This window comes from Parahaemophilus parainfluenzae (assembly GCF_001055095.1).
Lineage (GTDB): Bacteria > Pseudomonadota > Gammaproteobacteria > Enterobacterales > Pasteurellaceae > Haemophilus_D > Haemophilus_D parainfluenzae_Z.
Map to the genome: position 1 here is coordinate 57,672 of NZ_JVHG01000002.1, position 57,671 is coordinate 115,342.

Below are 57,671 nucleotides of genomic sequence, written 5' to 3' on the forward strand. Positions count from 1 at the left end.
GGTCAAATTTTTCATTATTTTAGAGTATAAAAAAGAGCCACGATTTTGTGGCTCTTTGTTTTAAAGTTTAAGTCAGATTACCATTCGTAACCGACACCTGCACCCACAGTAAATTGACCGCGAGTATCTGCAGCACCGTTCACGTTGGTTGACCAATGACCGTTATCAGAGTTACGAGATGCTTTAATTGCAATTGCACTTTCACCGCGGTGATGAGCAACCCCAGTTGACACCATGCTCTTGCCATCTTTACGTGCAGATGGAGCAGAAGCGATTGCAGCAACACCAGCAATACCAGCACGAGTTTTGCGATCAACTTTGTTCACTTTATTATCAACATAACGTTTGTTTGCTGCATCAGTTGGGGCTTTTGGATCCGCAACGTTAGTGATGTTTTTATCACCTGCATTAATGCCATTCTGATTGATTTGAACGCTTGAATTATTGACAGTGTAAGAATCCGCTTTGATGTCTTTTGCTGTGCTAACAGTATAAGTTTTCACTTGGTTAGCATCATCATAAGCTTCTTGTACATTAATATTGTCACCCGCTTTTACTTTTACGTCAGACGTACGCACACGAATATTATCAATACGCGCTTTGTTTTTACCTACTTGGTCTGCAACCATATAAAGTTGAGAACCGTTAATTGCATCGGTAGAAGTGGCAGAAATTTCACCTGCACTTACGTTAATAATTTGACGTGTATGTGGCGTAATAGTTACTGTACGACCTGGAGTTGAGTGATCTGGTGGTGTGTAAGTTTCAGTTTTGTCTGAACCAACAGAAACAACGGCTATATTATTACTGTTACCAGCAAAACCACTATATGTAATACCGTTTACGGTTGCAGTGGTTACGTTTGTTGCTGAACGAGTAATAGTGCCAGAGCCTAAGGCAACAGAGTTATCATCTTTTGCATAAGAGTCTTTGGATAAGGCTACGCTTTTTTCGCCTTTAGCATTAGCTGAATCGCCTAGTGCAGTAGACCATTTACCTGTAGATGTTGCTGATGCACCAATAGCAACAGCAGAGCCGCCTGTAACAGTTGAATCGTTACCAATCGCTACAGCTGAATCGCCAGAGGCTACAGAACCAGTACCTACAGCCAATGAGCTTGTACCACTTGCATTGGCTTGTGAACCATAAGCATTACTATTTTGACCACTAGCTTTTGCTGCTTGACCAATAGCTACAGTTTCCGCAGCTGTTGCCTCTGCACTTGTACCAATTGCAACTAAGTTACCTGGTTTGTTTGAATTTGCCGCTGCTGGGTTGGTTACATGAGCTTTAGCTCCTGTACCAATTGCAAGTGTATTAATTCCATCTGCAGTAGATTGAGTACCAATGGCTGTAGAGTTTTCACCATTTACATTATTGTTATTACCTAGAGCTAGAACCTCTTTTCCTAAAACGACATTATTTAAACCAAATACACTTGCTTTACTTGTGTTTTTATCCACAACAACATCTTTTTCTGGGGTGCCTTTTGCTCGTTGAGCACCGACTTTATTATGTGCACCATATCCAAGAGAATGATCGGCATAAACTTTATTATCATCACCAACGCTTTGAGTAAAATGACCATATGCATCATTTCCATCACCAATCGCATTGGCTTGTTCACCTTTCACCACATTTTGATTACCGATGGCAGAACTTGAACCTTGGCTTTCTTCAGCTTCAGCAGCAGGAATAGAATAGATTTGGTTTTGCTGACCAATAGCCGTATGTCCAGGACCTTTAACGTTAGTCGCTTCTATTGTTTTGTTTGCATTAACAGCGTCTTGTGTCGTGATATTCAGAATGTTTCCATCAGCAGCATTCGCTACAGCAACATTCACCCCCATAATTAATGCCGTGATAGCATTAAATTTAAAATTTTTCATAATGTCCTCGCTTGAGTTTCTTCTTTAATTACATACATGTGATAAAAGAATTTCATTAGAGCAGTGTAAATATACATAAATACTATAATAGGACGCATTGAAGAATGGATTAACTATATGATTTGTAATGTCTTATTAGAGATTGCAAATGTCATTTTTTCTCTATTCAGTAAACGATTGCGTACCCAGACAACGATTATAGATAGGTTTTTTTGTATAGAAAAGTAAATGAGCATGGTTATTTTGTAAAGAATTGTAAATTTTGTCTGAATATCGTTCGATTGTTAGAAAATATATTTCCTTATTTTACTTAAGGATATTTTAAATTTAAAAAGTGCGGTCAATTTGCAAGAAGATTTTCAAGATTGAGAAAAAATCCTGTATAATCTCAGAAATTTTTTGTTCAATTTTAAGCTTTTGTAACCGAATGATCGAAACCTCACAAACCATTCCTGAGCTCGTCTCATGGGCGAAAGAGCGGGAATTTTCGTTAAATCTGCCGACAGAGCGTTTGGTGTTTTTATTGGCCATTGCCATTTATAACAACGAACGTTTAGACGGTGAGATGCTAGAAGCTGATTTAGTGGATATTTTCCGCCATACAGCCAATGCCTTTGACCAATCAACGGACGCGATTGCTACCCGTGCTAATAATGCCATCAATGAATTGGTGAAACAGCGTTTTCTCAATCGTTTTAGTAGTGAATTCACTGAAGGGCTTTCCATTTATCGTCTCACCCCACTGGGTGTTGGCGTATCAGATTATTATATTCGTCAGCGTGAATTTTCTGCATTGCGTCTTTCTGTACAGCTTTCTATTGTGGCTGATGAAATACAGCGTGCATCTGATGCAGCAGAAGAAGCTACAGCAAAAGGGGAGAATGAGCACTTTTGGCGTCGTAATGTTTTCGCTCCGTTAAAATATTCAGTAGCAGAGATTTTCGATAGTATCGATTTATCACAACGTGTGATGGATGAAAATCAGCAAAGCATTAAAGAAGAAATTGCGAATTTGCTTACCAAAGACTGGCAGGCAGCAATTTCTAGCTGTGAACGTTTATTAGATGAAACCTCAGGCAATTTACGTGAGTTACAAGATACTTTAAATGCCGCAGGTGATAAGTTACAGGCTCAATTATTACGTATTCAAGATTGTGTGATTGGCCATGATGAGCTGTATTTTATTGAACAATTAATCACTGATTTACAATCCAAGCTTGACCGTATTATTAGCTGGGGACAACAAGCCATTGATTTATGGATTGGTTATGACCGTCACGTGCATAAATTTATCCGTACCGCCATTGATATGGATAAAAACCGTGTATTCTCACAACGCTTGCGTAATTCTATCCACAGCTATTTCGATCATCCTTGGTTCTTATGGACAGCTCAAGCGGAACGTTTGGTCGATCTGCGTGATGAAGAAATGGCATTACGTGAAGATGACGCATTGGGTGAATTACCTGAAGAGTTGCAATATGAGTCTTTGGCTGATTTACATGATCAAATCGTCGAACATATGCAAGGCTTACTCATTCAATACCGTGAAAATAATCGTCCAATTGATTTAAGTTTAGTCTTAAAAGAACAATTAGAAGCTTATCCACTTTCTCGTCATTTTGATGTGGCACGTATTATTGTGGATCAAGCAGTGCGTTTAGGTATGGCAAATGATGATTTAGCCGGTCTTTATCCGCAATGGCAGGAAATTAACGATTACGGCGCAGAAGTGCAAGCGCATGTGATTGATAAATATTAATTTCGTGGCTTACCCAAAAACGAATTCATAAAATGAGAAATTAACCATGACAGATATTCAAGATGTAATTTCCCCGAAATTGGCAAATGCCATTGCAAATCCTATTTTCCCGGCAGTGGACAGTTTATTGCGCTCAGGTCGCCATATCAGCACAGATCAATTAGATAATCATGCTTTTTTGATGGATTTCCAAAATGAATTGGATGGCTTTTACCGCCGTTACAACGTGGAATTAATTCGTGCTCCAGAAGGCTTTTTCTATTTACGTCCAAAAGCGACGACCTTAATTGCTCGTTCAGTGCTTTCCGAATTAGAAATGTTGGTAGGAAAAGTGCTTTGCTATTTGTATTTAAGCCCAGAACGTTTGGCACAGCAAGGTATCTTCAGTACGCAAGAAGTCTATGACGAATTACTCAACTTGGCAGACGAAGGCAAATTATTGAAAGCCGTCAATCAGCGATCTAGCGGTTCAGATTTAGATAAGCAAAAATTATCTGAAAAAGTACGCGCGGCGATCGGTCGTTTACGCCGTTTAGGCATGATTCATACCGTAGGCGAACAGCATAGCGGTAAATTTACTATTTCAGAATCAGTTTTCCGTTTCGGTGCTGAAGTACGTTCTGGTGATGACCCGTTAGAAGCACAAGCTCGCTTAATTCGTGATGGGGAAGCAGCCACACCGCAATCTCTCGAACTCGAAAAGCAAGCAAAAGCGGCAAGCAATGCTGATGATCTCGATAATGAAGAAAGTGCGGTTGAAATTGATGAAGAATTTGATGATGCAGGAGAACAAGAATAATGTCTGATGTATTAGAACTTGAAAACGAAATCTATCAAGACGAACCTGAGCAATCAACTGAACAGGTTGAAGAAGAATTTATTGCTCCTGTATTAAACCAACATAATGGGGTAGAACGTGGTAAATTCCGTTCACTAACCTTAATTAACTGGAATGGTTTCTTTGCCCGCACCTTTGATTTGGATGAATTGGTGACCACACTTTCCGGTGGTAACGGTGCCGGTAAATCCACAACCATGGCAGGTTTTGTCACAGCATTAATTCCAGACCTAACCTTATTGCATTTCCGTAATACCACTGAGGCTGGCTCGACAGGCGGCTCTCGTGATAAAGGCTTACACGGTAAATTACGTCCAGGTGTGTGTTACGCAGTATTGGATACCATCAACTCTCGTCACCAACGAATTCTCGTGGGTGTACGCCTGCAACAAATTGCGGGTCGTGATAAGAAAGTCGATTTAAAAACGTTCTCAATTCAAGGAGTGGAATTATCCTTAAATCCGACCGCACTTTTCACCGAAACAGTCGGTGAACGTCAAGCGCGCGTACTCAATTTAAATGAATTAAAAGATAAAATTGAAAACCTTGGTGCGCAATTTAAGCAATATCATTCTATCACCGATTATCACGGCATGATGTTTGATTTGGGCATTATTCCAAAACGCTTACGCAGTGCCTCAGACCGTAGCAAATTCTATAAATTAATTGAAGCTTCTTTATACGGTGGTATTTCCAGTGCCATTACCCGTTCTTTACGTGATTACTTATTGCCGGAAAACCTTGGTGTGCGCAAAGCCTTCCAAGATATGGAAAGTGCGTTACGTGAAAACCGCATGACCCTTGAAGCAATTAAAGTTACGCAATCTGACCGTGATTTATTCAAACATTTAATCACCGAAACCACTAATTATGTGGCATCAGATTATATGCGTAATGCCAATGAACGTCGTGGCAATATTGAAGCGGCTTTAGGTTTTCGTCGTGATTGGTATAAAGCAAAAGCAGAGCAAGAGTTATCACAACATCGCTTAATTGACTTAAGCCGTGAAGCGGCTGAATTGACAGAAAATGAACGTACTTTAGAAGTCGATCACCAAAGTGCGGCTGATCATCTAAACTTGGTATTAAATGCGTTACGTCATCAAGAAAAAATATCGCGTTATCAAGAAGATGTGGCTGAGCTTACAGAAAAATTAGAAGAACAAAAAATGGTTGTGGAAACCGCAACCGAACAGCTTGAAGAAAGCCAAGCACAATTTGAGCAAACTGAACTTGAAATTGACCAAGTACGTGCGCAACTTGCGGATTATCAACAAGCATTAGACGCACAACAAACCCGTGCATTGCAATATCAACAAGCAATTGCCGCGCTTGAAAAAGCAAAAACCTTATGTGGTTTAGCGGATTTGAGTGTGAAAAATGCGGAAGATTACCATGCGGAATTTGCTGCCCATGCAGAAAGTCTTACCGAGCAAGTGCTTGAGTTAGAACATAAAATGTCTATTTCTGAAGCGGCTAAATCGCAATTTGATAAAGCCTATCAGTTGGTGTGCAAAATTGCTGGCGATATGACGCGTTCAAGTGCTTGGGAAAGTGCTAAAGAATTATTGCGTGAATATCCAACGCAAAAAATTCAAGCGCAACAAACCCCGCAATTACGCGCGAAATTACATGAGTTAGAGCAGCGCTATGCTCAACAACAAAGTGCGGTTAAATTATTGGCTGATTTTAATCAACGTGCTGATTTATCTTTAGAAACCGCTGATGAACTTGAAGCATACCACGCTGAACAAGAAGAACTCATTGAAAGTTTGAATGAGGAACTTGCTGAGCAAGTAGAAAACCGTTCAATCTTACGTCAAAAACGTGAAAGTTTGACCGCACTTTACGAAGAAAATGCTCGTAAAGCACCGGCTTGGTTAACTGCTCAAGCCGCTTTAGAACGTTTACAAGAGCAAAGTGGTGAAACCTTCGAGCATAGCCAAGATGTAATGCATTTTATGCAATCACAATTGGTGAAAGAACGTGAATTGACTATTCAACGTGACAATTTAGAGAAACAACGTCAACAATTAGACGAACAAATTTCTCGTTTAAGCCAACCAGATGGTTCTGAAGATGCTCGTTTAAATGTGCTTGCAGAACGTTTTGGTGGGGTATTGCTTTCTGAATTATATGATGATGTACCAATTGAAGATGCACCTTATTTCTCGGCACTTTATGGTCCTGCCCGTCATGCTATTGTTGTGCGAGATCTCAACACGATACGCGAACAATTAGCCAATTTAGAAGATTGTCCAGACGATTTATATTTAATCGAAGGTGACCCAAATGCCTTTGATGACAGCGTACTTTCAGCCCAAGAACTTGAAATGGGCGTTGTGGTGCAAGTATCTGATCGTGAATTGCGTTATTCAAAATTCCCGCAAATTCCATTATTCGGCCGTGCTGCACGTGAAAAACATTTAGAAGAATTACAAGCTAAACGTGATGAGATTGCGGAAAAATACGCACAAATCGCCTTTGATGTACAAAAATGTCAACGTTTACACGAACACTTTAGTCAATTTGTTGGCTTACATCTAGCCCTTGCATTCCAACCAAACCCTGAAGAGGTGATGGCGGAAATCAATCAAGAACGCAATGAAATTGATCGCGAGCTCAATCAATTCTCCAGCACTGAACAACAAATTCGCATTAAATTGGATAATGCCAAAGAAAAAATGCAATTGTTGAATAAGTTAATGCCACAGCTTAACTTGCTTGCTGATGAGGAATTACTTGATCGCATTGAAGAGTGCCATGAACAACTAGATATTGCAGAGCAAGATGAAAGCTTTATTCGTCAACATGGCGTTGCGTTGTCACAATTAGAGCCGATTGCAAATACCTTACAAAGCGATCCAGAAAACTATGAACGCTTAAAAGCTGATTTAACCCAAGCGATTGAACGTCAAAAACAAGTACAACAACGTGTATTTGCTTTAGCGGATGTGGTGCAACGCAAAAATCACTTTAGTTATGAAGATGCAGGGCAAGCGGAAACCTCAGAGCTTAATGAGCAACTTCGTCAACGTTTGGAACAATTGCAGTCACAACGTAATACTCAACGTGAACAATTACGTCAAAAGCAAAGTCAATTTGCACAATACAACCAAGTATTTATTCAATTGCAAAGTTCTTATGACAGTAAAAATCAATTGTTGAAAGAATTAATTGCTGAGATTGGTGAATTGGGCGTGCGTGCTGATGAAGGGGCAGAGGAACGTGCAAGAAATCGCCGTGATGAGTTGTATCAACAACTTTCAACTAGCCGTCAACGTCGTTCTTATGTCGAAAAACAATTAACACTCATTGAAAGTGAAGCGGAGAACTTAAATAAACGTATTCGTAAAGCAGAACGTGATTATAAAACGCAACGCGAATTGGTTGTGGCAGCGAAAGTCAGCTGGTGCGTGGTTCTCCGTTTATCTCGCAATTCTGATGTGGAAAAACGACTCAATCGTCGTGAGTTAGCTTATTTATCTGCTGATGAGTTACGTTCAATGTCAGATAAAGCCTTAGGTGCGTTACGTACTGCGGTGGCTGATAATGAATATCTCCGCGATGCATTGCGTATTTCTGAAGACAGCCGCAAACCGGAAAATAAAGTCCGCTTCTTCATTGCTGTATATCAACATCTTCGTGAACGTATTCGTCAGGATATTATTAAAACGGATGATCCGATTGATGCAATTGAGCAAATGGAAATTGAGCTTAATCGTTTAACAGAAGAATTGACTGGCCGTGAGAAAAAATTGGCGATCAGTTCTGAAAGTGTGGCGAATATTATGCGTAAAACCATTCAACGTGAACAAAATCGTATTCGAATGTTGAACCAAGGTCTACAAAATATTGCCTTCGGTCAGGTGAAATCAGTACGTTTAGTGGTCAATATTCGCGATACACATGCGATGTTGCTTGATGCGCTGTCAGGTAAACAGGAAGAATATCAAGATTTATTCAGTGATAATCGTATTACCTTCTCTGAAGCCATTGCGAAACTTTATCAACGCATTAACCCGCATATTGATATGGGCCAACGCACAGCACAAACTATCGGTGAAGAATTATTGGATTACCGTAATTACCTCGAGTTAGAAGTTGAAGTATTCCGTGGTGCTGATGGCTGGTTACGTGCTGAAAGTGGTGCATTATCGACCGGTGAAGCGATCGGTACCGGTATGTCTATCCTATTAATGGTAGTACAAAGCTGGGAAGAGGAAAGTCGCCGTATTCGCGGTAAAGACATTGTGCCATGTCGTTTACTCTTCTTGGATGAAGCGGCTCGTTTAGATGGTAAATCTATTTCCACCTTGTTCGAACTTTGCGAACGTTTGGATATGCAATTACTTATTGCCGCGCCAGAGAATATCAGCCCTGAAAAAGGGACAACCTATAAACTGGTGCGTAAAATCGCCGGCAACCAAGAACAAGTTCATGTGGTTGGTTTGCGTGGCTTTGGCGCAACAGAGTAGTTTTTTAAAGCGGTCAAAGCATTGGCCGCTTTTTTCATTGTTATTTTTATGAGAATTTAGGACGAATTATGCACAATCTTATTTTTGCCATTCTATGTAGTGTTGCCGTATCGGTATTACTCAAAGTTGCTCGCAAGAAAAATATCATTATTGAACAAGCCATTGCGTTTAACTATATTGTCGCCATTTCATTAAGCTATTTCTTACTCAAACCTGATTTCAAAGGATTAGAATTTACTGAATATCTAGCACAAAGTGATAGCACCCCTATTTTCCTAGCGTTAGGGATTTTATTACCAACCGTATTTATCATTATGTCTAAAGCCGTTGAATTTGCGGGTATCGTGCGTTCAGATGCAGCACAACGCTTATCGTTATTTCTACCGATTGTTGCCTCTTTTATTATCTTCCATGAAACATTAAGTCAGCCCAAACTCGTTGGCATTATTTTGGCATTCATTGGTTTATTCTGTATCTTGAATAAATCAAATGAACAAAGTGCGGTCACTTTTAAAGGTATTTTAGGCTTAATCGGTGTTTGGTTTGGTTATGGCACCATTGATATCTTATTCAAACAAGTAGCCAAAAGTGGGGGGGCATTCCCAACCACATTATTCATCGCTTTCTCATTAGCTGCTTGTGTCATGTTCCTTTATTTATTCCTAAAACGCACTCAATGGACTGTACCAAGCTTTATTGGTGGAATCATTTTAGGTGTGTTAAATTTCTTCAATATCCTATTTTACATTAAAGCGCACCAAAGCTTCGGACAAAACCCAACCTTAGTTTTTGCGGGAATGAACATTGGTGTTATTTGTTTAGGCACCATCACTGGCGCATTTTTCTTCAAAGAAAAAATCAGCAAAATTAACTGGTTTGGCGTGATTATCAGCCTTTCAGCAATTTTCTGTTTATATTATTTAGATAAAATTTTGGCTTAATTATGGCAACAGATTTTAGTTTTTTTATCTACGATTACGAAAGTTTTGGTATCAATCCGGCAAGTGATCGTCCAGCTCAATTTGCGGGTATTCGTACCGATGCAGATTTCAATATCATTGGTGAGCCTATTATGCTGTATTGCAAGCAAACCAATGATTATTTGCCCGCTCCAGAAGCGGTAATGGTCACAGGAATCACGCCACAAGAATGTAATGAAAAGGGGATTCCTGAACCTGAATTTGCCGCAAAAATTCTAGCTGAGTTTTCACAACCTAACACTTGTGTGATGGGTTACAACAACATTCGTTATGACGATGAAATGACTCGTTATACCTTTTACCGTAATTTCATCGATCCCTATGAGTATAGCTGGAAAAATGGCAATTCTCGTTGGGATTTACTGGATTTGGTTCGAGCCTGCTATGCCTTGCGTCCTGAGGGGATTAATTGGGATTATGACGATGATGGTATGCCGAGCTTTCGCTTAGAAAAACTAACCAAGGCAAATGGTATTGAACATGAAAATGCTCATGATGCAATGGCGGATGTGTATGCAACCATCGCTATGGCTAAATTAATCAAAGAAAAGCAGCCTAAATTATTTCAATTCTTCTTTGAGCATAGAGGTAAAAAGGAAATTGAGAAACTGATCGATACAGCTGAAATGACACCATTAGTGCATGTTTCAGGTATGTTAGGGAATTATCGCGGTAATTGTGCTTGGGTGGCACCATTAGCATGGCATCCAACTAATCAAAATGCCGTAATCGTCTGTGATTTATCAGGTGATATTGATAATTTACTCAGTAAAAGTGCGGTTGATTTGCGACAAGATTTATATACCAAGAAAAGTGAGCTAGAAGAAAGGGGAGTTTCATCAGTTCCATTAAAATTGGTTCATATTAATAAATGCTCAATTTTGGCGCCTGCAAAAACTTTACTACCTGAAAATGCGGCTCGTTTAGGGATAGACAGACAACAATGCTTAGATAATTTAGCAAAATTGCGTCAATCCTTAGATATACGCGAGAAAGTTATTGAAATCTTCTCAGAAGAGCGCGAATTTGAGGCGAGTGATAATGTAGAAACTGAGCTTTATAACGGTTTCTTTAGCAATGCGGATAAAAACAATATGGCTATTTTACGGGATTTACCGGCCGAGAAATTAGCTGAACATGGTTTAGCATTTGAAGATAAACGGATTCCTGAATTGTTGTTCCATTATCGTGCAAGACATTTCTACAAAACCTTAAATCGTGCTGAGCAAATCAAATGGCAAAAATATCGCCAACGTAAATTAGAACAAAGTGCGGTTAAATTTGAGGAAAGTTTACAGCAGTTAGCAGAGGAATATTCGGATAATCCAACCAAACTGAATTTACTGCAACAGATTTATGAATACGGAGCAAAACTGTTATCTTAACCTTATACATATCGTGACATAGTCACATAAATATCATTCATCAAAAACGTAAATCTTAATCCCTGAGATTTACGTTTTTCTTTTTTAAATCTGATGATATTCACCTCATAAAATAACGCAGAATTCACGTAACGTTGTCATTATTTGATACATATAAACGTCTTTATTTTTTCCTTACATAACAACTTTAGAGTGCATAAATCATTATTTAATCTTATTGAAAGGTGTTATGGAGCTAGATTCTGCATCGTTTGAGTGGTGTTTGAAACCTGTGCATAACTCTGTGATCTTATTAACACGTAGCCCTCACTAACCTTGTAATTGATTTCGCATAATGTATATTATGTTAAATTGTATATATAAATATGTCACAAATCAATATAAGTGACTATCCTATTTCATGCATTACTCAAAATAAGGTGATTTTGGGTTGTGGATATAAAAGAAATAAATGGATGTCTTTGAAATGGAATAATTAGAATTAGTATGAAATTTGTAGATAACGCTATGTGAATTCTGAATACAATTGCGTACATCAATTCTGCAGATTTCATTATTCTTGATCTGATAATGAGAATTTATTTTACATATATCACTTAAATGAGAATAATTAACATTGATTTCTCTTTTGTTATTAGTGACTTATAGAAATAATTTTAAAAAAATACTTGACTATTCTCATTTGTGAGATTAGAATGCACACCGATGACAAGTTAAGCAGTCTTGTTTTTATTTTTAATCTCTACTTAATAAGGAAAGGAGTTGGTTTATGCTTAATAAAGCAATCGCAGATAAGTTAAATGAACAAATCAATTTAGAGTTCTACTCTTCTAATGTTTATTTACAAATGAGTTCTTGGTGTAGCAAACACGGTTATGAAGGTGCTGCAGCATTTTTACTTCGTCATGCTGATGAAGAATTAGAACACATGCAAAAATTATTCAAATATGTGAGTGAAACAAGTGGTATGCCACTTTTAGGTAAAATTGATGCACCTAAAAATGACTACAAATCACTTAAAGAAGTGTTTGAAACCACACTTGAACACGAAAAATTCATTACTTCTAAAATTAATGAATTAGTTGAAGTAACATTTGCAAACAAAGACTATTCTACTTTTAACTTCTTACAATGGTACGTTGCAGAACAACACGAAGAAGAAAAATTATTCAATAGCATTATTGATAAATTTAACTTGGTGGGTGAAGACGGTCGTTCGCTTTACTTTATCGATCGTGACTTAGCAACATTATAATTTTAAAAGGAGAATACAAAATGTTATCATCAAACGTAATCAAATTATTAAATGATCAAATGAACCTTGAGTTCTACTCTTCAAACCTTTACTTACAAATGAGCGCATGGTGCGAACAAAATGGTTTTGAAGGTGCAGCTAAATTCTTATCAGCTCACGCTGCAGAAGAAATGCAACACATGCGTAAATTATTCACTTATTTAAATGAAACTGGTGCATTAGCGGTAATCACTGCAATTGAAGCGCCTGCGCATGAATACAAATCATTAAAAGAAATCATTGAATTAACTTACAAACACGAAAAATTGATCACAAGTAAAATCAATGAATTGGTGGGTAAAACTTTTGAAGAAAAAGACTACTCTGCATTCAATTTCTTACAATGGTATGTTGCAGAACAACACGAAGAAGAGAAATTATTCAGCAGTATTTTAGACAAATTAAATCTTCTTGGCGAAGATGGTAAAGGCTTATTCTTAATCGATAAAGATTTAGGTAACCTTGCTGGTCAAACCGCTTAATTAGATAATTATAAAGCTTAGTAGAAATACTAAGCTTTTATTTTACTCATAAATTGTGACAACGTATCAAATTATTTTAAACTTCCCTTTCATCTTTGAATACAAGTTGATGAAATTTAAAACAACCACACGTTTTTAATGAAATTTTACTTGCAACGAAGTAAGATAAACGTATAATTCAGAACAACCCAAATGCCTGGGTGGCGAAATTGGTAGACGCAGCGGATTCAAAATCCGCCGGTGAATAACCGTGTCGGTTCGAGTCCGACCCTAGGCACCACATTATAATCCTCGTTCATTGGACGGGGATTTTTACTTTGTATATTTCAAAATAAAATCAATCGCCTATAAATTTTTATATCAACGTTTAAACATTTCTACTCTTTAGCACTACCCGTTTTCATATATTTTATAAGTTTATTACGCCAGAATTACGCCAATCAGTAAATATTTTTGTGATTACTCTATATGAAGTTTTTTATTTTTAAATTGTAAACCTCCCTCAAAATATGGTTGAATTCACATTTAATAAGAGCTAGATTTAACAGAAGTGTATAAGATTGTACTGGTATAACAAAATGAAAAGAGATTGGGATTTAATTCGTAAAATACTACTTAAATTAGAAGAAAAAGCAGATAACACAAGTTTTCTTGAAAATGATGTGTTCGATGGGGTTTCACCAGCTATTGTCAATTATCATTATAAATTGCTTGAGCAGGCTGGCTTAATCACCCTTGAAGATTTGAGTGATCTTGATGGTGAAAACTATGTTGCACTTTCACTTACTTGGCAAGGACATGAGTTCTTTGACAAAATTCGTAGTGATAATGTTTGGAATAAAATTAAAAATGCAGCTAAAGCCAAAAGCCTTGACTTATCTTTTGATGTGATAAAAAGCATATGTGCAACATTAATTACTTCAATATTGAGTGGAGATTAAGAATCTTTGCAGAAAATACATAGCCACATTCCTACTAGGTTGTGTGATATAATTCCGAAATTGTTTTTAGAGCAATTACATTTAAGATTACGCCAAAAAAGTTGAGTTTTTCTTTTAGAAGAAAAAATAGAAAAATTCTCACCTGCTGGCTCCATAAAATTTATAAGCTCTGAGGTTGATTCAGGGCTTTTTTATTAGCTAAAGTAAATTAATATGACAGAACAAAACCAAGATAAAAAACAGACTTATAATTTCAATAAATTGCAAAAACGTCTTCGCCGCAATGTAGGCAATGCAATTGCAGATTTTGGCATGATTGAAGATGGTGACAAAGTAATGGTTTGTCTTTCTGGTGGTAAAGACAGCTATACGCTTCTCGATATTTTGTTGAATTTACAACAAAGTGCACCAATTAAATTTGATATTGTTGCAGTCAATTTAGACCAAAAACAGCCTGGTTTTCCTGAGCATGTTTTACCTGAATATCTGCAAAGTATCGGTGTAGATTATAAAATCGTTGAAGAAAATACTTATGGCATTGTAAAAGAGAAAATCCCAGAAGGCAAAACAACGTGCTCTCTCTGCTCTCGCCTACGCCGTGGTATTTTATACCGTACAGCAACCGAACTTGGTGCAACCAAAATTGCACTTGGACACCATCGTGATGATATGTTGGCTACCCTGTTCCTGAATATGTTCTACGGTGGAAAATTAAAATCGATGCCACCGAAATTAATTTCAGATGACGGCAAGCAAATCGTGATTCGTCCATTGGCTTATTGTAAAGAAAAAGATATTGAAAAATATGCCGTAGCCAAAGAATTCCCAATTATCCCTTGTAATTTATGTGGTTCTCAACCTAATTTACAACGTCAAGTAGTAAAAGAAATGCTGAATACTTGGGACCGTCAATATCCTGGACGTTTAGAAACCATGTTTAGCGCCATGCAAAACATTACGTTGTCACACTTATGTGATCCCAAACTCTTCGATTTTAAAGGTATTAAGCACGGTCAAGCACTTGATGGTATTGAAGGAGATACCGCATTTGATGAAGAGCGTATCGAACCAATGAAATTTGATGATGAAGATGCATCTGACTATTCCGATAATGAAATGATCAGCTTTAAAGAAGTGAATTAATATGATTACCGTACAAGGAAAACAAATTGAAACCGACACCTCTGGCTATTTACTTAATATTGATGATTGGAATGAAGAGGTGGCAAAACACATCGCTCAGCTAGAAGGTGTGGAACTGACCGACGCTCACTGGGAAGTGATTCATTTTGTGCGTGATTTCTATCAAGAATATAACACCTCCCCTGCGATTCGCATGCTGGTAAAAGCCATGTCAGAAAAATTAGGTACTGATAAAGGTAATAGCCGCTATTTGCAACGACTCTTCCCTGACGGACCAGCTAAGCAAGCAACTAAATTGGCTGGTCTGCCAAAACCAGCTAAATGCTTATAGAATGCCGTAACCGCGCGATAAAGTGCGGTTATTTTTTTACTTAAATTTCGCTATATACAAAAAAATACAATCGCTATATACTTATAAAAACAACGAATTTTGAGTATATGAACAAATCCTCCCTTACCTTTCCCCTTTTACTTTGCCTACTTATTGGGCTCATTTTATGTTCACTCTCTTGGGGGCGTTTTGCTATTCCACTTGAGAATGTTGTACAAAGTCTTATTGGTAATAATGTCAATGATGTGCAAAACAACATTATTTTTAATCTTCGTTTACCTCGTGTGATTGCAGCCATACTTGTCGGTGCTTCATTAGCTATTGCGGGTGTGGTGTATCAAGGTATTTTCCGCAATCCTTTGGTTTCACCTGATATTTTAGGCGTGTCTAATGGTGCTTGTGTCGGTGCTGCATTGGCGATTTTAATCGGTTCGGGGATGCTAGGCATTCAAGCCTTTGCCTTTGTCGGTGGTTTGATTGCCGTCTTGCTCACCATGAATTTACCGCGTCTAATTCAGCGCGACTCCACCATTGTTTTAGTGCTTTCTGGCATTATTGTTTCGGGCTTTATGATGGCGACATTAGGCCTATTGAAATATCTTGCTAATCCTGAAACTCAGCTGGCTGATATCGTTTACTGGCAATTAGGTAGCCTAACCAAATCTAACTACGACAACTTGCTTATCCTTTCTCCTATCATTTTGCTCACTACCCTTGGCTTATTTCTAATGCGTTGGCGTATCAATGTGCTTTCATTAGGTGATCGTGAGGCTAAATTAATCGGAGCCAATATCCGATTAGAACGAGGTTTAATGGTCGTTTTTGCTACGTTGCTGACTGCTTCATCGGTTTGCTTAAGCGGGACAATTGGTTGGCTTGGTTTAGTGATTCCGCATTTAGCGCGGCTTTTCATTGGTGATAACAATGTCAAAAGTTTACCGCTAGCCGGACTTATCGGTGCGATTTTCTTGCTCGTTATCGACACACTCGCCCGCAATTTATACATTCAAGAAATTCCACTAGGCATTCTCACCGGTTTTATCGGTGCGCCATTCTTTGCTTGGGTTCTGATTACACAAAAGGTAGTGGACTAATGCTGAAAATTGACAATCTTTATTATTGGCATAATGTTGAACATTCGCTACTCAATGGTATTGATCTAACCTTACAAAAAGGCGAATTGCTGACTATTCTTGGTGCAAATGGTCGTGGTAAATCAACGTTATTAAACTGTATCGCGGGGCTTTTGAAACCAAAGAGCGGTCAGATTTTGCTGGATAATTGCAAATTAAGCGAAATGAGCAGTAAGCAAATTGCTCAGAAAATTGCTTATGTCTCGCAACACAGCCCACAAACCTATCAATATCGCGTGCGTGATTATGTAGTACTCGGTCGTGCTGCACATCTAGGTGTTTTTGATAAGCCAAGTGAAGCTGATTTTGCATTAGTTGACGAAGCCTTAAAGAAACTCGGCATTAGCCATTTTGCTGACCGAATTTATATGCAAATGAGTGGCGGCGAAAAGCAGTTGGTCAATCTTGCGCGTATTTTGGTGCAACAGCCTCAACTGATTTTGTTTGATGAACCCACTTCGGCATTAGATTACGGTAATGTGTTTAAAACCTTAAGCCTAATAAAAGAGCTCTCACTACAAGGCTTTACCATTATCATGACAACACATAATCCCGATCATCCCATGTTGTTACATAGCGCACTGCCCCACAGCCGAGTAAGCATCTTAAACGAGCATGGCAAGTTACAAACAGGTTTGACACCGGAAATCATTACCGAAGCCAACTTGAAAGCACTTTATCAAACAGATTTGTGCCTGGTCGATGTACCTGCTCTGCAACGACAAATCTGTGCGATTACCCATTTATAAACCCACTATAAGGACATTCATATGTTGAAACACTCTCTGAAAAAAGGCCTAATTGCCCTCTCCCTAGCAGCTTGTTTTGCTCTACCTTTGCAAGCAAAAATCGTAACTGATGTAGAAGGAAACAAAATCGAATTACCCGACAACGTTCAACGCGTCGCTGATCTTTGGCATGCCAATAACCAAATCGTCTTGTTATTAGGCGGTGCCAATAAACTGGTCGGCACGACCACATCTATCGCTGCCAATCCTTGGTATAGCGAAGTATATCCAAATATCAAAAACGTACCGGTATTAACCAACGGTGAAACCATTCAAACGGAAGAATTGTTGAGCCATAAGCCAGATGCGGTATTGCTCTCAAAAAAATCCATGTTAACTGAAGTAGAACAAGCGGGCTTAAAAGGCGTGCGAGTGAGCTTCCAAGATTTTGATGGTTTGAAGAAAACCGTGCGTATTACCGCTGATGTTTTAGGTGATAAAGCTCCTGAAATCGCAGAAAGCTATATCAAAGAATTAGAAGACAATATTCAATTTGTGGAAAATCGTCTCAAAGGCCTCAAAGATGAACAACGCCCTACGGTGTTACATATCACTAAAGGCTCTGACTTATTGATGATTGATGGCGGAAAATCGATGATTGGTGAATGGATTAAATTAGCCGGTGGTAAAAGCGTGTTACCTGATGAAGCCAATATGGTGACCGTCACCGTAGAAAGCATTATTCAAGCGAATCCAGATGTCATTATTATCGGCAGCAGCGGCAATAAAGCACAAGCGGCAATCGAAAAAATCAAAGCTGACCCAGCATGGCAATCAATAAGTGCGGTCAAAAATAATCGTATTTATGCCAACCCAACTGGCACGTTCCCATGGGATCGCTATAGTGCAGAAGAAGCCTTACAAATTCTTTGGGCGGCTCAGCTCTTTCATCCTGAACAATTTAAAGATTTGAATATGGTGGAAAAAACACAAGCTTTCTATAAAAAATATTATGGTTATGCGTTAAGCAAAGAAAATGCTGAGCAAATCTTAAAAGGGTTATCACCTATTAAGTAGTATTTTCAATTTATCTATTTATCTATATAATACCCACTCTTTTTTAACTTAAACATAAGGAAATGCTAAATGAAAATTAGTGCAAGAAACCAACTTAAAGGTACTGTAAAATCAATCGAAACTGGTTCTGTGAACGCAATCGTACACATTGATATCGGTAACGGTAACATCATTTCTTCTACCATCTCTATCGATGCAGTAAAAGAATTAGGTTTAGCTGTTGGTAAAGAAGCATATGCAATTATCAAAGCAACTTCTGTAATGGTTGGTGTTGAATAATCTCAACTGAACTGTTCAGAATCCTATATAACCGCGCTTTAAAGTGCGGTTATTTTTTTGTCTTTTTTCTCTCTAACCTCTTTATTCCCCTCCTAATAAAATGCATTTTATCCTTAACCAAAATGAAACAATCTTTGCTACATCTTGCTATTTATTGACTTTTAATTAATTGTTTTGTATAATTTTTAAATATTATCAATTTTTAGTTAATAATCTAGTTTCGGATTATTCTGTTAAACTTAGGAGAGCAAATGACAAACCAACGTTTTATTACTATTTTAGGCTATGTCGCAACATTTACTTCAGTTTGTATGTATGTGTCTTACTTGCAACAAATTGGTCTAAATTTATCTGGTCAAAAAGGTGGTTGGTTACAACCTTTTGCCACCATGATTAACTGTAGTTTATGGGTGGCTTATGGTTTGCTGAAAGAAAAACGCGATCTGCCTATTTCATTAGCAAATGCGCCTGGTGTTATACTTGGGTTGATTACTTTCGTCACCGCCTTATAACAGCATAAAGTCTTATACAAAAAAGACCGCACTTTTAGAAGTTTTAAATTGCGGTCTTTTTTATTTATTAATTTAATTCATTCAAAAGCTGAAAATTATGAGATTGTCTAATTATAAATTCTATTGCATTCTATATATGAACAGACGTTTAGACGTCTAAACCCAATAAAATCAATAGAAGGATTCATTATGACAACATTTCATTTAGCTGGATTTCCGCGCGTAGGCGCAAAGCGTGAACTTAAATTTGCTCAAGAACGTTACTGGCGTGGCGAAATTGCAGAAGCGGATTTATTAGATATTGCAAAAAGATTACGTGAACTAAACTGGCAACACCAAGCTAAGGCAAATGCTGATTTTGTCGCAGTAGCTGATTTCACACTTTACGATCACATTTTAGATTTACAAGTGGCAACAGGTGCGATTCCTGCTCGCTTTGGTTTTGATAGCCAAAACTTAACGCTTGATCAATATTTCCAATTGGCGCGTGGTAATAAAACCCAATTTGCGATTGAAATGACAAAATGGTTTGATACTAACTATCATTATCTTGTACCAGAATTCCATAAAGAGACACAATTTAAAGCCAATCCCGCACATTATGTGACACAAATTCGTGAAGCTAAAGCACTTGGGTATCAAGTTAAACCAACAATCATTGGTCCACTCACCTTCCTTTGGTTAGGTAAAGAAAAAGGCGCTGCATTTAATCGCTTTGATTTATTAGCAAAACTCGTGCCGGTTTATGTTGAAATTTTAAATGCGTTAGCTGCAGAAGGTGTGGAATACATTCAAATTGATGAACCGGCTCTCACCTTAGATTTACCGGCAGAATGGATTGCTGCTTATCAAGCGGTTTACGCCACTTTTGCTGAACAAGTGAAAGCGAAATTATTGCTTGCGACTTATTTTGGTTCAGTAGCAGAACATGCTGATTTGTTAAAAGCCTTACCTGTTGCAGGTTTACATATCGATTTAGTGCGTGCGCCGGAACAACTTGCTGCCTTTGCGGATTACGACAAAATCTTATCTGTGGGCATTATTGATGGTCGTAATATTTGGCGTGCAAATTTAAATCAAGTGTTAGATGTGGTTGAACCATTAAAAGCGAAATTAGGTGATCGTTTGTGGATTGCGCCAAGTTGCTCACTTCTCCACTCGCCTTATGATTTAGAAGTTGAAACGCAACTTCAAGCGAATAAGCCTGAACTCTATCAATGGTTGTCTTTCACATTACAAAAAATTCAAGAATTACGCGTTATTAAGACGGCACTAGAGCAAGGCCGTGAATCCGTTCAAGCTGAATTAGCTGCTTCTCAAGCAGCTGCAGATGCACGTAAAAACTCGCGTGAAATTCACCGCACTTGTGTGGCAAAACGATTAGCAAACTTACCGAAAAATGCAGACCAACGTAAATCGCCATTTGCAGAACGCATTAAATTACAAAATGCATGGTTAAATTTACCACTTCTGCCAACCACAAACATTGGTTCTTTCCCTCAAACGACAGCTATTCGTCATGCCCGTGCAGCCTTCAAAAAAGGCGAACTTAGCTTAGCGGATTACGAAGCAGCAATGAAAAAAGAAATTGAATTTGTTGTACGTGAGCAAGAAAAATTAGACTTAGATGTATTAGTACACGGCGAAGCTGAACGTAATGACATGGTGGAATATTTCGGTGAACTACTTGATGGTTTTGCTTTCACCAAATTCGGTTGGGTACAAAGTTATGGTTCACGTTGTGTGAAACCGCCAGTGATTTACGGTGATGTTACTCGTCCAGAACCAATGACGGTACGTTGGTCGCAATATGCTCAGAGCCTAACAAATAAAGTGATGAAAGGCATGCTGACTGGTCCGGTGACGATCTTACAATGGTCTTTCGTGCGTAACGATATTTCTCGTGAAACCGTCTGCAAACAAATTGCGGTAGCACTTTCTGATGAAGTCTTAGATTTAGAAAAAGCAGGTATCAAAGTGATTCAAATTGATGAGCCGGCTATTCGTGAAGGTTTACCGTTAAAACGTGCAGATTGGGATGCTTATTTAAAATGGGCTGGCGAAGCTTTCCGTTTAAGCTCAATGGGTTGCCAAGATGATACCCAAATTCATACGCACATGTGTTATTCCGAATTTAACGACATTCTACCGGCTATTGCAGCCTTAGATGCTGATGTCATTACTATCGAAACCTCGCGTTCTGACATGGAATTACTTACCGCATTTGGTGATTTCAAATACCCGAATGATATTGGTCCCGGTGTATATGACATTCATAGCCCACGTGTACCTGCAGCAGAAGAAATTGAACATCTTCTTCGCAAAGCATTACAAGTGGTGCCGAAAGAACGTTTATGGGTAAATCCAGACTGTGGTTTGAAAACGCGCGGTTGGCCAGAAACGATTGCCGCATTAAAAGTGATGGTGGATGTCACGAAAAAATTACGTGCTGAATTAGCATAAAATCAGTAAAAAAGAAAGGCGAACATGAGAGATTATCTCTGTTCGCCTTTTCTTTTATTTCAAAAATAAATTCATTTTTGACCGCACTTACAGGCTAATATATTCCATTTTCACCTTGCAGAGGCTCTTCAATAACTGCTCTGCCATTTTGCGATGACTTAAACGAAACGCCTTCTCTGCAAATACTACACGCTCAATTTTCGATACATCCAATTGATTTAAGTAAGCAAAATTAATCGCCGTTTGCATTGCCGGTAAGCTTGGGTTGAATGCTGCATTTTCTGCATATCGACCACAAATCATTTCACCATTTTTAAATAAAATGCCTACACCATGAGGGCTTTTAGAATAAGGTGAATGAGCTCGGTTTGCCCCTAAAATTGCTTTATTTGCCACTTCATCTTCTGTCGTCAATGTGAAACCTTGTTCTTCTTTGTTTAATAGAAGCAAATCAACACCTAAATCTTTCGGACCAAAGCTATCGGGTAAATATTGAGGAAGTGGATTATTTTGGCTGTGTGGCAAATGGATTTTTAAATTTTGCGCTTGATAAAGCTCATTCATAAATTGACGGCAGTGACCACAAGGCGTGTAATTCACCACAATATCCGTGATGCGAGGTTCATTTCGTAACCATGCATGGCTAATCGCACTTTGTTCAGCATGGATGGTTTGAGCCATGCTACTCCCCTGAAATTCTTGATTCGCACCAAAGTAAAAATCACCACTTTCACCAATCGCAATCGCTCCGACATGAAATTCTGAAATGGGTGTATGGCTATAACAAGCCGCTACGGGCAAAAGCGCCAAACCTAATTGAACAGGCGTAAGCTTAAATTCATCACAAATTGACCGCACTTTTTCAGCAGGTAAAAAACCTTTCCATTCTTGTTCTTCTAACGCAGAAAGAATCACATTTGAAAGCGGCGAATCGGCTAATGCTTGTTGAATTTTTTGTTGCATGTTAAATCTCCTTATTTTTATATGCCCATTCTACGCTATTTGAGAAAAAACCTAAACGCTAAAAGACTTTCGGAATCTGTTTCTAACCATTTATCAATGCGTTAAAACAAAAAACGAGCAAAAAAATAACCGCACTTTAAAAGTGCGGTCATAAATTAAGATGTTTTACTCACTCGTTTTATAACAACGATGGTGCAACACCAAGTAATTTTCTTGTGTAATCCACGGTTGGATGATTGAAAATATCTTCAGTACTACCCGTTTCCAAAATTTGACCACCGTACATCACGACAATACGATCAGATACTTGACGTACGGTTTGAATATCGTGAGAAATAAACACCATGGCAAGATTGAGTTCTTTTTTCAAGTCCGCCAATAAGTTTAACACTTGAGCACGAACGGATACGTCTAACGCAGAAGTCGGCTCATCCGCCACAATCAATTTTGGATTAAGTGCTAAAGCACGTGCAATCGCCACACGTTGTTTTTGCCCGCCCGATAAACGAGTTGGCTCAACTTGTGCCGCTGAACGAGGTAAACCGACGCGAGAAAGTAAGTCATACACACGTTTTTCCCGTTCATGAGGTTGTAACACATTGTGAATATCCATTGGGTCACGCAAAATATCCAACACTTTCATACGAGGGTTCAGTGCCGTTGCGGGGTCTTGGAAAATGACCGATACTTGGCGTCCGAATTGTTTTCTCGCTTCTGAGCTGCCATATTGCATTTGTAAACCGTTGAATTTCACTAAACCGGATGTCGGTTTAAGAAGCCCAATGATCACGTTGGCTAAAGTAGATTTTCCGCAGCCAGACTCCCCAACTAAACCAATGGTTTCCCCTGCTTTGATGCCAAGACTTACATTGTTTACTGCAGTGAATTTTTTACGTCCAAACAATGAACCGTCGCGAGAAGGAAATTGCACCACGATATTTTCTAAATCGATGATGTTTTGTTCTTTAATGACTTTAATACTACTGCTCATATTATGCTCCTTTCGCTTCCGTTACAGGCTTAGCTAGATGAGAAGCCCACAAGTGAGACGGCTCGCCTTCCACAGCGGTTAATACCAATTTTTGTTCCGGATTTGCATCTGGTCGTAATGAACGACTTGCAAAACGGTCACCCACAGCAAAATCGTAAGGTGATGGTACGCTGCCCGGAATTTGATATAAACGTTTCGCACGCACTTCGGTTGAAAGCACAGAACCCAATAAGCCACGTGTATATTCATGAGTTGGATTAGCAAGCAATAAGGATGTTGGTGCCATTTCAACCACTTGACCTGCATACATTACCGTAATGTGGTGAGCTAATTGGGCTACCAATGCTAAATCGTGGCTAACAAACACCATCGCGAAACCCAATTTTTCACGTAGTTCATTCAATAATTTCACTACTTCTGCTTGAACGGTGACGTCTAATGCGGTTGTTGGTTCATCGGCGATTAATAATTTCGGTTCACGAGTTAATGCCATTGCAATCACCACACGTTGACGTTGACCACCAGAAAGTTCATGCGGATAACGATTCAATACTTTTTCAGGATCAAGGTGTACCCATTCCAACAATTTTTCTGCGGTATGGTGGCTGCCACGTTTAATTAGCTGTGCCATTTGATCTTTAATACGCATTGATGGGTTTAACGCACTTAAAGAGTCTTGGTAAATCATCGCAATTTCAGAACCACGCAATTCACTTAAATTATTAGAATTGAGCAAGCTATGTTGTTTACCGCTACGGTCGGTGAAAAGCACTTCCCCAGTGATTTTTGCTGTTTTTGGTAACAAGCCCATGATAGAGAATGCTGTAATGGATTTACCGCAACCTGACTCACCTACTAATCCCATGGTTTCCCCTTCATTTACGGTGAAGCTGATGTTATCAACCAATGGAATTTCGCCATAACGATTAGGGAAACGAATAGATAAGTTTTTCACTTGTAAAATCGGTTTTGCATTTGGATCTAATTGCATACGATTAGTACGCGTGATTTCTTTTTCATGTAATTTGAGTAAGTAACGTTTTAATGCAAGACCTTCAGAAAGTGCCTCTTGTACGTCGGTAGAAAGACGTTCATCTGATTTACCTTCTGGTTTTTTACCGCCTTTCAAACGAGGGTTAACCAATGCATCGGTAAGACCTTCCGCCAAGATATTTAAGGCTAATACGGTTAAAAGAATCATCACACCTGCAAAGGTTGTTGCCCACCATGCACCGTTTAATACGATGTTACGGCCTTCAGAAAGGATGTTACCCCATGAAGGGTGTGGAGGTTGTACACCTGCGCCCAAGAAAGAAAGCGAAGCTTCAAACACAATAGCATCTGCCACCATTACGGTTGCGAAAACTAAAACCGGTGCAGCAGTATTGCGTACAACGTGTTTGAGAAGAATATAAGTACGGCTACCACCAATAACGCGTTCAGCACGCACATAGTCTTCATCCCATTGTGATACCACATTCGCACGAACTACACGAGCAAGTTGCGGGGTATAAACTACGGCAATAGTGATAATAATAACCGGCACAGAGTTACCAAAGGTTGCTAATAACACTGCGGCTAATGCGATACCCGGGAAGGCCATTAAAATATCCATTAAGCGCATGATAATTTCATTGCCCCATTTCTCGGATGTTGCTGCTGTTGCACCTAAAACACTACCGAAAATAATGGCACATGCTACCGCACCTAAACCGATAAATAAGGACGTTTGGGCTCCGTAAACAATACGAGAGAAAATATCACGACCAAGTCGATCAGTCCCAAACCAATATTCCGCACTTGGAGCACGCATACGTGCGATTACTTCTAATGGATCATGTGTTGCTACCCAAGGGGCAAACACCGCCACTAAAGCAACGAAAACTAAGAATAATAATGAAATTTTTGATGCGGTGGAAAGTGCTCGGAATCTCGCACCGCTTGCAGCTAATCGATCTGCTAAACCTTGACGAAACATTATAGACTCCGAATTTTAGGGTTAATCAACACATAGAGAATATCAACGATAATATTCACTAAAACGAAGGTAAAGGCGATAGTCAGAACCACACCTTGTACTAAGTGTAAGTCATGGTTGACGATGCCGTTAAAGATCAATTTACCCATGCCCGGTAAGTCAAAGATTTGTTCGATAACTACCGCACCACCAAGTAAGTAACCTACACGTAAGCCTAATACAGTCACAGGTGTAATTAAGGCATTACGTAATACGTTGTGACGAATAACAGTTGCATAAGGCACACCGTTACCAATCGCCGTTCTCACATAATCTTTATCCATTTCTTCTACCATGGTTGTACGCACAACACGAATTAATGACGCACATACCGGCACCGCAAGTGCAAGAGATGGCAAAATCATGGAATTGATATACCCCATTGGGCTTTCGCTGAATGGCACAAAACCACCAGAAGGTAACCAATCTAATTCCAAAGAGAACCATTGAATAAGTAAGATACCTAACCAGAATGATGGTGTCGCAACCGCTGCAACAGAGATTAAACGAATCACTTGGTCTACCCAGCTATCACGATAAAGCGCTGCAAGCACACCTAATGAGAAAGACACTACCGCCGCAAACACCACACCAATTAGAGTAAGCTGTAACGTGATTGGGAAAGATTTCGCTAGCATGCTACTGATTGGTAATTCTGGTGGCATCGTCACACCAAAATCCAATACAAGTAAATTACCTAAGAAGCGAAAATATTGAACAAAGAGTGGATCATTTAAGCCATGTGATTCGCGGTAAAGTTGTTTTGCCGCTTCACTAGCACTTTCGCCTAATGCTACCGTTGCAGGATCACCTGGTGTGAATTGAAGCACCACAAAGACGAGTGCTGTTACACCTAGTATCATGACTGGCAAAGCCATCAATCGGCGTAACAATAATCGAAGTATCATTTCCATCTGACCTCTCCTATTCTATTTTGAGAAATTCATTAAATTAAAAATGAAGTGAAATAATCAAATTAAAAAACAAAATGATTTATACAAATCATAATGTCCGCACTATACCCTGTCAATCCAAGTGCCTAGGGCAAAGTTCAAATCTGTGATCGGCTTCACAAAGATTTTTTTGAAATGAAATAGAGAGAAAAAATGATTGAAAAACAGAGGAAAAAATGACCTCACTTTTATGTTAAAAAGGAAAGAAAAAAGGCTGTTGATTGCTCAACAGCCCAAACATTAAAAAGTGCTTTTATTTGCGGCCCACACCGAGGAAGGATAAACCAGTTGTTGCCAATGGTTGATAACCTTCAAGACTGCTATCATCCCATGCGGAAGGGAGTTTACGATGAACAATCGGATAAAGTGGTACTTCAGCCGCAATAATGTTAATCGCTTCTTCCCATGATTTTTTCGCTTCAGCGTGATCTTTTGCTCTCACTGCTGCATTGAGTAATTCAGTCACTTTCGCAAACTCAGGGGTGTTGCTCCAACGGAAACGACGTTTCGGCCATACATCACCACGATACCACCAGCTTAAAAGCAAGTCTAAGTCGTTACCAAACACAGATGGGTCACCCGGCGCGATTGCTACTTCATACACACCTGGGTCTACGTTGTTACTGTATAACGCACCTGATTGTAAATGTTGTAAAGTCACTTTCACACCAGGAATCTTGTTCCAAGACTCTAAAATTAATGGTGCAGATTCTTTCACCCAATCGTGGTCGGTTGCGAGCAATTCAAATTTAAGCTCTGTCACACCAGCTTCTTTCAATAATGCCGCGGCTTTTTCCGGATCATAAGGATATTGAGTTGATGCCTTAATATAATCTGGGTGAGTGGTTTGTAAGTATGATGTTGCAGCTTCCGCATTACCATCAAATACAATATCAACAAGTTTTTCAGTGTTCAAACCATAGTGTAATGCTTGACGTACTTTTGGATTGTTAAACGGCGCTTTTTCGCAGTTAAACATTAAGAATAGCAAGCCGAAAGATTGAACGGATTGCACTTGTTGTTTTTTGTTTTTCAAGCGACTAATGTCTAAATAAGGCACGCTTTCCATTGCTTGAGTACGTTTGGACTCTTGTGCAGTTACACGAGCTGCGGCATCAGAAAGCAATAACCAAGACATTTTTTCAACTTGTGCTGGATATTTACCATTGTAAGGTTCATAAGCTTCAAAGACGATTTTGTCATCTTTCACAGCTGAAACAAATTTGAATGGACCAGAACCAACTGGGTGCGCATCAAATGCAGATTGACCGACTTTGTCGATCACATGTTTCGGTACAATTTTCACACAAGTTAAGCGGTTAGCGAATAAAGCAAATGGATATTTCAATTTAAATTCCACGACTTTATCGTCTACCGCTTTCACACTTTCAACGAAATCAATAAACATCACAAATAGTGATTTATTGGCTGGATCCATAATACGATTGAAGGAATACACAACGTCTTCAGTGGTAACAGGTGCGCCGTCATGGAAAGTTGCGCCTTCACGTAAGGTTATACGCCATGTTTTTTCATCAACTTGTTCTGGCTCTTTTCCTGCTAAGGCAAGATAAGGTTCACGAGTTGCAGGATGCAAATCCACCAAACCTTCAAAAATATGCAAGTTTGCGGCATAAGGTGAAGCACCGCTTGATGTCATTGGGTCAAAACCAGTAGAAAGTGGATAAGCAATCCCAGCTTCAATGGTTTTACCTTTAATGTCTGCAGCAAAGGCTTTTGGTGCAAATGTGCCTAATGTGCCACTAAATGCAATACCTGCCCCCACGCCAGCCATAAGCTTCATAAAATGACGACGAGATTCATTTGTTTCAAAGGAAAAATGCTTTGTCATACTAAACTCCTGATGAGTAATAAAATCATATTTTGGTTTTTTAAACCTAGCCAAACATTTCATTCGAAAATGAAGTAAAGCAATCAAATCTTAGAATAAAATGATTTGCATCAATCATAATCATCTTCGATTCATTCTGTCAAAGGGGAAATATTGAATGTGTGATCTACTTCACAGAGTTTTTTGTAACTTGAATTAAAAGTTTTTAACTATGTATAATTTATTATAAATAGATTTTAACTATTGAATCACTAGATAATATGAAATAGCCATCAGAAAAAACGATGCTTATAATGACCGCACTTACCAAGCAAGGGAACAACATTTTAATCAACAATAAAGAGGAAAATACTATGTCAAAAACATCAATCGGTTTAGATAAAAAAGCATCTGAAAAATTAGCAGCAAAATTAAACGAATTATTAGCAACCTATCAAGTCTTCTATACTAACGTGCGTGGTTACCACTGGAACATCAAAGGCGTAAACTTTTTTGAATTACACGCAAAATTTGAAGAAATCTACACAGATTTAGTAGAAAAAGTTGATGAGGTCGCAGAACGTATCTTAACTTTAGGTTACACACCACATAACGGTTATTCACAATACTTCAAAGACTCACGTATTAAAGAAGAGTTAGGAGTAAGTGATGCACAATCTTGCTTAAAAGGCACATTAGAAGGATTAAAAGTATTACTTGAGCAACAACGTGAAATTCTTGAATTAGCGGGCGAGTCTGATGATGAAGGTACAGCGTCTCAAATGAGCGACTACATCAAAGAGCAAGAAAAACTTGTTTGGATGTTCCAAGCCGCTTGCCAAACTTGCTATGCTTAATTAAATATTGATTAAATACGAAAGCCGACTGATGTCGGCTTTTTATTTTCTATACTACAGGCTTTTGTCGATAGAACAATAATCCAGGTAAGGCGAGGCCCAAAACAAGGGCACCCAAAATAAAGCTGGTGTTGATAAAAGAGCTGATCATTTGCTCAAATAATGTATCGGAAAAGCCATAATGATGAATTTGTACGATAGCAATCATCGCTTTATAAGCATGAACACCCGGAATCATTGGAATAATTGCCGCAACGGTAAAGACTTTTGGATGGGCTAAATAGCGATGAGATAAATGCACACCAATAAAACCAATCACACAAGTGGCAAAAAAAGTGGCAAAAACAATCGGTACTCCAAAGTGTAATAATAACGTTCTCGTGACATGCCCAAGCGCGCCTAAAATAGCACAATACTTTAAGGCTTTAGGCGGAACATTAAATACTAGGGCAAATCCTACTGCAGGAATGGCTGCAAAAAGCATATCGTCGAGTAAATTCAGTAAAAACATCCTATTACCCCACCCACGAAACAATATTTAAAAGATCTAATGCAAAAACGATACCTAAACAAGCACCAAAGGTGAGAACCGTAGCGATGGTCCATCGTCCTATTCCCATATTGACATACCCTTTTAAAATATCTGCAAGAGAATTAATTAATGGGAATCCTGGGACAAGTAATAAAACGCTAGAAGCTAATGCGATATGAGGATCATTGCCTAAACTATATTTTAAACTGACACCGGAAATCAGTGAGGCAACAAATGCGGTAATGGCAAAGACGATGAGTGGATTGTAATGACGTTTAGAAATTTCTTGTCGAACAAACATGGCAATGGCAGAGGCAATAAAGGTGATTGCACAAATTGTCATATCTCCGCCAGAAAGATGAGCAAAAGAGGCACAAGATAAACCAATCATAAACACCACCAAATAACGGTTATATTTTAGTGGTTTTAATTTATCCAGTTTCTTTTGAGCCATGGACAAATCATACAAGTGATGCTCTACGGCAACCACAATGTGCTGAACATCCGTAACGATTTGCATATTAATGCCTTTATCGACATTTTTCCGCACGGTGGTAATACAATGCTGCTTAGAAAGCGTGGTCAACAAGACGGCATTTGCCGTTAACGCACACTCCACGCTTTCAATGCCTAAAGCTACACCTAATCGCTGTGCCATTTGTACGACGACAGCACTTTCTGCGCCATGCTGTAACAATAACAAAGCGGTTTCCACACAAATACGGGTAACCGCTCGTTGGTATTCCTGATCCATATCTCTGCGCTCTTATTAAAGTAAACGTTAGAGATTATAGATCGATGAATAAAAAATACTGAAAAAATGACCGCACCTATGATCCAAGTCAAAACTTCAGTATTTCCAGGGCCTATGACTTAACAGAGATTAAATAGCTTTACCAAAATACAACGGCACATGACTTAACTTAGCCATATTCTTAACATAAGCTAAAACCGCTGGTGGAAATTCGATTCCTTTCACACAAGTCAGATTTCGTAATACCGGGAAGACGATAATATCTTCAAGAGAAAGTTTTCCGTTTAATGCATTTTCAGATTGAATTAATACCGCTAATTTCTCTAAATCACCTTTTAAGCGAGCAAGATAGGTTTCGGTCTTCGCGATATTTTCAGCAAAACCCCCAATAAATTCCGTTTTCTTTTTAGTGAAATAATCGACCGCACTTTGGGTTTCAAATTCAGCTAAACCGATTTGCGTAAAGCGTGCGGTCGTAAGATGACCATAATAACTGCCAACTTCTTTTAACCATGCTTCAATTTCAGGACGAACGTCTTCAGATAAGATTTTTTCACCAAAATGTTTATCAACATAATGCACGATATCCAAACTTTCTGGCATCGCAGTACCATCTTCTTTAACAAGAATTGGCACAACCTTTTTGCCCACTAAACCAATCGGTGTTGCTTCATCATCATTCGCGAGCACCACAAGTTCTACCGGCAGATTTTTTAAACCGAAAATCATGCGGGCACGTACACAAAACGGGCAATGATCGTAAACATATAATTTCATTTTTTACTCCTCTTTTTCCTGTAATAACTTTCCTAATCCACTTTGTCTTTTTACCGTATTTCTGACCGCACTTTGCCAGATTTTTTCATTGGCAAATACGGAAAGTTGATTTTTCGCACGGGTAACACCGGTAAATACCAGCTCTCGTGAAAGCACTGGATTAGGTTCTGTTGGTAACACTATGACGGTATGTTCAAACTCCGAACCTTGGGATTTATGAATCGTCATCATAAATGCAGGTTCGTGAGCGGGAATACGACTGGTAGAAACTTCTCGATTACCAAACCACACTTTGCCTTTAGCTAAACACAAGCCAATATCACCGTTATACAGTTTCACATTATGATCATTTTCCGTAATCATAATTGGTTTACCAATATACCAATCGTCCTCTTGGCGGAACCAAAGTAATTTCTCTGCTCGTAATGCTAAAGCAATTTCACGATTTAACTCTTCTACACCTAATGCTGAAGCACGAAGTGCGGTCAAAAATTGAACGGAATTAAAACGGTCTAAAATCGCTTCTGCATAAGTTTTCTCATTGCCCTTTTCATCTATAAATTTTGCATTGAGATCTTTCTTCTGAGCAAAATAAGTTTGAAGTTGGGTTAAATAAACACGGTAATTTTCAACCGCACTTTTCACCACTTGGCGAACAGATTCTTTAACGTCTTGCTCTTCATCAAAATGATGGAAATGCAACTCTTGTGGATATTCCGCAAAGGTTGCCACACTGCCCTCGCCCTTTCCTTGTTGAATTTGCTCAGCAAGTTGTTTAATACCCGAATCATCTCGGAAACGACGACTAAAGGTTAAATGGCAAATGGCATCACGCAACGGACTATGTTCATCTGAAGTTGGAACGGTATAGCCTGTTGTTGCATGGATATAATCGGCTTGAGCAGGGCTATAATCTTGCGTTAAAAATTGTGCAATTTCGCCTAATACCGCCCCCGCTTCTACTGAAGCTAATTGGGCTTGGTCACCTAATAAAATCAAACGCGTTTCGGGTTTCAACGCTTGCACCAGTTTCGCCATCATCGGCAAATCAATCATCGAAGTTTCATCCACCACTAGCACATCAATTTGCAGTGGATTATGTGCATGATATTTCACGCTATCGGTAAAAGGTCGAACGCCTAGTAAACGATGCAACGTTTCTGCGGTTTTCGGAATCGATGCACGTAACTCATTTGAAATCGGCATTTTTGCCAAAGCGTTTTCGATGGATTCCGTTAAACGAGCCGCCGCTTTCCCCGTTGGCGCAACCAATTTAATGTGAAGTTTGCCACCAAATAATTCCTGTAATACACATAATAATCGAGTAACTGTCGTGGTTTTCCCTGTTCCTGGTCCGCCCGTAATCACTGAGAATGGACTTTTTACCGCCGTTGCGACAGCTACTTTTTGCCAATCAATTTGTGCTTGTTGTTGAGAGAAATAACGATCTAATAATGCCCGAATTTGTTGCGGCTCTACCGATAAAATGCGGTCATTTTTCAAGGCGTTTTTAATATATTGCGCAACGCGGAACTCATCTTGCCAAGCTCGGTAGAAATAAATCGCCCCAAATTGAAATGCGAGAGGCGCAATCTGATTTTCAGGATCTTGTGTAAAAGCAATATGCCCCGCTAAGGCTGATTGCCATTTTGATACCGGAAGCGAACCGATTTTTTCATTGATAAGCGACAAAAAATCCGTTTCAGTATGACGATAAGCCAAACCGAATAAATTACGTTCTAAGAAACGATCTAACACACAACAAGTATTGCCTTGCGTATAGCTCCAGTTGCAAAGTGCGGCTAATAAAATCGCTAAATTTTGGACGGGTTCGGTATAGCCTTTATCTTTTTGTTTATCCGCAATTAATTGAGCAAAATAATAATCGCCTTGGGTAATCACACCCTGTTCTTGCAAGGATTTTAATAGGCTTAACATTAAAATAATTCCTCTAATTGTTGGATTAATTGCCAATCTGGTTTATCAAAAAAGATGCCCGATTGTGGCGAACCATTCATTCCTCGTAAAAATGCATAGACCACACCACCAAAATCTCGGTTGTAATCGTAGTGAGGTAAACGTGTTTTTAAATAGCGGTGTAATGCCACAACATACAACAAATATTGCCAATCATAATGATGTTCTAACATGGCTTTTTTCAATGCAGTTTGATCGTAATCCTTTAATGTTTCACCTAAGAAATTCGATTTGTAATCAAGCAAATAATATTTATCTTGATGACAGAAAACTAAGTCCATTGTGCCTCGCACCATGCCTTGAATATCATCAAACTGTAACGGTTCTGATGGCAAATGATGTAAGGTTGCTAACGCTCGATTAAAACCAGCGACATCAAAATGGCTTGTGATATTGAGATAAAATGCCAACTCTTTTAAGCATTGTTTTTCGTTAATCTGAGCAAGGGTGAGATCATCCTTTGGCAAAATTGGCGTGCTGAGTATTTGTGCAAACCACTGTTGAACTGCTACAAATTGCTCTTCCGCAAGATTCAAATCCTGACATAATTTTTCAATGTTTTCTTTCTCAGCCAGTTGAGCAAAAGGCACCTTTTCAAAATAACGATGCAATAACGTACCGATTTGTGTTCCCCTTGGGAAATCTAGAACCATTTCATCGTTATCATGCTCAAGTGCGGTCAGATTTTCAGTGATATTTTCTGTTGAAATCGACGCATCATAATCTTTTGCATCATCAAAAATGAGGGATTTTTTCACCGCACTTTCATTCGAATAGGCTTTGCGTTGGTGTGTTTGTTCAATACCACTAAAGCTCGTCACTCGCCAATCTTGTTCAATTTCACCTTGGAAAATTTCCGCACTTAAATTTTCTTGAGAAACATTTAAGGTCAGTGGTTCACTGGCTTGTAACACATCGGTTGATTTAATCGCTACATCATTGGGTAAAAGCTGCTTAAATTTTTCCAATAATGGTTGGGTATCCCAATTATTTGGCAAATCGAGTTTTCGACCAATTTCACCTTGCGTTAAAACATACAATAAAGCATTCCATTTTTTATCAAAGGCTTTCGGTAACACAAAGGCCATTTGGTATTTTGCTCGGGTTAGTGCCACATAAAGCAAACGCAATTCTTCAGCAAAAACTTCTTGGGTTAACTCATCCAAATGTTGATCTTGTATGTCCCACAAGGTTTTGTTTTGTTTCTTATCGTAATATAAATTAAATAGTTTCTTTTTAGTCGGATCTTTCGCCGCATTTCCTAAAAATGGCAACCAAACCAAATCATATTCCAAGCCTTTGGATTTATGGATAGTCACAATCTTCACTAACTGACGTTCGCTTTCTAAACGAATTTGTGCTTCTTGACGACCATTATCTTGAATTTGCTTTTCAAACCAGCGCAATAATGCCGCTTCACTTTCATTTAATGCCGCTGCTTGCTGTAAAATTTCAGCTAAATGTAATAAATCCGTCAGTTTTCGTTCGCCATCAGGTCGAGATAAGAGTTTTTCTGTGATATTTTCAGCTAAAAGTAAATGGTGCAACATCGGCAATACGCCTTGGCGTTGCCAAATTTGTTGATACTCTGCGAATTTTTCAGCCCAACGTTGCCACTGAATTTCATCATTGTGAATTTGGTGAATTTCAGCTGCATTTAAGCCGAAAAGTGCGGTCGCAATGGCATTTAAAATAGGGCGCTCAGTCACACTCAAACAGGCTTGCAAAATCAAGGCCAGTTCTTTTGCAGTGTTACTCTCAAAGACATTTCCTCTATCCGAAAGGTAAACCGACGCGATGCCCAATGCTTGTAATTCTTTTTTTACCAATTCGGCTTCGGTATAACCACGCACCAAAACGGCAATATTTTCAGCTCGCAATGTTTGATTTTCCGCTTTGCTTTCATTCGGAAAAACAACTGGATTTTCAGCCGCACTTTTTAACCATTGCTGAATCGATGTCGCGCAAGCTTTCGCATAATCTTGCTGAGTGGATTTGTCTTTATCGTTAATGTAAAAACGGAAGGCCGGTTCAGGTTGATTATTCAACTGAAAAACAAGATTTTTCTTGGCTGCGCCGACGTTTAAAAATTCGATGTTTTCATAAATAAAAGGTGAATTTTTAAAATCAAATAATCGATTTACCCCTTCCACTAAAGGTTGGGATGAACGGTAGTTTGCGCCTAAATTAAAACGCTCGCTCGCTTCGTCTGCTGCTTTTAAATAAGTGAAAATATCGGCACCACGGAAGCGATAAATCGCCTGTTTTGGGTCCCCGATCATCATAAAGCCAACACTACCAAACGCGGTTTCATTGTGATAAATTTTCGAGAAAATTTGATACTGCAACGCATCCGTATCTTGGAATTCGTCAATCATGGCAAAAGGATATTGAAAACGAATTAATTCCGCTAACTGTTCTCCGCCCTCACCATATAGTGCTTCTTTCAATAAGCGTAATAAATCATCAAAGGATTTTTCAGGATGATTCGCTTTGTATTCAAGCAGTTTCTTTTGAATACCTTGACGATAGTGATAGAGAATGATTTTTTTTAACAAATCACTTGATTGATGTTGTTTAACCAAAATTTGTACATATTCTTCAAGTTCTGCAAAAATCGGTGCATAAAATGGCATAGCCTCTTTTTTATTGTTTAATTCTTCTGTCGGCTCGTAATTTTGCTCAATCGAAGATTGTAAAAAATAGTCCCTTAATGTTTTGTTTATTTCATAATCTAGTGGATTATTTGCCCATTCATTAATCTGTTTAGTCCACGTTTTAAGACGTCCTTTTTGGTAGATTTTACGATTGAGAGATTTGAGCTGATCTTTGGGATAATCTTTTGTTATTTCCTCCATGATAATGGAGGAAATTTCATCTACATTTTTTAACCAAAAAACTTTTAGAGCTTCAACAGCTTTTAATCGCTCTCCCACATTTTTCTGTAAAAATTCATCAATTGACAACGACAAGCTTTGTTGGTTGTCCGTCGTTACCGATACATCTTTGTTTAAATTCGATTCTAAAATACTTAGCACATCATCAGGCGAACCTAACTCTTTCGAGATAAAATTAGCAATCTCGAAAGGTTGGGAATAAAAATGCTCCCGCCAAAATTCATTCGCAAATTGTTTGAGTAAATCAGACTGCTCTTTGAGAAGTTTTAAATTAAAATGCACACCTGAATTAAAAGCATGTTGCATTAACATTCGGCGACAGAAACCGTGAATGGTATAAATGGAGGCTAAATCTAAATTTTGTTCAGCTAGCTTTAAGCGACGAAGTACGGTCGGAATATCATCCTCTAAATAAGGCAATAACTCCGCTAAAAATTGATGTTCTCCAGTAAAAATCGCCTTGTCTTGCTTTTCATAATATTCAGAAAAAACCGAAATTGCCGCCGTTAAACGTTCCCGAATTTTGCGTTTTAAATCTTCCGTCGCCATTTCAGTAAAGGTTACGACCAAAATCTCTTCCACATTCAACGGACGAGAAAAACAATTCTCACCAGCCTGTAAAAGTAAACGAAGATAGATAGAACCGATGGTATAGGTTTTCCCTGTACCTGCAGAGGCTTCAATTAAATTGACTTGATTTAAGGGTAACGAAATGGCATTAAGTGCGGTTGATTTTTGGCTCATTTTTTTATTTTTTGGAAACATTAGTGTGTTCTTATTGTAGAGGAATTTCCATAGAAATTCATTTAGTTATTATTTGTTTCCTGTATAATTTTGAACATTTATAACTTAATAATTATACAAAATATTCTGAGGATTTTATGGTAGCAGCAATTCAACAACGCGCAGAACTTCAACGCCGCATTTGGCAAATCGCTAATGATGTACGCGGTTCCGTCGATGGTTGGGATTTTAAACAGTATGTTTTGGGTACACTGTTCTATCGTTTTATCAGCGAAAACTTTGCTAACTATATTGAAGGTGGCGATGATAGCGTTGATTATTCTGCTTTTAATGACGATGATCCTATTATTGCGGCAATCAAAGAAGACACCATCAAAGCAAAAGGCTATTTTATTTACCCAAGCCAATTATTTAAAAATGTCGTCGCAACAGCCAACACTAATCCGAATTTAAATACAGACCTAAAAAGCATTTTTACAGATATCGAAAACTCCGCTACTGGCTACCCTTCCGAACAGGATATCAAAGGCTTGTTTGCTGATTTTGATACCACCAGCAACCGCTTAGGCAATACCGTTGCCGATAAAAACAGCCGTCTAGCCGCCGTATTAAAAGGCGTTGCCGAGTTAGATTTTGGTGACTTTGAAGATAATCATATTGATTTATTCGGCGATGCTTACGAATTTTTAATTTCCAACTATGCCGCCAATGCCGGTAAGTCGGGGGGCGAGTTCTTTACGCCACAATGCGTTTCCAAGCTGATTGCTCGACTGGCTTTATATGGACAAGATAAGGTCAATAAAATTTACGACCCAGCGGCTGGTTCGGGTTCTTTATTATTGCAAGCGAAAAAACCATTTGATGAACACATCATTGAAGAGGGATTCTTCGGGCAGGAAATTAATCACACCACTTACAACCTTGCTCGTATGAATATGTTTTTGCATAACATCAACTACGACAAGTTTGATATCGCCCTTGGCAACACTTTAATGAACCCGCAATTTGGTGATGATAAACCCTTCGATGCTATCGTTTCTAACCCGCCTTACTCCGTGAAATGGATTGGCTCAGACGATCCAACACTAATTAACGATGAACGCTTTGCCCCAGCCGGTGTACTTGCGCCAAAATCCAAAGCGGACTTTGCCTTTATTTTGCATGCGTTAAGTTATCTTTCAGCAAAAGGGCGCGCGGCGATTGTGTCCTTCCCCGGCATTTTTTATCGCGGCGGTGCGGAGCAAAAAATTCGTCAATATTTGGTGGATAATAACTATGTAGAAACGCTAATTGCCTTAGCGCCCAATCTCTTTTTCGGCACCAGTATTGCGGTGAATATTTTGGTACTTTCCAAACATAAACCCGATACCCAAACCCAATTTATTGATGCTAGCGGTTTATTTAAATCCGCCACCAATAACAACATTTTGGAAGAGGAACATATTGAGCAAATTCTCAAATTGTTTGCCGATAAAGAAGATGTGCCACATTTAGCCAAATCCGTGTCCTTTGAAGAAATCGTTAAAAATGACTACAACCTTGCGGTGAGTTCTTATGTAGAACAAAAAGACACTCGAGAAGTAATTAATATTGATGAACTCAACGCGGAAATTCGTAAAACAGTTGCCAATATCGACCGCTTGCGTGCCGAGATTGATAAGATTGTGACGGAGATTGAGGGGTAAAACACCATGAAAAACAACCGCACTTTTTTAGAAAAATTATTAGATGGGGCTGAGGTTGAGTGGAAAACGCTAGACGAAATATTCCATTTAAGAAATGGCTATACCCCATCAAAAGGAGTAAAAGAATATTGGGAAAATGGCTCAATCCCTTGGTTTAGAATGGAAGATATTCGAGAAAATGGACGCGTTTTAAATACAGCATTACAAAAGGTTTCAGAAAGTGCGGTTAAAGGCGGAAAACTTTTTCCCGCAAATTCAATTATTATTGCAACCTCAGCAACTATTGGGGAGCACGCCTTAATCACCATACCATTTCTAGCAAATCAAAGATTTACGGTTTTATCTTTAAAACCTGAATATATTGATAAATTTAATATTTATTTTCTATACCATTATTGTTTTACGCTTGATGATTGGTGTCAGAAAAATACCACTATGTCTAGTTTTGCCTCCGTTGATATGAATGGATTTAGGAAATTTCTAATCCCCATCCCCCCACTCCCCGTCCAAACCGAAATCGTAAAAATTTTGGATGCATTGACAGCGCTTACCAGCGAGCTTACCAGCGAGCTTACACTACGCCGGAAGCAGTATGAATACTATCGGGAAAAATTGTTATCTTTCGATAGTTTAGAACAATTAAATATGGGGGGGGCGAAGAAGAAACTTATTGATGTTGCAATTTATGCAAAAGTACGCATCTTGGCTGATAAGTTGGATAAAGAAAATTACGTAGGTGTAGAAAATTTACTTCAAAATAAACTGGGTAAAACAAGCTCCAATTATGTACCAACTGATGGTGCATTTATTGAGTATCTTCCCAATGATATTTTGATTGGGAATATTCGTCCCTATTTAAGAAAAATTTGGCTATCGGATCGAAAAGGAGGAACAAATGGAGATGTGTTAGTTATACGCTTAACAGACGAAAACATTCTTCCTCGTTATCTTTATCATATATTGGCAAATGAACATTTCTTTGAATACAACATTAAATATTCAAAAGGTGCAAAAATGCCTCGAGGGGATAAATCTGCAATTTTACAATATGAGTTTGACGTACCTCCACTCGAACAACAACAACGTATCGTTTCAATCCTCGATAAATTTGAAACCTTAACCAATTCCATCACCGATGGCTTGCCTTTGGCGATTGAACAAAGCCAAAAGCGGTATGAATATTACAGAGAATTGTTATTAAATTTTGAATAAAAACAACTATGCCAAAAACATTAAAAGAATGGAAAAATTTTGATGAGCAGCTTTCCCGTTTAAAAGAAAGAGGACTTATCATTGATAACGAAACCAAGACCTTAGGTTATTTAAAAACCATTGGATATTATCGCTTAAGTGGCTATCTCTACCCTTTTCGTCAAAGTGATACAGGCAATTCCAAGATAAAATTAGATAATTTTATTGATAACACTCATTTTTCGGATATTAAACAACTTTATCTTTTTGACAAGAAATTACGACAACTTGCGCTTGATGCTCTAGAAAGAATAGAAGTCGCGATGCGTGTGAGTATTGCTTACCGATTAGGTGAATATCATCCTTTAGCACATAAAAAAATTGAATATTTTGACGCTGAATTTAACCATTCCGACTGGCTAGATAAGCTTGAAAAGCTAATTGGCCGAGAAAGAAAGACCAGTTTTGTGAAACATCATTTAGAGCAATATTCAGACTTACCTATTTGGGTATGCTGTGAAATTTGGGATTTTGGCACAATGTCAAAACTTTACAGCGGCATGAATGAAAAAGATAAAGACTATATTGCAAAAATCTATCGCTTAAAAAGTGGAAGACATTTACAAACATATCTTCATGCATTCAACGTTATTCGTAACATTTCTGCTCACCATGGAAGACTGTGGAATCGCGCAATTCCAATTAATGCAACCTTAAAAGGATTAGATGATCCAAAATGGAAAGCGTTGTCTTCTAACCAAGTATTTGTTTATTTTTGCTTGATGAAAAAAATGCTAGATATTATTTGCCCTAATTCAACTTGGGGGGAACGTTTCTTGGCTGTACTTGATGAATTTCCAAAAGTAAAAAATGGGGCAATTTCACTAGAAGATATTGGTGTAAACATTGAGCCAAAAGAATGGAAACTGTGGAAAAAAATGGCCCCTAGCCTTGTGAGTCCAACCACTTGAGTTGGCAAAGCTAGGGGAACTGTTGGTGCGCATAGTATAAAAATACGGATCCGAGGTCAAGTCCTTTAGTTAAAACTAAAGTTTTCTTGATTAATATTTAAACTATAAAATACTACCTGAAAACATATCCAATGAAAATAAGATTATTATTCAATGACTTATAATAACTCAAGTTATTCAGTAATACTGAATAACTGAAAAATATACTAAGGAACCACTATGATCCAATACAAAACCATCGCCGAATCCAACCACTTTATCGTTTTAGATCAATACAAAAAGTTTGTTGAAGAACCCAATGCAGGCTACCAAACAGAAGGAAGTCTTGAACGTGAATTTATCCGTGATTTACAGGCACAGGGCTATGAGTATTTGCAAGGTCTCAATGGTCATGATGCGTTAATTAAAAATTTACGGGCACAATTACAACGCTTAAATAATGTAGTTTTCTCCGATGCGGAATGGCAACGTTTTTTAGAGGAATATTTGGATAAACTGAGCGATAGTCTGATTGAGAAAACCCGTAAAATTCATGATGACTATATTTATGATTTTGTATTTGATGATGGACACATTCAGAATATTTATCTGCTAGATAAGAAAAATCTTGCCAACAATGCCCTGCAAGTCATCAATCAATTTGAGCAAACCGGCAGCTATGACAATCGTTATGATGTGACGATTTTGGTGAATGGCTTACCCCTTGTGCATATTGAACTGAAAAAACGTGGCGTGGCAATTCGTGAAGCCTTTAATCAAATTCATCGCTACAGCAAAGAAAGTTTCAATAAAGAAAATTCTCTCTTTAAATATATTCAGATTTTTGTCATTTCTAATGGCACGGATACTCGCTATTTTGCCAATACCACCAAGCGCGATAAGAATAGCTATGACTTCACAATGAATTGGGCAACGGCGAAAACTACTCTGATTAAAGATTTAAAGGATTTTACAGCGACATTCCTACAAAAACACACTCTGCTTAATGTGTTGGTGAATTACTGCGTGTTTGATGTTTCCGATACCCTATTGATTATGCGCCCCTATCAAATTGCCGCTACCGAGCGTATTTTATGGAAAATTAAAAGTTCATATCAGGCGAAAAATTGGAGCAATAAAGAAAGTGGTGGCTACATTTGGCACACTACAGGCTCAGGCAAAACGCTCACCAGCTTTAAAGCCGCACGACTTGCAACAGAATTAGACTTTATTGAAAAAGTATTCTTCGTGGTTGATAGAAAGGATTTGGACTATCAAACCATGAAAGAATACCAACGTTTTTCACCGGATAGCGTGAATGGTTCGGAAAGTACGGCAGGGCTAAAACGCAATATCGAAAAAGACGATAATAAGATCATTGTTACCACCATTCAAAAACTCAACAACCTGATGAAATCGGAAGATAAATTACCGATTTACGATAAACAGGTTGTTTTTATCTTTGACGAATGTCATCGTTCTCAATTTGGTGAAGCGCAAAAAAATCTAACGAGAAAATTTAAAAAATACTATCAATTTGGTTTTACCGGTACGCCTATTTTCCCAACTAACGCATTAGGTGCTGAAACTACAGCGAGTGTTTTTGGCATTGAACTCCATTCTTACATTATCACCGATGCGATTCGTGACGAAAAAGTGCTGAAATTTAAAGTGGATTACAATGATGTACGACCACAATTTAAGAGCATTGAAACTGAAAAGAATCTTGAAGAGCTAACAAAACTCGAGAAAAAACAAGCCTTTTTACAACCTAAACGTATTGAGCAAATTGCCCAATATGTTCTAGATAATTTCAAACAAAAGACACATCGCTTTAATGCGGGTAACAATGGCTTTAATGCCATGTTTGCGGTAAGTAGCGTGGATGCGGCTAAAGCTTATTATCAAACTTTTAAACAGTTACAAAGTGCGGTCAAAAATCCACTTAAAATTGCAACAATCTTTTCGTTTGCCGCGAATGAAGAGCAAGATGCGATTGGGGATATTGTCGATGAAAGTTTTGAAGTGGAGGCGATGAACTCCTCGGCTAAGGAATTTTTAAAATCGGCCATTGATGATTACAACGGCTATTTTGCCACTAATTATGATGTGGATGCGAAATCGTTCCAAAACTACTATCGTGACCTCGCCAAACGCGTCAAAAACAAAGAAGTGGATTTACTGATTGTCGTTGGAATGTTTTTAACCGGTTTTGATGCCCCAACCTTAAACACGTTATTTGTGGATAAAAATCTTCGTTACCATGGTTTGATTCAAGCTTATTCTCGTACAAACCGTATTTACAACAGCACCAAAAGTTTTGGCAATATCGTCACTTTCCGCGATTTGGAACAAGATACCATTGATGCGATTACCCTTTTCGGTAAATCCAATACACGCAATATCGTATTAGAAAAAAGTTACCAAGAATATATGGAAGGCTTTACCGATGCAGGTGTCGCCCGTCGTGGGTATTTAGAGGTTATTGCTGAATTGCAAGAACGCTTCCTGGATCCAGATGTAATTCAAACGGAAAAAGACAAGAAAGACTTTGTAAAATTATTTGGTGAATATTTGCGGGTTGAAAACATTCTGCAAAACTATGATGAGTTCGCTGCTTTACAAGCATTTCAATCGCTCAATACCAGCGATGCAAAAGCCGTTGAAGCCTTTAAAGAAAAATATTATTTAACGGACGAAGCTTTTGCTGAAATGCAACCTATTGATATGCCAAGTGAACGCAGTATTCAGAATTACCGTTCAACTTACAACGATATTCGGGATTGGCTCCGTCGTCAAAAAGATGGCGAGGAAAAAGCCAAATCGACTATTGATTGGGACGATGTGGTGTTTGAGGTAGATTTATTAAAATCTCAAGAAATCAATCTAGATTACATCTTAGAATTGATTTTTGAACACAACAAGAAAATGAAAAATAAAGCTGAGCTGATTGATGAAATTCGAACCACAATCCGAGCTAGCCTAGGTAATCGAGCCAAAGAAAGTTTGATCGTAGATTTTATCAATCAAACTGACTTAGATAGCATTGTCGATAAAGCCGGTATTATTGAATCCTTCTTCCAATTTGCTCAAAAAGAGCAACAGAAGGAAGCTGACGAATTAATTAGCAGTGAAGGGCTGAATATTGATGCTGCGAAGCGTTATATTAACGTATCCCTAAAACGCGGATATGCTAGTGAACAAGGTACAGATTTAAATGATGCTCTACCGAAAATGAGTCCGCTTAATCCGCAATATCTCACAAAAAAACAAAGCATTTTCCAAAAGATTGTTGCCTTTGTTGAGAAATTTGTTGGGATTGGTGGCGAGGTTTAAAAACTTAAACCGACTATATAGAATTAAAAAGGTGCAATCTATTGATTACACCTTTTTATTTTGTCAGTTTTATCAGGAATTAGAACGTTAAAACTTTATCCGCCCATAATGTCCACTCGGATACATCATCTAAGGTACCAAGGGTCACACCGTCAATTAATTTAGCGTCTAATAAACCACGTGCTTTCACGCAGCTGGTGCATAATTTAATTTCAGCACCTTGTGCCGCTAAAATATCGATAAGTTGTTGGATATTGAAGCCTTCATTTGGATTTTGTCCCGCAATACCGCATAAAATCGCATCAGAAAAGCAGAATAATTTAATATTCACATCCTTGCTGTGCTCTTCTTTCATATTGATGGCGAAACGAACAGCGTTGAAGGTTTTTTCTCCACTATATGTGGAATCATTGACGATAAAAAGAATATTTTGCATGACGCACTCCTTGTTGCAATGCTATAAAAATGAAGGCGTAATAAATTACGCCTTTATGAAATCAGCCAACCCAAACGAACTTGGCCACAAATAATAAAGACACCACCCACACAGGGGCATTAACCTCGCGTATTCTACCTGTACAAGCCTTCATGACGCAATAACTAATAAAGCCGAATGCGATACCTTCAGTAATTGAATAAGTAAATGGCATCATCGCTGCAGTGATAAAAGCAGGTGTTGCTTCAGTTAAATCATCCCAGTGTACACGAATAAGACTGGATGCCATTAAAATCCCCACATAAACTAATGCCCCTGCGGTTGCATAAGCTGGTACCACACTAGCTAGTGGCGAGAAGAAAATAGTGAGTAAGAATAAAACACCGACTGTCACCGCCGTTAAACCTGTTCTACCGCCTACAGAAACCCCAGCGCCACTTTCGATATAGGTACTGATAGCGGATGTACCAATATAAGACCCTACTACCGCACTCACGCTATCTACATAAAGAGCTTGTTTCATTTTTGGGAAACGACCTTTCTCATCACTGAAACCTGCTTTATCAGTCACGCCTAATAAGGTGCCTGATGAGTCAAATAGGTTTACTAATAAGAATGAGAAAATGATGCCGAGCAAAGCCGTATCTAAAGCACCCGCAATATCCACTTTACCGACAACCGAACCTAAACTTGGTGGCATAGAAACAATGCCGTGGAAGTTAACTTGGTCATCAATTAAAAGCGCTAAAGCAGTCACTACCGCGATAGAAATTAAAACACCAGAGAAAATATTACGTGCAGCTAAAACGACGATAATAAAGAAACCTAATACGCCAAGCAGAATTTTCGGATCATGTAAATTGCCTAATGCCACTAAGGTTGCAGGATTCGCGACAACCAACCCCATATTTTTAAAGCCAATTAAGGCAATAAAAAAGCCGATACCTGCACCAATTCCCACTCGCAGTGAAAGCGGAATCGATGCCATTAACCAATAACGGATTTGGAATAAGGTGAGAACAAATAAACCAATTGAGCCCCAGAAAATGGTACCCATGCCCACTTCCCAAGAATAACCAAGCTTGCCAACGACTACATAAGCAAAGAACGCATTGAGTCCCATGGCGGGTGCAAGGGCGATAGGTAAATTACTGAATAACCCCATCGCAATGGTACCTAGCGCGGCGATTAAACAAGTGGTCACGAAAACAACTTGCTTATCCATTCCCGCATCACCTAATACGGATGGATTCACAAACACGATATACACCATGGTAAAGAAGGTGGTGATACCAGCGATAATTTCAGTTTTGGTGGTACTACCCTTTTCTTTAATCGAAAAAAGGCGTTCAAGTAAAGATTGTTGCATTGTCTTCCCCTTAACTTAAATTAATAACCTTGGTGATAAATTGACTCAAGTAATTTCACACCTAATAAGGCAATATTGAAACGTTGCTCATCAGCTACCGTCCAAAATTCAATTCCATTTTCAACCGCACTTTGTTGGCTGATATGCAATTTTACGCTGTCTTCACCATTTTCATTTTCACCATTAATCACAGGCGTAATAAGGCTATCGTGTAATTCAATCAATTCGTTTTGTTGTGGCTGGTAATCAAATTCATAATCTGAAAGTGCGGTCACTTTTTGTGCCATTCCATAGAATACAGGCACTTGAATTTGATGGAAAATGACATTGTCTAATTGCGGGAAGATTTTTTGTAATTGCAGATTTAAATTTGACGCTTGCTGTGGAAACACATCAAAGGCAAAACGGGCTTCACCTTCTTCCAACGGCATACCATTCAGTAAACGAGCGGTTTGACCCGCAAGTTTATTTACGGTTTCCCCATCTGTATAAGAAGCGGGCAAAAGTGACGTTGCAAAAACTTGAGTTAAATTTGTTTGTTGAATGATTGGTAGTAGAGATAAAGCTAATTGACTCACTTGCGGATCGGGCAAACTCACAATGTTACGTTGTCTTAATTCAGTCAGGTTTTCTTCATTGATTGTAGGAACCACAACAGGAACATCAGACAATGCTGAGCAAATTCCTTTTAAATCAATCACGACACAGCCACTTTCTGCGGCTTGTGCTAATAAAGGCGCTTGGTCAATTTGGCCTGCGAAGAAAAGATAATTAACGCTATCCCACTCAATCTCATCAGTGGCTAATTGAGCAACCGCTTTATTGCAAAAACGTACCGCTTGCTCTTCTTCAAAAGGATAAATTTCTACGATAGAAATCTTGCCTACATCTAGCTCACTTTGTTCAAGTGCTTCGGCAATTTTTTCACATAGATCAAATTCTGCTGCAATAGCAATATTTAGGCTTGCGTCCATTTTTCTCTCCGCTGTAAAATGTTCTGAACCGATTCATTCTACAGAAAAAAGACGCATAAATACATAAGGAAATCAGATGACACCGGCAATTGATTTACTAAAGAAAAATAAAATTCCTTTTACTCTCCATACTTACGATCATGACCCTAACAATACGCATTTTGGCGATGAAGCCGCTGAAAAACTTGGGCTTGATCCGCACCAATCCTTTAAAACACTTTTAGTCGCTGAAAATGGTGATCAGAAAAAATTAGCGTGTTTTGTGCTTTCCACGGCAAATATGTTGAGTTTGAAGAAGGCGGCAAAGTCAATTGGTGTGAAAAAGGTTGAAATGGCCGATAAAGATGTGGCACAAAAAAGTACGGGGTATCTTGTCGGTGGCATTAGTCCATTAGGTCAAAAGAAACGGGTAAAAACAGTGATAAATTCGACCGCACTTGAGTTTGATACGATTTTTGTTTCAGGCGGGAAACGTGGATTAAGCGTCGAATTGGCCCCACAAGATTTGGCTAAATTACTGAATGCCGAATTTGTCGATATTATTGACGAAGAATAGAAAAAAAGCCCGAATGAATCGGGCTATTATTTTTATATGATGTTGTGTTTATTTGAATTAGAAGCTTGATGTATCTTGGAATAAGCCTACTTTTAAATCAGTTGCGGTGTAGATAACGCGACCATCGACTTCCACCTCACCGTCAGCCATTCCCATTACTAATTTGCGATTAATTACGCGTTTCATATTGATGCGATAAACCACTTTTTTCGCGGTTGGTAAGATTTGTCCGGTAAATTTCACTTCACCTACGCCTAATGCACGGCCTTTACCTTTACCCCCTACCCAGCCAAGGAAGAAACCCACTAATTGCCACATCGCATCTAAACCTAAGCAGCCTGGCATAACTGGGTCACCAATAAAGTGACAACCAAAAAACGGTAAATCTGGATGAATATCTAATTCCGCTTCAATATACCCTTTACCAAACGCACCGCCATCTTCGGTCATTTTTACAATGCGATCCATCATCAACATGGTTGGTGCTGGAAGTTGCGGGCCTTCTTTACCAAATAATTCACCACGACCAGAAGCTAATAAATCTTCATAAGTGTAGCTGCTTTTGATGTTGGGTGTACAGGTGTTTTCCATTTTTTATTTCCTTGTATATATAGTTTTGCTTGATTACAAACAATAAGTGCAGATTCTATGGGGATTTATAAGAAATGTAAACAGCGAACACTTGTTAGCTCAACTTGTCGGATCAGTCAGTAAAATTAAGATAAAAGAAAAGCGAACACAAGGTTCGCTTTAAAGAAATTAAGATTTAAAGAAATCTAACCAGTTTTTTTTCGGCGTTTCCGAACGGAAAGCAATCCGACTTTGAATTAAACGCGCAATCGGCTCTTTGCCCTTCGCATATTCTTCTTTCTCTTCCAATAAATCGCGGTCAAATAGAATTTTGGCTGTTTGATAAATATCCTCGACTTGATAGATAAAGAATTGTTCATTTTTCACGGCTTCAACCACTTCATCAGATAAGCTTAGTTGTTGAATTGTTGTCGCGGGAATAATCACCCCTTGTTTACCCGTTAAACCACGACGTTGGCAAATGGTGAAAAAGCCTTCAATTTTGTCATTCACTCCACCTACTGCGTGCACCAAACCAAATTGGTCAATGGTACCGGTAATCGCAATATTTTGTGGCAACGGCAAATCAGATAACGCACTGACTAACACGGAGAAAATAGCTAGAGACGCACTATCACCATCAATTTCACCATAAGACTGCTCAAATACTAAAGACGCAGAAAATGGTAATTGTGATGGCAACTCTAAGATACTTGCCAGGCAAGCTTCAGAAATCATCATTCCTTTACCATGAAGGTTGCCTGCCAATTCATTTTTACGTTCCACATCTACGACTTCACCATCACCAAACTGCACTAAACAGCTGATACGAGAAGGTTCACCGAAACAAACGGGGGTGCCTGGATATTCAATAACAGACAAGCCATTAATTTGCCCAACAATTTCACCGTTGGTTTCTACATAAATTTGCTCGTTAAGAATATCTGCATAAGTACGTTCACGTAAGAAACCGTGCTGTTCGTTCTTTTGTTTAAAAGCTTGCTCAAAATCAACCGCACTTAAGGTTTGTTTTTGTGACAACGTCGCAGCATTGAGTAGCATTTCTGTTGTTTTTAACGGGGAAATGTTAATTAAAAAGCGATCTTCACTCTCTCGCACCAGTAACTGATAGAGTTTATTTAATGCAGTTAAATCTAAATCGAGCTCATATTTTGAGGCTAATGCCAACACATAATTAGCCCAATTTTCTTGTGCTTTCGGTTGTGCAACAGAATAATAGCTTTCAATTTCAGCATAATCAGCCAAGCTATAAAGATCTTCTTCTAACTCACCTAAGGTCGCAATTTCAGTGCGATTACCTAAAATCACCACTTTTAAATCAAGTGGATAACTTGGAATATCACAAGGCAAGGTTTTAAATGGATGGGCTGAATACCAATCAAAAGTTTGCGTTTGTAAAATATGTTTTAAACGTTGCCATAAATCAAATTGGCTTAGCATCGTTGCTGCACTTAAAATCAAAACGCCACCATTGGCTTGATGCACTAAACCTGGTGTGAGCAAAATATCTTGCGAACTAGGATGAACACGCACACTACCAAAAAGGCTAAATTGATCAGCATGCAATGCCTTCAACACATCACCTTGTGCAGCAAAATTATCAGCGAGAGATTGGGCTGGCTCTGTATAAATACGAGGGAAAGAAAAAGAATCTCCCTGCTCAACCACATAATTTACCCCAAAAACTGACCGCTCTTTTGGCTGTTCTTGGCGAATAAGTTCTGCTAATAAATCGGCATATTCTGCTTGATCATCTGCTTTTAAAACTAACAAAGAACGACGAGGTTGTTTTAAAAATAAAGAAATCGCTTTTGTGGCGTGTTTTTGTAATGACCAAAAATCAGCCTTTTCAGCTGAAAGTTCAGTAATCGATAATTCTGGTTGTAAGGCTTGCCAATTTAAGGCTTGTTCCGAAGATGTTGAAGTCACGACATATCTCGCTTTAATTAAATTGGCGGTATTATCGCACACTTCACACTGAGTGAAAATCCGTTATAAAAATCTACTGGAAAAATTTATCTAAACAGCGTATATTTATGAGGTTACCACGTCACTAAAAAGCATAATAAAACGATGAAATACCAAAAATTAGAAAACCAAGAAGCAAACTGGAAATGGATTTATCTCATTCGCAAACATCGTGAAGGGGAAAAAATTACCCGTTATGAAGAAAAAAGCTTAGAAGAAAGCAAAGTTCAAGAATTAATAGAATGTCAGAATTATCCTGAAAAAATCGAGGAATGGATTAAAAATCACCTTTCTCTTGATTTACCTATTAAGCTTGATCAGGCTATTCGTGCAAGACGTAAACGCTTTTTTAATGCAGAAAAACAATCAACGAAGAAAAAATCTATTGATTTAGAATATGGCGTTTGGCTTCGTTTGTCTAAATATTCAAGAAAAATGAAAATGACACTTTCTGAAACCATCACTTATATGATTGATGAACGTGAAAGCAAAGCATTATATGAAAGCCAAATGACGGCAATGAAAGCCGGTTTGAAAAACTTACTCAATAAATAAGATGAAAAAAAGCCAAGGCTGAAACCTTGGCTTTTGATTATGCTAAATAGAGAAGATTTTGAAACGTTTTAGCGTTTCGCTTATTCCGCAATCGGAATTATTTTTGTGGCGTGAGATCCTTTGTCGCCGTGAATCACTTCAAATTGCACGCGTTGTCCCGCTTTCAATGAACGGTAACCATCCATTTCAATTGCTGAATAATGTGCAAAGATGTCTGTATCCACGCCTTCTGCAGAAATAAATCCAAATCCTTTTGCGTTATTAAACCATTTTACTACACCAATTTCCATAGTAGACCTCTATAGGCTTCGCCCTTAATACTTAAAAACAATAAGACTCATGCCTTATCACCTCATTGGAAATATATTCAAACATTTTATTTTTTTATGCAACAAGGAAACTTTAAAAATGATACATTGATCACAAAAATTTTTATTTATTTACTGTCAGAAGCTTCTTTCTCACCTTTTTGATGAATTTCACGCAATGCTTTTGCCACAATTTGAATGGCTTCGCCGCTACTCATTCCTTGTGCCATTAATTCCTGAATTTGCTCTACTGCTTTTTGTTGCTGTTCGTGGGTTAAATTAATATCTAACATTATTTTTTCTCGTTAAATAGACCAATTAAATAATTCCATCACTTTCATCCATTGCTCATCTAAATTAGCTTTAATTTCTATTTTTATTGAATGAATAGGATGTTCAAAAATAAGTGTATCTGCGTGTAAAAATAAACGCTGGCAGCCTGAATATTCCGTCAATGCACGATTTTGATGTAAATCACCATATTGTGTATCCCCTAAAATAGGATGAAAGATATGTTTCATGTGACGTCGTAACTGATGTTTTCTGCCTGTTTGAGGAATTAACTTAACTAAAGAGTACCTTGTTGTTTGATAACGCCCTACTGCATAAGGCATTTCCACAATATTTAAGCCCTCATAATCCGTTACCGCCTCTTGAGGGGCTTTATCTTCCTGGGCAAACTTATCTGCAATCTTATCTAATTGGATTTTAAGAGGATAATCAATCTGTCCTTTACCTTGCAAATACCCTCGAACAATCGCCAAATAAGATTTTTGCACCGTTTTCTCTTCAAATTGCTGACACATTAAATTCGCTATTTCACTATTTAAAGCAAACAGCAAAACACCTGAGGTGGGGCGATCTAATCGATGAATAGGAAAAACATGCTGCCCGATTTGATCGCGCAAGGTTTGCATCACAAATTGCGTTTCATGAGTATCAAGCCAGCTACGATGTACCAACATACCTGCAGGCTTATTAACGGCGACAAGATATTCATCTTGATATAAAATTTCTAACATTTATTGATTTTGTAATAAGGCTTCTAATTCACGTAATGGTGTTAATAATTCAACTAAAAAATCTTCTTCTGCTTCTTTAAACGCTTCCTCTAAATAAGGCGACACCGCAATTTTTGAGGGTAATTCAGCGCCACTTTCAAGTAAGGCAAACATTCTTGGAATAAAAATCCATTGCAACCATTCTTCTGGTGACATGGTATCAATAGCAAAAGGCTCTTCACTTAAAAAGGCTTCTTGTGAAGGAGGAACGGCTTGCCATAAATCAAGTTTTTGCATAGCAAGTTGTAATTGTTGAAGATGAAGTTTTGTTTGATTACGCATGATTTCCCCTATTTATAAACAAGCGGCGTATTCTACGAGCATCAATTCACACTGTAAAGTGCGGTCAGTTTTAACGATGAATAATCGAAAAGTCAGAATACCGTTTATCTTCAATATTATCGACTAAGACCCGTTCAACACTTGCGGTTCTTGGCCCGACTTTTAACCAATCATAAAAGTGTTGTAGTTGGTCATTGTTGCCTTCCGCAATGATTTCGACACTGCCGTCTGTACAATTTCTTACCGTGCCTTTAATACCAATTTTCTCTGCTTCTTTCCACGTAAAATAGCGAAACCCGACACCTTGAACTCGACCATATACGACAAATCGTTTTGCCATGATATGCTCCTTTGTTACAAAAACTTTTTAAAAATTAACCGCACTTTCCTATTCCCATTTTTTAAAATTTAGCATAGCATTACAACCATCTAATTTCATTCAAAAAATAAAAGGAGTAATTATGAAATTATGTAAGTTTGCTTTAGGTGTTGTTGCCCTTGCAGTCAGTGCGAGCAGCTTAGCCGGCATGGTCACCACCTCATCAAACCTTGAGTTCCTTGCTATCAACGGCCAAAAAGCCAGCAAATCCCTTCTAAAAGAAAAAAAATCATTCAATGCTGAAGCTGACCAAACACAACAGGTTGTGGTACGCTTAGGTGAGATCGTCGGTACCGGTTCTAGCCAAGGGCTTTTTGAGTCTAACCCTGTTATTGTGACTTTCAAAGGTACGGCTGATGATATTGTGGTATCTGCAGAAAAAATTCGTTCTCAAGAAGATGGCGAAAAATTTAATGCACAACCACAAATTACCGTTAAAACTAAATCAGGTAATGTGATTGATGCTAAAGTGGATACCTTAAAACAAGAAGGTTTATTCCCATCAGCGAATATTGTTAACGACCTTGCTGAGTATAATGCATCTAATGCACCAGCAGCGGTTTCAGCTTTAGCGGCACCTGCAGTAGGTATGATGCCTGCAGCATCAGGAAAAGCAGCGAAAGGTAAAGTTGTAGTGCAAGGTGAAAACGTTGCTGAACAACAATTACAATACTGGTTCCAACAAGCCGATAAAGAAACCCAAACTCGTTTCTTAAACTGGGCAAAAAAACAAAAATAATCGTTTTTTTAACCGCACTTTGATAAAGAAGTGAGCCTTCCCGCTCACTTTTTTATCATCCAATTTTTAGTCATTAAATAATAAGCAAGGATATCAACATGAATCAATGGCTTAATGCAAAAGTAATCGCTTCAATACCTATTTTTATTGCAGTGAATATCGCAGCGTTCGGCGTCTGGTTTTTTGATATTTCTACGCAATCTATGCCCTTGATTTTAGGGATTATTGCAGGCGGTTTAGTGGATTTAGATAATCGCCTTACCGGACGATTAAAAAATATTTTTTACACTTTAATTGCCTTTGCCATTTCAACCTTCATCGTTCAACTCAATATTGGTAAACCCATTCAATACGTATTGCTGATGACCATCATCACCTTTTTATTTACGATGGTTGGTGCCGTGGGTGAACGTTATCGCACCATTGCATTTGGTACGTTGGTGGTAGCCATTTATACCACCCTCACTTATACACCAGATAATTCTGCGAGTTGGTTTATCAATCCTGTAATGATTTTATTGGGCACCTTGCTCTACAGTATTGTGACCATCATTGTCTATCTCTTTTTTCCAAATCGTCCTGTACAAGAAAGTGTGGCAAAAGCGTTTTGTGCATTAGGTAATTATTTAGATGCCAAATCAGAATTTTTTGATCCTGATGAAATTGATGAAATCGAGAAAAAACATCTTAATTTTGCGATGAAAAACACCAATGTGGTGGAGGCCTTCAATCAAGCAAGAACTGCGCTTTTCTACCGCATTCGAGGGCAACATCGCCATGTTCGCACACAACGTATGATTCGCTATTATTTTGCAGCGCAAGACATTCATGAACGTGCAAATTCCACACATTTTGATTATCGACAAATTGCTGAACAACTCAAAAATACAGATTTAATTTTTCGCATTCAGCGCTTGCTCGAATTACAAGCGCAAGCCTGCCATGATATTACGGCTTGTCTGCGTCAAAATACGCCTTATCACTATAATATTCGCGTAGAAAAAGCATTAATAGGGACAATTCAATCCCTTGAGCTTTATAGTAAAGAACATACAAATCAAAACAATGTGTTGCTTGCCCTTCAAACACTTATTGATAACCTGCAAAGCATTAACTGGCAGTTACGTCAGCTTGAGCAAGAAACTACTGAAAATGAGCAAACTGCACAAATCCATACCGAACAAATTACGGGATTAAAAAATATTCTTTCTGTTATTGGAAGTAATTTCACTTTTGAATCACCACTTTTCCGCCATGCTGTACGTTTGTCTATCGTGGTATTTTTGTGTTGCGCAATTGTTGAATTTTTCCAATTTAATTTGGGTTACTGGATTTTACTTACTGCGGTCTTTGTGTGTCAGCCGAACTATTCAGCGACAAAAGTGCGGTTACGCCAGCGTATTATTGGTACGATTTTAGGGGTAATTATTGGCTCCTTATTACCATATCTCAACCCAACATTAGAGATGAAACTTGGCTTAATGGTGGTGACCAGTACGCTCTTTTTCTTTTTCCGTAGTAATAATTACAGTTTCTCCACGTTCTTTATTACCTTGCAAGTATTGATCAGTTTCGATGTAATGGGATTTGACACACAGTCAGCGCTCTTCCCTCGCCTCATTGATACTGTATTAGGTTCAGCCATTGCATGGTTTGCCGTTTCTTATTTATGGCCGGATTGGAAATATTTACAGCTCGATAAAGTGAGCCGTCAAGCGATTCAAAGTGATGCACAATATTTCTTACACATTATTAGCCAACTGCAATTTGGTAAAAGCGATAATTTAAAATACCGTATTGCACGCCGTAATGCTCATCAATATGCGGCAGCATTAAGCACAACGCTTTCCAATATGAACAACGAACCGAAGAAATATCAAGCTTATTTGCAAGAAGGTTTTGACTTGTTAAAAATGAATTATTCCCTATTGAGCTACATTTCTGCTTTAGGGGCATATCGCAATAAAATGGCGCAATTACAACAAACTACCGAGTTTTTGTCAGACTTTTATCCTGTTGCGAAAAAGGTTTTATATGCACTGGAAAATATCGAAAAACTTCGTCCTGAAATTTTTGAAAAGCTCCAAAATAGTATTGAACAAAGCCTTAAAAAAATTCAGTGGGATGAAACCCAAGCCAAAAACAATTCGGTCTTTGCGTTGCCATACCAGCAACTTAACTTGATTTCTCAATTGCTACCTCAGCTATATCGCTATTTCCAACATAGCCAGGTAGAACCAATGATCAAATAAAAACAAAGGAAAAACTGACCGCACTAACCCAAATTTTTTATTGTTCTCAAGGCGATAAATAGCGATAATACGCCACCTATGTAAAATAAATTTAGACGCAATGACACATTATATTCTACTTGTTATCAGTACTGCATTAATCAATAACTTCGTTTTGATCAAATTCTTAGGACTTTGTCCATTTATGGGCGTATCCAAAAAGATTGAAACGGCGATTGGTATGGGGCTTGCTACGACATTCGTATTAACTGTAGCATCACTGTGTTCTTATTTAGTCGATAATTATATTTTAATGCCGCTAAACGCCACATTTTTGCGTACGTTAGTCTTCATTTTAGTGATTGCCGTTGTGGTTCAATTTACCGAAATGGTGATCAATAAAACAAGCCCATCACTTTATCGATTATTAGGGATTTTCTTACCACTGATTACCACAAACTGCGCGGTACTCGGTGTAGCATTATTAAACGTCAATTTGACACACAATTTAACTGAATCCGTCATTTATGGTTTTGGCGCCTCTTTAGGTTTTGCGCTAGTTTTAGTTTTATTTGCCGCATTGCGTGAACGCCTTGTTGCTGCAGATGTGCCTATTACGTTTCGTGGCTCGTCTATCGCATTAATTACGGCCGGTTTGATGTCTCTTGCCTTTATGGGCTTCACTGGATTAGTGAAATGATTTATCTCTTAATGTTTATTACTGTAACAGTGATTTTTCTCGGATTATTTTGGAATAACACTAAAAAATAATGTTTATCTTAATTTCAGTAACCATTCTCGCTTTAATTTTTGGTGCGATTTTAGGTTTTGCTTCGATTAAATTAAAAGTTGAAGCAGATCCTGTCGTCGAAAAAATTGATGCCATCTTACCGCAAAGCCAGTGTGGGCAATGCGGCTATCCTGGCTGTAAGCCTTATGCTGAAGCAATTGCTAATGGTGACGTTATCACAAAATGCGTGCCTGGCGGTCGTCCTACGGTAGTAAAAATTGCCGAAATCATGGGTGTTGATGTACCTGCAATGGATGATGTCGCTGAACCAGAAGAAATGGTTGCCTTTATTAATGAAAATATGTGTATCGGCTGTACTAAATGTATTCAAGCCTGCCCTGTTGATGCCATTATCGGTACAAACAAAGCCATGCATACAATTATTCCCGATCTCTGTACGGGATGTGAACTTTGTGTGGCACCTTGTCCGACAGATTGTATTTCCATGATTAAAGTGAAAAAAGATATTGATAATTGGAACTGGAAATTTGATCCTAAATTAGTCATTCCAGTCGTAAATACCACAGAAATTGAGAAAAAATTAGTGGTTGGGGAGTCGGAGTCACATGGCTGATGTATTAACAAGATTTAACTCCGGCAAAATTTGGGATTTTAAAGGTGGTATTCATCCACCTGAAATGAAATCTCAATCAAACCAATCCCCTATTCAGCAATCAGAACTTGCTCATGATTTTTATGTGCCGATTAAACAACATGCCGGCACTGCAGGAAATGTATTAGTTAAAGAAGGCGATTATGTCCTAAAAGGCCAACCTTTGACACAATGTAATGGCTTAAGAATCTTGCCTGTTCATGCACCAACTTCTGGTACGGTAAAATTTATCGGAAAACACGTCGCACCGCATCCTTCTGGTTTAACCGAGGACATGATTCATATTCAAGCGGATGGCTTGGATAAATGGCGTGAGCAATTTCCACTTGAAGAATTCTTCACATTATCTGTCGAACAACTTATTGATCGTATTTATCAAGCTGGCGTTGCCGGCTTAGGTGGTGCGGTATTCCCAACTGCCGCCAAAATCCAATCAGCTGAAAAGAGAGTTAAACTCTTAATTATTAACGGCGCAGAATGTGAACCCTATATTACCTGTGATGACCGCTTAATGCGTGATTACACGGATGAAATGATCGAAGGGATTCGCATCTTACGTTATATCTTACGCCCTGAAAAAGTGGTGATTGCAGTTGAAGACAATAAACCTGAAGCGATTCAAGCTATTCAACAATCACTACATGGTGCA

49 protein-coding genes and 1 tRNA gene (1 of these 50 only partly in view) are annotated in these 57,671 nt (G+C 38.4%); 29 read left to right on the plus strand and 21 right to left on the minus strand.

What is annotated here, in order from left to right:
* Positions 1-77: 77 nt before the first annotated feature.
* Entirely contained in the window at positions 78-1,889 is a 1,812-nt protein-coding gene (locus tag ADA56_RS00740; RefSeq protein ID WP_049368755.1) for a YadA-like family protein, read from the minus strand.
* Positions 1,890-2,316: 427 nt separating this feature from the next.
* Here ADA56_RS00740 and mukF point away from each other — a divergent pair, with 427 nt between their 5' ends.
* From mukF to metE, 17 genes are all read left to right on the plus strand, one after another.
* Entirely contained in the window at positions 2,317-3,651 is a 1,335-nt protein-coding gene (gene mukF, locus ADA56_RS00745; protein WP_049368756.1) for a chromosome partition protein MukF, read from the plus strand.
* Positions 3,652-3,697: 46 nt separating this feature from the next.
* Entirely contained in the window at positions 3,698-4,450 is a 753-nt protein-coding gene (gene mukE / locus ADA56_RS00750; RefSeq protein ID WP_049368757.1) for a chromosome partition protein MukE, read from the plus strand.
* Positions 4,450-8,967, plus strand: coding sequence for a chromosome partition protein MukB (gene mukB, locus ADA56_RS00755; RefSeq protein WP_049368758.1), 4,518 nt, complete (start codon positions 4,450-4,452; stop codon positions 8,965-8,967). The genes mukE and mukB overlap by 1 nt, the downstream gene beginning before the upstream one ends.
* A 68-nt stretch (positions 8,968-9,035) precedes the next feature.
* The gene (locus ADA56_RS00760) at positions 9,036-9,908 is read left to right on the plus strand and encodes a DMT family transporter (RefSeq protein ID WP_049368759.1); all 873 of its coding nucleotides are present in this window, start codon (positions 9,036-9,038) and stop codon (positions 9,906-9,908) included.
* Positions 9,909-9,910: 2 nt separating this feature from the next.
* Complete coding sequence (sbcB, locus tag ADA56_RS00765; protein WP_049368760.1) at positions 9,911-11,332, plus strand: exodeoxyribonuclease I; 1,422 nt, start codon at positions 9,911-9,913, stop codon at positions 11,330-11,332.
* A gap of 769 nt (positions 11,333-12,101) precedes the next feature.
* Positions 12,102-12,587: a non-heme ferritin gene (gene ftnA, locus ADA56_RS00770; protein WP_049366579.1), complete on the plus strand. Its 486-nt coding sequence runs from the start codon at positions 12,102-12,104 to the stop codon at positions 12,585-12,587.
* Positions 12,588-12,607: 20 nt separating this feature from the next.
* Positions 12,608-13,108, plus strand: coding sequence for a non-heme ferritin (gene ftnA / locus ADA56_RS00775; protein WP_049368761.1), 501 nt, complete (start codon positions 12,608-12,610; stop codon positions 13,106-13,108).
* Positions 13,109-13,302: 194 nt separating this feature from the next.
* Positions 13,303-13,388 (plus strand) — tRNA-Leu (locus ADA56_RS00780).
* Between the two features lie 298 nt (positions 13,389-13,686).
* Positions 13,687-14,049 (plus strand): DUF2513 domain-containing protein, encoded by a 363-nt coding sequence (locus tag ADA56_RS00785; RefSeq protein ID WP_049368762.1) that lies wholly within the window; start codon positions 13,687-13,689, stop codon positions 14,047-14,049.
* A 213-nt stretch (positions 14,050-14,262) separates the two neighbouring features.
* Positions 14,263-15,192 (plus strand): tRNA 2-thiocytidine(32) synthetase TtcA, encoded by a 930-nt coding sequence (gene ttcA / locus ADA56_RS00790; protein ID WP_005699375.1) that lies wholly within the window; start codon positions 14,263-14,265, stop codon positions 15,190-15,192.
* A 1-nt stretch (position 15,193) separates the two neighbouring features.
* Positions 15,194-15,523: a TusE/DsrC/DsvC family sulfur relay protein gene (locus ADA56_RS00795; protein ID WP_005699484.1), complete on the plus strand. Its 330-nt coding sequence runs from the start codon at positions 15,194-15,196 to the stop codon at positions 15,521-15,523.
* A 107-nt stretch (positions 15,524-15,630) separates the two neighbouring features.
* Positions 15,631-16,617, plus strand: coding sequence for a FecCD family ABC transporter permease (locus tag ADA56_RS00800; protein WP_049368763.1), 987 nt, complete (start codon positions 15,631-15,633; stop codon positions 16,615-16,617).
* On the plus strand, positions 16,617-17,405 hold the full coding sequence (locus ADA56_RS00805) for an ABC transporter ATP-binding protein (protein ID WP_049368764.1): 789 nt from the start codon (positions 16,617-16,619) through the stop codon (positions 17,403-17,405). The genes ADA56_RS00800 and ADA56_RS00805 overlap by 1 nt, the downstream gene beginning before the upstream one ends.
* 21 nt (positions 17,406-17,426) lie before the next feature.
* Positions 17,427-18,461 (plus strand): ABC transporter substrate-binding protein, encoded by a 1,035-nt coding sequence (locus ADA56_RS00810; protein ID WP_049368765.1) that lies wholly within the window; start codon positions 17,427-17,429, stop codon positions 18,459-18,461.
* A 69-nt stretch (positions 18,462-18,530) separates the two neighbouring features.
* On the plus strand, positions 18,531-18,740 hold the full coding sequence (locus tag ADA56_RS00815) for a TOBE domain-containing protein (protein ID WP_005696093.1): 210 nt from the start codon (positions 18,531-18,533) through the stop codon (positions 18,738-18,740).
* Positions 18,741-18,991: 251 nt separating this feature from the next.
* A complete protein-coding gene (locus tag ADA56_RS00820; protein ID WP_005699501.1) occupies positions 18,992-19,252 on the plus strand; it encodes a SemiSWEET family transporter in 261 nt (86 codons plus the stop codon).
* 189 nt (positions 19,253-19,441) lie between these two features.
* Entirely contained in the window at positions 19,442-21,715 is a 2,274-nt protein-coding gene (gene metE, locus ADA56_RS00825) for a 5-methyltetrahydropteroyltriglutamate--homocysteine S-methyltransferase (RefSeq protein WP_049368766.1), read from the plus strand.
* Positions 21,716-21,802: 87 nt separating this feature from the next.
* Here the strand turns inward: metE and cdd are convergent, their stop codons facing one another.
* The 5 genes from cdd to ADA56_RS00850 form a co-directional block, all read right to left on the minus strand.
* Positions 21,803-22,678: a cytidine deaminase gene (gene cdd / locus ADA56_RS00830; RefSeq protein WP_049368767.1), complete on the minus strand. Its 876-nt coding sequence runs from the start codon at positions 22,676-22,678 to the stop codon at positions 21,803-21,805.
* A gap of 178 nt (positions 22,679-22,856) precedes the next feature.
* Positions 22,857-23,669, minus strand: a complete 813-nt coding sequence (locus ADA56_RS00835) for an ABC transporter ATP-binding protein (RefSeq protein ID WP_005696082.1) — start codon at positions 23,667-23,669, stop codon at positions 22,857-22,859.
* 1 nt (position 23,670) lies between these two features.
* A complete protein-coding gene (locus ADA56_RS00840; protein ID WP_049368768.1) occupies positions 23,671-25,647 on the minus strand; it encodes a dipeptide/oligopeptide/nickel ABC transporter permease/ATP-binding protein in 1,977 nt (658 codons plus the stop codon).
* Complete coding sequence (locus tag ADA56_RS00845; protein WP_014065363.1) at positions 25,647-26,600, minus strand: ABC transporter permease; 954 nt, start codon at positions 26,598-26,600, stop codon at positions 25,647-25,649. The genes ADA56_RS00840 and ADA56_RS00845 overlap by 1 nt, the downstream gene beginning before the upstream one ends.
* A gap of 292 nt (positions 26,601-26,892) precedes the next feature.
* Positions 26,893-28,491 carry an ABC transporter substrate-binding protein gene (locus ADA56_RS00850; RefSeq protein WP_049368769.1) on the minus strand — a complete coding sequence of 533 codons (1,599 nt, stop codon included), beginning with the start codon at positions 28,489-28,491 and terminating at the stop codon, positions 26,893-26,895.
* A 353-nt stretch (positions 28,492-28,844) separates the two neighbouring features.
* On the opposite strand from ADA56_RS00850, the gene ADA56_RS00855 reads away from it, so the two are divergent.
* Positions 28,845-29,327, plus strand: coding sequence for a Dps family protein (locus tag ADA56_RS00855; protein ID WP_049368770.1), 483 nt, complete (start codon positions 28,845-28,847; stop codon positions 29,325-29,327).
* Positions 29,328-29,376: 49 nt separating this feature from the next.
* Here ADA56_RS00855 and ADA56_RS00860 read toward each other — a convergent pair whose 3' ends face one another.
* The 5 genes from ADA56_RS00860 to recB all read right to left on the minus strand — a co-directional run bounded on the left by ADA56_RS00860 (position 29,377) and on the right by recB (position 37,008).
* On the minus strand, positions 29,377-29,838 hold the full coding sequence (locus ADA56_RS00860; protein ID WP_049365508.1) for a threonine/serine exporter family protein: 462 nt from the start codon (positions 29,836-29,838) through the stop codon (positions 29,377-29,379).
* A gap of 4 nt (positions 29,839-29,842) precedes the next feature.
* A complete protein-coding gene (locus tag ADA56_RS00865) occupies positions 29,843-30,613 on the minus strand; it encodes a threonine/serine ThrE exporter family protein (protein ID WP_049368771.1) in 771 nt (256 codons plus the stop codon).
* 129 nt (positions 30,614-30,742) lie between these two features.
* Positions 30,743-31,390 (minus strand): glutaredoxin 2, encoded by a 648-nt coding sequence (grxB, locus tag ADA56_RS00870; protein WP_049368772.1) that lies wholly within the window; start codon positions 31,388-31,390, stop codon positions 30,743-30,745.
* A 3-nt stretch (positions 31,391-31,393) separates the two neighbouring features.
* Positions 31,394-33,328 (minus strand): exodeoxyribonuclease V subunit alpha, encoded by a 1,935-nt coding sequence (recD, locus tag ADA56_RS00875; protein WP_049368773.1) that lies wholly within the window; start codon positions 33,326-33,328, stop codon positions 31,394-31,396.
* A complete protein-coding gene (gene recB, locus ADA56_RS00880; protein ID WP_049368809.1) occupies positions 33,328-37,008 on the minus strand; it encodes an exodeoxyribonuclease V subunit beta in 3,681 nt (1,226 codons plus the stop codon). The genes recD and recB overlap by 1 nt, the downstream gene beginning before the upstream one ends.
* A gap of 137 nt (positions 37,009-37,145) precedes the next feature.
* Between recB and ADA56_RS00885 the strand changes: the two genes are divergently transcribed.
* The 4 genes from ADA56_RS00885 to ADA56_RS00900 all read left to right on the plus strand — a co-directional run bounded on the left by ADA56_RS00885 (position 37,146) and on the right by ADA56_RS00900 (position 44,170).
* Positions 37,146-38,693, plus strand: coding sequence for a type I restriction-modification system subunit M (locus ADA56_RS00885; RefSeq protein ID WP_049368774.1), 1,548 nt, complete (start codon positions 37,146-37,148; stop codon positions 38,691-38,693).
* 6 nt (positions 38,694-38,699) lie between these two features.
* The gene (locus tag ADA56_RS00890; RefSeq protein WP_049368775.1) at positions 38,700-39,905 is read left to right on the plus strand and encodes a restriction endonuclease subunit S; all 1,206 of its coding nucleotides are present in this window, start codon (positions 38,700-38,702) and stop codon (positions 39,903-39,905) included.
* 8 nt (positions 39,906-39,913) lie between these two features.
* Positions 39,914-40,855 (plus strand): Abi family protein, encoded by a 942-nt coding sequence (locus tag ADA56_RS00895; RefSeq protein WP_049368776.1) that lies wholly within the window; start codon positions 39,914-39,916, stop codon positions 40,853-40,855.
* A 219-nt stretch (positions 40,856-41,074) separates the two neighbouring features.
* On the plus strand, positions 41,075-44,170 hold the full coding sequence (locus ADA56_RS00900; RefSeq protein ID WP_049368777.1) for a type I restriction endonuclease subunit R: 3,096 nt from the start codon (positions 41,075-41,077) through the stop codon (positions 44,168-44,170).
* Positions 44,171-44,249: 79 nt separating this feature from the next.
* Here the strand turns inward: ADA56_RS00900 and ADA56_RS00905 are convergent, their stop codons facing one another.
* The 3 genes from ADA56_RS00905 to ADA56_RS00915 all read right to left on the minus strand — a co-directional run bounded on the left by ADA56_RS00905 (position 44,250) and on the right by ADA56_RS00915 (position 46,949).
* The gene (locus ADA56_RS00905) at positions 44,250-44,606 is read right to left on the minus strand and encodes a DsrE/DsrF/TusD sulfur relay family protein (protein WP_005696059.1); all 357 of its coding nucleotides are present in this window, start codon (positions 44,604-44,606) and stop codon (positions 44,250-44,252) included.
* Positions 44,607-44,667: 61 nt separating this feature from the next.
* Entirely contained in the window at positions 44,668-45,975 is a 1,308-nt protein-coding gene (locus ADA56_RS00910; protein WP_049368778.1) for an NCS2 family permease, read from the minus strand.
* Between the two features lie 20 nt (positions 45,976-45,995).
* Positions 45,996-46,949, minus strand: coding sequence for an oxidoreductase (locus ADA56_RS00915; RefSeq protein WP_049368779.1), 954 nt, complete (start codon positions 46,947-46,949; stop codon positions 45,996-45,998).
* Positions 46,950-47,025: 76 nt separating this feature from the next.
* Here ADA56_RS00915 and ybaK point away from each other — a divergent pair, with 76 nt between their 5' ends.
* Entirely contained in the window at positions 47,026-47,505 is a 480-nt protein-coding gene (ybaK, locus tag ADA56_RS00920) for a Cys-tRNA(Pro) deacylase (protein WP_049368780.1), read from the plus strand.
* Positions 47,506-47,562: 57 nt separating this feature from the next.
* On the opposite strand, the gene fabA is transcribed toward ybaK, so the two are convergent.
* Positions 47,563-48,096, minus strand: coding sequence for a bifunctional 3-hydroxydecanoyl-ACP dehydratase/trans-2-decenoyl-ACP isomerase (fabA, locus tag ADA56_RS00925; RefSeq protein WP_005698958.1), 534 nt, complete (start codon positions 48,094-48,096; stop codon positions 47,563-47,565).
* A 168-nt stretch (positions 48,097-48,264) separates the two neighbouring features.
* Positions 48,265-50,067 (minus strand): AAA family ATPase, encoded by a 1,803-nt coding sequence (locus ADA56_RS00930; RefSeq protein ID WP_049368781.1) that lies wholly within the window; start codon positions 50,065-50,067, stop codon positions 48,265-48,267.
* Positions 50,068-50,169: 102 nt separating this feature from the next.
* Here ADA56_RS00930 and matP point away from each other — a divergent pair, with 102 nt between their 5' ends.
* Complete coding sequence (gene matP / locus ADA56_RS00935; RefSeq protein WP_005696051.1) at positions 50,170-50,619, plus strand: macrodomain Ter protein MatP; 450 nt, start codon at positions 50,170-50,172, stop codon at positions 50,617-50,619.
* Positions 50,620-50,699: 80 nt separating this feature from the next.
* On the opposite strand, the gene cspD is transcribed toward matP, so the two are convergent.
* The 5 genes from cspD to ADA56_RS00955 form a co-directional block, all read right to left on the minus strand.
* Positions 50,700-50,909: a cold shock domain-containing protein CspD gene (gene cspD, locus ADA56_RS00940; protein ID WP_005696050.1), complete on the minus strand. Its 210-nt coding sequence runs from the start codon at positions 50,907-50,909 to the stop codon at positions 50,700-50,702.
* Between the two features lie 146 nt (positions 50,910-51,055).
* Positions 51,056-51,220: a YoaH family protein gene (locus tag ADA56_RS09840; protein WP_005696048.1), complete on the minus strand. Its 165-nt coding sequence runs from the start codon at positions 51,218-51,220 to the stop codon at positions 51,056-51,058.
* Positions 51,221-51,232: 12 nt separating this feature from the next.
* Positions 51,233-51,949, minus strand: a complete 717-nt coding sequence (gene truC, locus ADA56_RS00945; protein WP_049368782.1) for a tRNA pseudouridine(65) synthase TruC — start codon at positions 51,947-51,949, stop codon at positions 51,233-51,235.
* The gene (locus tag ADA56_RS09895; RefSeq protein WP_049368783.1) at positions 51,950-52,270 is read right to left on the minus strand and encodes a YqcC family protein; all 321 of its coding nucleotides are present in this window, start codon (positions 52,268-52,270) and stop codon (positions 51,950-51,952) included.
* Between the two features lie 70 nt (positions 52,271-52,340).
* Positions 52,341-52,610, minus strand: a complete 270-nt coding sequence (locus ADA56_RS00955) for an acylphosphatase (protein WP_080972313.1) — start codon at positions 52,608-52,610, stop codon at positions 52,341-52,343.
* Positions 52,611-52,731: 121 nt separating this feature from the next.
* On the opposite strand from ADA56_RS00955, the gene ADA56_RS00960 reads away from it, so the two are divergent.
* The 5 genes from ADA56_RS00960 to rsxC all read left to right on the plus strand — a co-directional run.
* Entirely contained in the window at positions 52,732-53,388 is a 657-nt protein-coding gene (locus ADA56_RS00960) for a curli polymerization inhibitor CsgI-related protein (protein ID WP_049368785.1), read from the plus strand.
* Between the two features lie 98 nt (positions 53,389-53,486).
* Positions 53,487-55,640, plus strand: coding sequence for a YccS family putative transporter (gene yccS / locus ADA56_RS00965; RefSeq protein WP_049368786.1), 2,154 nt, complete (start codon positions 53,487-53,489; stop codon positions 55,638-55,640).
* A gap of 100 nt (positions 55,641-55,740) precedes the next feature.
* A complete protein-coding gene (rsxA, locus tag ADA56_RS00970; protein WP_049368787.1) occupies positions 55,741-56,319 on the plus strand; it encodes an electron transport complex subunit RsxA in 579 nt (192 codons plus the stop codon).
* 70 nt (positions 56,320-56,389) lie between these two features.
* The gene (gene rsxB, locus ADA56_RS00975; RefSeq protein WP_049368788.1) at positions 56,390-56,983 is read left to right on the plus strand and encodes an electron transport complex subunit RsxB; all 594 of its coding nucleotides are present in this window, start codon (positions 56,390-56,392) and stop codon (positions 56,981-56,983) included.
* A protein-coding gene (gene rsxC, locus ADA56_RS00980) for an electron transport complex subunit RsxC (protein WP_049368789.1) crosses the window boundary here: on the plus strand, positions 56,976-57,671 show its 5' portion. The gene runs 1,635 nt beyond the window's last position; only the first 696 of its 2,331 coding nucleotides appear in the window; the start codon lies at positions 56,976-56,978; the stop codon falls past the right edge of the window. Before rsxB ends, rsxC begins: the two co-directional genes overlap by 8 nt.

What these genes read in the sequence shown, in the direction of transcription:
- ADA56_RS00740 (WP_049368755.1), bottom strand. Translation starts at nt 1,889, where the DNA reads ATGAAAAATTTTAAATTTAATGCTATCACGGCATTAATTATGGGGGTG.
- mukF (WP_049368756.1), top strand. Translation starts at nt 2,317, where the DNA reads ATGATCGAAACCTCACAAACCATTCCTGAGCTCGTCTCATGGGCGAAA.
- mukE (WP_049368757.1), top strand. Translation starts at nt 3,698, where the DNA reads ATGACAGATATTCAAGATGTAATTTCCCCGAAATTGGCAAATGCCATT.
- mukB (WP_049368758.1), top strand. Translation starts at nt 4,450, where the DNA reads ATGTCTGATGTATTAGAACTTGAAAACGAAATCTATCAAGACGAACCT.
- ADA56_RS00760 (WP_049368759.1), top strand. Translation starts at nt 9,036, where the DNA reads ATGCACAATCTTATTTTTGCCATTCTATGTAGTGTTGCCGTATCGGTA.
- sbcB (WP_049368760.1), top strand. Translation starts at nt 9,911, where the DNA reads ATGGCAACAGATTTTAGTTTTTTTATCTACGATTACGAAAGTTTTGGT.
- ftnA (WP_049366579.1), top strand. Translation starts at nt 12,102, where the DNA reads ATGCTTAATAAAGCAATCGCAGATAAGTTAAATGAACAAATCAATTTA.
- ftnA (WP_049368761.1), top strand. Translation starts at nt 12,608, where the DNA reads ATGTTATCATCAAACGTAATCAAATTATTAAATGATCAAATGAACCTT.
- ADA56_RS00785 (WP_049368762.1), top strand. Translation starts at nt 13,687, where the DNA reads ATGAAAAGAGATTGGGATTTAATTCGTAAAATACTACTTAAATTAGAA.
- ttcA (WP_005699375.1), top strand. Translation starts at nt 14,263, where the DNA reads ATGACAGAACAAAACCAAGATAAAAAACAGACTTATAATTTCAATAAA.
- ADA56_RS00795 (WP_005699484.1), top strand. Translation starts at nt 15,194, where the DNA reads ATGATTACCGTACAAGGAAAACAAATTGAAACCGACACCTCTGGCTAT.
- ADA56_RS00800 (WP_049368763.1), top strand. Translation starts at nt 15,631, where the DNA reads ATGAACAAATCCTCCCTTACCTTTCCCCTTTTACTTTGCCTACTTATT.
- ADA56_RS00805 (WP_049368764.1), top strand. Translation starts at nt 16,617, where the DNA reads ATGCTGAAAATTGACAATCTTTATTATTGGCATAATGTTGAACATTCG.
- ADA56_RS00810 (WP_049368765.1), top strand. Translation starts at nt 17,427, where the DNA reads ATGTTGAAACACTCTCTGAAAAAAGGCCTAATTGCCCTCTCCCTAGCA.
- ADA56_RS00815 (WP_005696093.1), top strand. Translation starts at nt 18,531, where the DNA reads ATGAAAATTAGTGCAAGAAACCAACTTAAAGGTACTGTAAAATCAATC.
- ADA56_RS00820 (WP_005699501.1), top strand. Translation starts at nt 18,992, where the DNA reads ATGACAAACCAACGTTTTATTACTATTTTAGGCTATGTCGCAACATTT.
- metE (WP_049368766.1), top strand. Translation starts at nt 19,442, where the DNA reads ATGACAACATTTCATTTAGCTGGATTTCCGCGCGTAGGCGCAAAGCGT.
- cdd (WP_049368767.1), bottom strand. Translation starts at nt 22,678, where the DNA reads ATGCAACAAAAAATTCAACAAGCATTAGCCGATTCGCCGCTTTCAAAT.
- ADA56_RS00835 (WP_005696082.1), bottom strand. Translation starts at nt 23,669, where the DNA reads ATGAGCAGTAGTATTAAAGTCATTAAAGAACAAAACATCATCGATTTA.
- ADA56_RS00840 (WP_049368768.1), bottom strand. Translation starts at nt 25,647, where the DNA reads ATGTTTCGTCAAGGTTTAGCAGATCGATTAGCTGCAAGCGGTGCGAGA.
- ADA56_RS00845 (WP_014065363.1), bottom strand. Translation starts at nt 26,600, where the DNA reads ATGGAAATGATACTTCGATTATTGTTACGCCGATTGATGGCTTTGCCA.
- ADA56_RS00850 (WP_049368769.1), bottom strand. Translation starts at nt 28,491, where the DNA reads ATGACAAAGCATTTTTCCTTTGAAACAAATGAATCTCGTCGTCATTTT.
- ADA56_RS00855 (WP_049368770.1), top strand. Translation starts at nt 28,845, where the DNA reads ATGTCAAAAACATCAATCGGTTTAGATAAAAAAGCATCTGAAAAATTA.
- ADA56_RS00860 (WP_049365508.1), bottom strand. Translation starts at nt 29,838, where the DNA reads ATGTTTTTACTGAATTTACTCGACGATATGCTTTTTGCAGCCATTCCT.
- ADA56_RS00865 (WP_049368771.1), bottom strand. Translation starts at nt 30,613, where the DNA reads ATGGATCAGGAATACCAACGAGCGGTTACCCGTATTTGTGTGGAAACC.
- grxB (WP_049368772.1), bottom strand. Translation starts at nt 31,390, where the DNA reads ATGAAATTATATGTTTACGATCATTGCCCGTTTTGTGTACGTGCCCGC.
- recD (WP_049368773.1), bottom strand. Translation starts at nt 33,328, where the DNA reads ATGTTAAGCCTATTAAAATCCTTGCAAGAACAGGGTGTGATTACCCAA.
- recB (WP_049368809.1), bottom strand. Translation starts at nt 37,008, where the DNA reads ATGAGCCAAAAATCAACCGCACTTAATGCCATTTCGTTACCCTTAAAT.
- ADA56_RS00885 (WP_049368774.1), top strand. Translation starts at nt 37,146, where the DNA reads ATGGTAGCAGCAATTCAACAACGCGCAGAACTTCAACGCCGCATTTGG.
- ADA56_RS00890 (WP_049368775.1), top strand. Translation starts at nt 38,700, where the DNA reads ATGAAAAACAACCGCACTTTTTTAGAAAAATTATTAGATGGGGCTGAG.
- ADA56_RS00895 (WP_049368776.1), top strand. Translation starts at nt 39,914, where the DNA reads ATGCCAAAAACATTAAAAGAATGGAAAAATTTTGATGAGCAGCTTTCC.
- ADA56_RS00900 (WP_049368777.1), top strand. Translation starts at nt 41,075, where the DNA reads ATGATCCAATACAAAACCATCGCCGAATCCAACCACTTTATCGTTTTA.
- ADA56_RS00905 (WP_005696059.1), bottom strand. Translation starts at nt 44,606, where the DNA reads ATGCAAAATATTCTTTTTATCGTCAATGATTCCACATATAGTGGAGAA.
- ADA56_RS00910 (WP_049368778.1), bottom strand. Translation starts at nt 45,975, where the DNA reads ATGCAACAATCTTTACTTGAACGCCTTTTTTCGATTAAAGAAAAGGGT.
- ADA56_RS00915 (WP_049368779.1), bottom strand. Translation starts at nt 46,949, where the DNA reads ATGGACGCAAGCCTAAATATTGCTATTGCAGCAGAATTTGATCTATGT.
- ybaK (WP_049368780.1), top strand. Translation starts at nt 47,026, where the DNA reads ATGACACCGGCAATTGATTTACTAAAGAAAAATAAAATTCCTTTTACT.
- fabA (WP_005698958.1), bottom strand. Translation starts at nt 48,096, where the DNA reads ATGGAAAACACCTGTACACCCAACATCAAAAGCAGCTACACTTATGAA.
- matP (WP_005696051.1), top strand. Translation starts at nt 50,170, where the DNA reads ATGAAATACCAAAAATTAGAAAACCAAGAAGCAAACTGGAAATGGATT.
- cspD (WP_005696050.1), bottom strand. Translation starts at nt 50,909, where the DNA reads ATGGAAATTGGTGTAGTAAAATGGTTTAATAACGCAAAAGGATTTGGA.
- ADA56_RS09840 (WP_005696048.1), bottom strand. Translation starts at nt 51,220, where the DNA reads ATGTTAGATATTAATTTAACCCACGAACAGCAACAAAAAGCAGTAGAG.
- truC (WP_049368782.1), bottom strand. Translation starts at nt 51,949, where the DNA reads ATGTTAGAAATTTTATATCAAGATGAATATCTTGTCGCCGTTAATAAG.
- ADA56_RS09895 (WP_049368783.1), bottom strand. Translation starts at nt 52,270, where the DNA reads ATGCGTAATCAAACAAAACTTCATCTTCAACAATTACAACTTGCTATG.
- ADA56_RS00955 (WP_080972313.1), bottom strand. Translation starts at nt 52,610, where the DNA reads ATGGCAAAACGATTTGTCGTATATGGTCGAGTTCAAGGTGTCGGGTTT.
- ADA56_RS00960 (WP_049368785.1), top strand. Translation starts at nt 52,732, where the DNA reads ATGAAATTATGTAAGTTTGCTTTAGGTGTTGTTGCCCTTGCAGTCAGT.
- yccS (WP_049368786.1), top strand. Translation starts at nt 53,487, where the DNA reads ATGAATCAATGGCTTAATGCAAAAGTAATCGCTTCAATACCTATTTTT.
- rsxA (WP_049368787.1), top strand. Translation starts at nt 55,741, where the DNA reads ATGACACATTATATTCTACTTGTTATCAGTACTGCATTAATCAATAAC.
- rsxB (WP_049368788.1), top strand. Translation starts at nt 56,390, where the DNA reads ATGTTTATCTTAATTTCAGTAACCATTCTCGCTTTAATTTTTGGTGCG.